Annotated in this window: 52 protein-coding genes and 1 pseudogene (1 of these 53 running past the window's edge); 14 read left to right on the forward strand and 39 right to left on the reverse strand. The window is 54.5% G+C overall.

The genetic code is table 11. The features are described 5' to 3' along the window. Positions 1 to 93 precede the first annotated feature (93 nt). The 8 genes and pseudogenes from CV944_RS05040 to CV944_RS05075 form a co-directional block, all read right to left on the reverse strand. Positions 94 to 273, reverse strand: a pseudogene (locus CV944_RS05040) (ABC transporter permease); the annotation flags it as partial. Then, entirely contained in the window at positions 251 to 955 is a 705-nt protein-coding gene (locus tag CV944_RS05045) for an ABC transporter ATP-binding protein (protein WP_033024831.1), read from the reverse strand. The pseudogene CV944_RS05040 and the gene CV944_RS05045, both read right to left, overlap by 23 nt. Positions 956 to 974: 19 nt before the next feature. After that, on the reverse strand, positions 975 to 1,940 hold the full coding sequence (locus tag CV944_RS05050; protein WP_033024830.1) for an efflux RND transporter periplasmic adaptor subunit: 966 nt from the start codon (positions 1,938 to 1,940) through the stop codon (positions 975 to 977). 198 nt (positions 1,941 to 2,138) lie between these two features. Beyond that, positions 2,139 to 3,158, reverse strand: a complete 1,020-nt coding sequence (locus CV944_RS05055; protein WP_013146183.1) for a LacI family DNA-binding transcriptional regulator — start codon at positions 3,156 to 3,158, stop codon at positions 2,139 to 2,141. A gap of 18 nt (positions 3,159 to 3,176) precedes the next feature. Beyond that, positions 3,177 to 4,712: an alpha-amylase family glycosyl hydrolase gene (locus tag CV944_RS05060; RefSeq protein ID WP_063330269.1), complete on the reverse strand. Its 1,536-nt coding sequence runs from the start codon at positions 4,710 to 4,712 to the stop codon at positions 3,177 to 3,179. 71 nt (positions 4,713 to 4,783) lie between these two features. Continuing rightward, positions 4,784 to 5,626 carry a sugar ABC transporter permease gene (locus CV944_RS05065; RefSeq protein ID WP_100663923.1) on the reverse strand — a complete coding sequence of 281 codons (843 nt, stop codon included), beginning with the start codon at positions 5,624 to 5,626 and terminating at the stop codon, positions 4,784 to 4,786. After that, positions 5,626 to 6,906 (reverse strand): carbohydrate ABC transporter permease, encoded by a 1,281-nt coding sequence (locus tag CV944_RS05070; RefSeq protein ID WP_033024827.1) that lies wholly within the window; start codon positions 6,904 to 6,906, stop codon positions 5,626 to 5,628. The genes CV944_RS05065 and CV944_RS05070 overlap by 1 nt, the downstream gene beginning before the upstream one ends. Positions 6,907 to 6,975: 69 nt before the next feature. Continuing rightward, complete coding sequence (locus tag CV944_RS05075) at positions 6,976 to 8,247, reverse strand: sugar ABC transporter substrate-binding protein (RefSeq protein ID WP_100663924.1); 1,272 nt, start codon at positions 8,245 to 8,247, stop codon at positions 6,976 to 6,978. A 252-nt stretch (positions 8,248 to 8,499) separates the two neighbouring features. Here CV944_RS05075 and CV944_RS05080 point away from each other — a divergent pair, with 252 nt between their 5' ends. Further along, on the forward strand, positions 8,500 to 10,266 hold the full coding sequence (locus tag CV944_RS05080) for an alpha-glycosidase (protein WP_100663925.1): 1,767 nt from the start codon (positions 8,500 to 8,502) through the stop codon (positions 10,264 to 10,266). A 60-nt stretch (positions 10,267 to 10,326) separates the two neighbouring features. Here CV944_RS05080 and CV944_RS05085 read toward each other — a convergent pair whose 3' ends face one another. Together CV944_RS05085 and asnB are read right to left on the reverse strand one after the other, a co-directional pair. Next, on the reverse strand, positions 10,327 to 11,175 hold the full coding sequence (locus CV944_RS05085) for a helix-turn-helix transcriptional regulator (protein ID WP_233204972.1): 849 nt from the start codon (positions 11,173 to 11,175) through the stop codon (positions 10,327 to 10,329). 47 nt (positions 11,176 to 11,222) lie between these two features. Further along, the gene (asnB, locus tag CV944_RS05090) at positions 11,223 to 13,070 is read right to left on the reverse strand and encodes an asparagine synthase (glutamine-hydrolyzing) (protein ID WP_063330274.1); all 1,848 of its coding nucleotides are present in this window, start codon (positions 13,068 to 13,070) and stop codon (positions 11,223 to 11,225) included. A gap of 264 nt (positions 13,071 to 13,334) precedes the next feature. Between asnB and CV944_RS05095 the strand changes: the two genes are divergently transcribed. Continuing rightward, positions 13,335 to 13,883, forward strand: a complete 549-nt coding sequence (locus CV944_RS05095; RefSeq protein ID WP_044746224.1) for a DUF2777 domain-containing protein — start codon at positions 13,335 to 13,337, stop codon at positions 13,881 to 13,883. A 99-nt stretch (positions 13,884 to 13,982) separates the two neighbouring features. Here the strand turns inward: CV944_RS05095 and CV944_RS05100 are convergent, their stop codons facing one another. The 3 genes from CV944_RS05100 to CV944_RS05110 all read right to left on the reverse strand — a co-directional run bounded on the left by CV944_RS05100 (position 13,983) and on the right by CV944_RS05110 (position 18,367). Further along, on the reverse strand, positions 13,983 to 16,841 hold the full coding sequence (locus CV944_RS05100; protein ID WP_100663926.1) for an EAL domain-containing protein: 2,859 nt from the start codon (positions 16,839 to 16,841) through the stop codon (positions 13,983 to 13,985). A 124-nt stretch (positions 16,842 to 16,965) separates the two neighbouring features. After that, positions 16,966 to 17,319 carry a YisL family protein gene (locus CV944_RS05105; RefSeq protein WP_100663937.1) on the reverse strand — a complete coding sequence of 118 codons (354 nt, stop codon included), beginning with the start codon at positions 17,317 to 17,319 and terminating at the stop codon, positions 16,966 to 16,968. A 145-nt stretch (positions 17,320 to 17,464) separates the two neighbouring features. Further along, complete coding sequence (locus CV944_RS05110; RefSeq protein ID WP_033005596.1) at positions 17,465 to 18,367, reverse strand: fumarylacetoacetate hydrolase family protein; 903 nt, start codon at positions 18,365 to 18,367, stop codon at positions 17,465 to 17,467. A 300-nt stretch (positions 18,368 to 18,667) separates the two neighbouring features. Here CV944_RS05110 and CV944_RS05115 point away from each other — a divergent pair, with 300 nt between their 5' ends. After that, positions 18,668 to 18,850 (forward strand): aspartyl-phosphate phosphatase Spo0E family protein, encoded by a 183-nt coding sequence (locus tag CV944_RS05115; protein ID WP_013523088.1) that lies wholly within the window; start codon positions 18,668 to 18,670, stop codon positions 18,848 to 18,850. Between the two features lie 9 nt (positions 18,851 to 18,859). Here the strand turns inward: CV944_RS05115 and CV944_RS05120 are convergent, their stop codons facing one another. The 3 genes from CV944_RS05120 to CV944_RS05130 form a co-directional block, all read right to left on the reverse strand. Continuing rightward, positions 18,860 to 20,026, reverse strand: coding sequence for a DUF418 domain-containing protein (locus tag CV944_RS05120; RefSeq protein WP_033024816.1), 1,167 nt, complete (start codon positions 20,024 to 20,026; stop codon positions 18,860 to 18,862). Between the two features lie 147 nt (positions 20,027 to 20,173). Then, positions 20,174 to 21,769: a fatty acid--CoA ligase gene (locus tag CV944_RS05125; RefSeq protein WP_100663927.1), complete on the reverse strand. Its 1,596-nt coding sequence runs from the start codon at positions 21,767 to 21,769 to the stop codon at positions 20,174 to 20,176. A 211-nt stretch (positions 21,770 to 21,980) separates the two neighbouring features. Beyond that, positions 21,981 to 22,205: a spore germination protein gene (locus CV944_RS05130; RefSeq protein ID WP_011230195.1), complete on the reverse strand. Its 225-nt coding sequence runs from the start codon at positions 22,203 to 22,205 to the stop codon at positions 21,981 to 21,983. Positions 22,206 to 22,355: 150 nt separating this feature from the next. On the opposite strand from CV944_RS05130, the gene CV944_RS05135 reads away from it, so the two are divergent. The 7 genes from CV944_RS05135 to CV944_RS05170 all read left to right on the forward strand — a co-directional run bounded on the left by CV944_RS05135 (position 22,356) and on the right by CV944_RS05170 (position 24,946). After that, positions 22,356 to 22,580 (forward strand): spore germination protein, encoded by a 225-nt coding sequence (locus CV944_RS05135; protein ID WP_013146200.1) that lies wholly within the window; start codon positions 22,356 to 22,358, stop codon positions 22,578 to 22,580. Positions 22,581 to 22,650: 70 nt separating this feature from the next. Next, a complete protein-coding gene (locus CV944_RS05140) occupies positions 22,651 to 22,872 on the forward strand; it encodes a spore germination protein (protein WP_011230193.1) in 222 nt (73 codons plus the stop codon). A gap of 15 nt (positions 22,873 to 22,887) precedes the next feature. After that, complete coding sequence (locus CV944_RS05145) at positions 22,888 to 23,112, forward strand: spore germination protein GerPB (protein WP_033011652.1); 225 nt, start codon at positions 22,888 to 22,890, stop codon at positions 23,110 to 23,112. Positions 23,113 to 23,195: 83 nt separating this feature from the next. Continuing rightward, complete coding sequence (gene gerPC, locus CV944_RS05150) at positions 23,196 to 23,798, forward strand: spore germination protein GerPC (protein ID WP_100663928.1); 603 nt, start codon at positions 23,196 to 23,198, stop codon at positions 23,796 to 23,798. After that, a complete protein-coding gene (locus tag CV944_RS05155; RefSeq protein WP_033011648.1) occupies positions 23,795 to 23,986 on the forward strand; it encodes a hypothetical protein in 192 nt (63 codons plus the stop codon). Before gerPC ends, CV944_RS05155 begins: the two co-directional genes overlap by 4 nt. Further along, positions 23,983 to 24,369 (forward strand): spore germination protein GerPE, encoded by a 387-nt coding sequence (locus tag CV944_RS05160; protein WP_033011646.1) that lies wholly within the window; start codon positions 23,983 to 23,985, stop codon positions 24,367 to 24,369. The genes CV944_RS05155 and CV944_RS05160 overlap by 4 nt, the downstream gene beginning before the upstream one ends. Positions 24,370 to 24,724: 355 nt before the next feature. Continuing rightward, a complete protein-coding gene (locus CV944_RS05170) occupies positions 24,725 to 24,946 on the forward strand; it encodes a spore germination protein (protein ID WP_033011644.1) in 222 nt (73 codons plus the stop codon). 117 nt (positions 24,947 to 25,063) lie between these two features. Here the strand turns inward: CV944_RS05170 and CV944_RS05175 are convergent, their stop codons facing one another. The 9 genes from CV944_RS05175 to aceA all read right to left on the reverse strand — a co-directional run bounded on the left by CV944_RS05175 (position 25,064) and on the right by aceA (position 40,506). Beyond that, positions 25,064 to 28,408, reverse strand: a complete 3,345-nt coding sequence (locus tag CV944_RS05175) for an AAA family ATPase (RefSeq protein WP_100663929.1) — start codon at positions 28,406 to 28,408, stop codon at positions 25,064 to 25,066. Then, positions 28,405 to 29,589, reverse strand: coding sequence for an exonuclease SbcCD subunit D (locus CV944_RS05180; RefSeq protein ID WP_033024812.1), 1,185 nt, complete (start codon positions 29,587 to 29,589; stop codon positions 28,405 to 28,407). The genes CV944_RS05175 and CV944_RS05180 overlap by 4 nt, the downstream gene beginning before the upstream one ends. Positions 29,590 to 29,607: 18 nt before the next feature. Then, entirely contained in the window at positions 29,608 to 33,336 is a 3,729-nt protein-coding gene (addA, locus tag CV944_RS05185; protein ID WP_033011636.1) for a helicase-exonuclease AddAB subunit AddA, read from the reverse strand. After that, entirely contained in the window at positions 33,333 to 36,839 is a 3,507-nt protein-coding gene (gene addB / locus CV944_RS05190) for a helicase-exonuclease AddAB subunit AddB (protein WP_289668838.1), read from the reverse strand. Before addB ends, addA begins: the two co-directional genes overlap by 4 nt. A 138-nt stretch (positions 36,840 to 36,977) precedes the next feature. Then, positions 36,978 to 37,532 carry a signal peptidase I gene (lepB, locus tag CV944_RS05195; protein WP_044746232.1) on the reverse strand — a complete coding sequence of 185 codons (555 nt, stop codon included), beginning with the start codon at positions 37,530 to 37,532 and terminating at the stop codon, positions 36,978 to 36,980. Continuing rightward, positions 37,529 to 38,152 (reverse strand): TVP38/TMEM64 family protein, encoded by a 624-nt coding sequence (locus tag CV944_RS05200; protein ID WP_033011630.1) that lies wholly within the window; start codon positions 38,150 to 38,152, stop codon positions 37,529 to 37,531. Before CV944_RS05200 ends, lepB begins: the two co-directional genes overlap by 4 nt. 101 nt (positions 38,153 to 38,253) lie before the next feature. Next, positions 38,254 to 38,793, reverse strand: coding sequence for a competence protein ComK (locus CV944_RS05205; protein ID WP_033011628.1), 540 nt, complete (start codon positions 38,791 to 38,793; stop codon positions 38,254 to 38,256). Positions 38,794 to 38,920: 127 nt separating this feature from the next. Continuing rightward, positions 38,921 to 39,115 carry a hypothetical protein gene (locus CV944_RS05210; protein WP_033011626.1) on the reverse strand — a complete coding sequence of 65 codons (195 nt, stop codon included), beginning with the start codon at positions 39,113 to 39,115 and terminating at the stop codon, positions 38,921 to 38,923. Positions 39,116 to 39,219: 104 nt separating this feature from the next. Next, on the reverse strand, positions 39,220 to 40,506 hold the full coding sequence (gene aceA, locus CV944_RS05215) for an isocitrate lyase (protein WP_033011624.1): 1,287 nt from the start codon (positions 40,504 to 40,506) through the stop codon (positions 39,220 to 39,222). A gap of 191 nt (positions 40,507 to 40,697) precedes the next feature. On the opposite strand from aceA, the gene CV944_RS05220 reads away from it, so the two are divergent. Next, positions 40,698 to 41,288: an SCO family protein gene (locus tag CV944_RS05220; protein ID WP_033011623.1), complete on the forward strand. Its 591-nt coding sequence runs from the start codon at positions 40,698 to 40,700 to the stop codon at positions 41,286 to 41,288. 112 nt (positions 41,289 to 41,400) lie between these two features. Here CV944_RS05220 and CV944_RS05225 read toward each other — a convergent pair whose 3' ends face one another. Both CV944_RS05225 and CV944_RS05230 read right to left on the reverse strand, forming a co-directional pair. Further along, positions 41,401 to 41,706 (reverse strand): AzlD domain-containing protein, encoded by a 306-nt coding sequence (locus CV944_RS05225; protein ID WP_033011622.1) that lies wholly within the window; start codon positions 41,704 to 41,706, stop codon positions 41,401 to 41,403. Next, positions 41,699 to 42,415 carry an AzlC family ABC transporter permease gene (locus tag CV944_RS05230; protein ID WP_100663930.1) on the reverse strand — a complete coding sequence of 239 codons (717 nt, stop codon included), beginning with the start codon at positions 42,413 to 42,415 and terminating at the stop codon, positions 41,699 to 41,701. The genes CV944_RS05225 and CV944_RS05230 overlap by 8 nt, the downstream gene beginning before the upstream one ends. Positions 42,416 to 42,564: 149 nt before the next feature. Between CV944_RS05230 and dat the strand changes: the two genes are divergently transcribed. Further along, positions 42,565 to 43,425: a D-amino-acid transaminase gene (gene dat / locus CV944_RS05235; RefSeq protein WP_033011618.1), complete on the forward strand. Its 861-nt coding sequence runs from the start codon at positions 42,565 to 42,567 to the stop codon at positions 43,423 to 43,425. 57 nt (positions 43,426 to 43,482) lie between these two features. Here the strand turns inward: dat and CV944_RS05240 are convergent, their stop codons facing one another. The 5 genes from CV944_RS05240 to CV944_RS05260 all read right to left on the reverse strand — a co-directional run bounded on the left by CV944_RS05240 (position 43,483) and on the right by CV944_RS05260 (position 48,869). Beyond that, positions 43,483 to 44,280 (reverse strand): ABC transporter ATP-binding protein, encoded by a 798-nt coding sequence (locus CV944_RS05240; protein ID WP_033011617.1) that lies wholly within the window; start codon positions 44,278 to 44,280, stop codon positions 43,483 to 43,485. Continuing rightward, positions 44,246 to 45,250, reverse strand: a complete 1,005-nt coding sequence (locus CV944_RS05245; RefSeq protein WP_033011615.1) for an ABC transporter permease — start codon at positions 45,248 to 45,250, stop codon at positions 44,246 to 44,248. Before CV944_RS05245 ends, CV944_RS05240 begins: the two co-directional genes overlap by 35 nt. Before the next feature lie 55 nt (positions 45,251 to 45,305). Then, entirely contained in the window at positions 45,306 to 46,313 is a 1,008-nt protein-coding gene (locus CV944_RS05250) for an ABC transporter substrate-binding protein (protein ID WP_063330282.1), read from the reverse strand. Positions 46,314 to 46,440: 127 nt separating this feature from the next. Next, the gene (locus CV944_RS05255) at positions 46,441 to 47,985 is read right to left on the reverse strand and encodes a fatty acid--CoA ligase family protein (protein ID WP_063330283.1); all 1,545 of its coding nucleotides are present in this window, start codon (positions 47,983 to 47,985) and stop codon (positions 46,441 to 46,443) included. A 149-nt stretch (positions 47,986 to 48,134) separates the two neighbouring features. Continuing rightward, positions 48,135 to 48,869, reverse strand: coding sequence for an MBL fold metallo-hydrolase (locus CV944_RS05260; protein WP_063330284.1), 735 nt, complete (start codon positions 48,867 to 48,869; stop codon positions 48,135 to 48,137). 150 nt (positions 48,870 to 49,019) lie between these two features. Between CV944_RS05260 and yhfH the strand changes: the two genes are divergently transcribed. Continuing rightward, positions 49,020 to 49,157, forward strand: a complete 138-nt coding sequence (gene yhfH, locus CV944_RS05265; RefSeq protein ID WP_020958812.1) for a protein YhfH — start codon at positions 49,020 to 49,022, stop codon at positions 49,155 to 49,157. A gap of 319 nt (positions 49,158 to 49,476) precedes the next feature. Here the strand turns inward: yhfH and hemY are convergent, their stop codons facing one another. From hemY to CV944_RS05295, 6 genes are all read right to left on the reverse strand, one after another. Beyond that, positions 49,477 to 50,916 (reverse strand): protoporphyrinogen oxidase, encoded by a 1,440-nt coding sequence (gene hemY, locus CV944_RS05270; RefSeq protein WP_100663931.1) that lies wholly within the window; start codon positions 50,914 to 50,916, stop codon positions 49,477 to 49,479. Beyond that, the gene (gene hemH, locus CV944_RS05275) at positions 50,909 to 51,856 is read right to left on the reverse strand and encodes a ferrochelatase (protein ID WP_044746241.1); all 948 of its coding nucleotides are present in this window, start codon (positions 51,854 to 51,856) and stop codon (positions 50,909 to 50,911) included. The genes hemY and hemH overlap by 8 nt, the downstream gene beginning before the upstream one ends. Before the next feature lie 15 nt (positions 51,857 to 51,871). Beyond that, positions 51,872 to 52,909, reverse strand: a complete 1,038-nt coding sequence (gene hemE, locus CV944_RS05280; RefSeq protein WP_044746257.1) for a uroporphyrinogen decarboxylase — start codon at positions 52,907 to 52,909, stop codon at positions 51,872 to 51,874. Between the two features lie 190 nt (positions 52,910 to 53,099). Next, complete coding sequence (locus CV944_RS05285; RefSeq protein ID WP_100663932.1) at positions 53,100 to 54,500, reverse strand: hypothetical protein; 1,401 nt, start codon at positions 54,498 to 54,500, stop codon at positions 53,100 to 53,102. 203 nt (positions 54,501 to 54,703) lie between these two features. Beyond that, positions 54,704 to 55,918 carry an ABC transporter permease gene (locus CV944_RS05290; RefSeq protein WP_100663933.1) on the reverse strand — a complete coding sequence of 405 codons (1,215 nt, stop codon included), beginning with the start codon at positions 55,916 to 55,918 and terminating at the stop codon, positions 54,704 to 54,706. Further along, entirely contained in the window at positions 55,915 to 56,652 is a 738-nt protein-coding gene (locus CV944_RS05295; protein WP_100663934.1) for an ABC transporter ATP-binding protein, read from the reverse strand. The genes CV944_RS05290 and CV944_RS05295 overlap by 4 nt, the downstream gene beginning before the upstream one ends. A 477-nt stretch (positions 56,653 to 57,129) precedes the next feature. On the opposite strand from CV944_RS05295, the gene CV944_RS05300 reads away from it, so the two are divergent. Continuing rightward, positions 57,130 to 57,552, forward strand: a complete 423-nt coding sequence (locus tag CV944_RS05300) for an HIT family protein (RefSeq protein WP_033011594.1) — start codon at positions 57,130 to 57,132, stop codon at positions 57,550 to 57,552. A gap of 62 nt (positions 57,553 to 57,614) precedes the next feature. On the opposite strand, the gene CV944_RS05305 is transcribed toward CV944_RS05300, so the two are convergent. Further along, positions 57,615 to 57,671 carry the 3' portion of a peptidylprolyl isomerase gene (locus tag CV944_RS05305; protein WP_100663935.1) on the reverse strand. The gene runs 780 nt beyond the window's last position, so 57 of the gene's 837 nt are visible here — the last part of the coding sequence; its start codon lies beyond the right edge, outside the window — the gene reads right to left on this strand; its stop codon occupies positions 57,615 to 57,617.

Here is a 57,671-nt window from a genome sequence, read left to right on the forward strand (position 1 = left end):
ATCCTATTTTCAGCAAAATATAGTTAAGGCGATTCATCTCCCACTTACTCCGCTTCGCTTCGTTGAAGTGGGAGTCTTCTCGCCTAATTAAGATAAATTCGTTCCGAGCTGATTGATTTGGCTTGTCACTTGCTCACTTGAGCCTCGACCGATGGAGACGAGCACGATGACGGACGATACGCCGATGATCATGCCCAACATCGTCAAAAAGGAGCGCAACTTGTTGCCGCGAATGCTGCGCCACGCCATTTTAATGGATGGAAGAAGCCCCAACGAACTCACCTCTTTCTTCCAACAACTCGCCATCTTGAATGCGGACGATCCGCTTCGCTTCTCTGGCGACTTCCCAATCATGGGTGATGAGTACGATCGTATGCCCTTGCTCATTGAGCTGCTTCATGATGTGCATAATCTCTTTGCTTGTTTTGCTGTCAAGCGCGCCGGTCGGCTCGTCAGCGAGCAAAATCGGCGGATGGCCGACAAGAGCGCGGGCAATGGCGACGCGCTGTTGTTGGCCGCCTGACAGCTGGTTGGGCAAATGGTGGACTCGCTCCTGCAGCCCCACTTTTTCAAGGCATTCATAGGCAATGGCTCGCCTTTCTTTCACCTTCACTCCCCGATAAATGAGGGGAAGCTCAACGTTTTCCAGCGCCGTCAGTTTGGATAGAAGATTGAAATTTTGAAATACAAATCCGATTTTTTGATTGCGAATGACGGCGAGTTCATCCTCTTTCATCGTTCTGACTTCCTTCCCGTCGAGCCGGTAGCTGCCGGAATCCGGGCGATCAAGGCAGCCGATCATATTCATCAACGTCGACTTGCCCGAACCAGAGGGACCGACAATCGCAACAAAATCCCCTCGTTTGACTTGCAATGAAACCCCGCGCAGCACATGCACCGTTTCTCCTCCTAAACGGTACGCTTTCGTCATCCCTTGAATATCAATCATCAACATACGATTCTCCTCCTTCCTCTCATGGCTGGCCACCTGTCCGACGGTTCATTCCGCCTCCTGGCATGCCGCCCATCCCTGGCATCCCGCCCATCATTCTTTCTTGCCGCCCTGGATTATTCGTACTGGAGGAAGTAGAAACGCTCGGCAGCTTCACGATTTGCCCTTCGCTCAATCCATCGGTAATTTCAATGTTGTCTTCATTGCTAATGCCGGTTTTCACCGTTTGGCGCACAGCCGTGCTGCTCCCGTCCGCCGACTGTTGGACGACAAGCACAAACTTTTCATCATTCATCGTGTGAACCGCTTCGATCGGAACATACAACACATTATCTTTCTTTTCGACTAAAATGCTTACTTCCGCTGTCATGCCGATTTTCACATTCGTCGGTTTATCGATGTGCACCGTCACATCGAAAGTCGACACACCGTTCGAAACCGTCCCTTCTTTGGCGATGGAGGTGACCTTTCCGGTATATGTCGCCTCAGGAAAAGCGTTGATCTTAATCGCAGCGGTTTGTCCGACCTTCACTTTTGGAATATCAAGCTCATCCACTTGCACTTTTACTTGCAAATCGCTGTAATTGGTGAGATGGGCGACGACTTGTCCGTCATTGACGCGGTCTCCTTCTTCCACGTCGAGCGAGGTGATCGTTCCAGCTGCTGGCGCTTCAATCGGATCGCTGCCATCAGTAAATGTAATGAGGTCTTCCCCCTTCGTCACGGTTTCCCCTTCGGAAACGAGCACTTCATCCACTTCTTTGCTGCCGTCAGCTTGAATGTCCGTGCTCGTTACGGACTCAACCGTTCCCGATCCACTCACTTTCACTTCCAACGTTCCTTTTTGCACTGAAGCGGTCGCCGTCTGAGCCATGGCGGGCTCGCTTTTGGCCTGCGTGAAGTACCATGCACCGCCGGCGCCGGCTGCAGCCACAATCGCGACCAACGCGATGATCCATTTTTTCACTTCGCATTCCCCTTTCTCCATTTCAAATAAGCATCGACACTCCGATTATCCAAAGGGTTGCTTAATTTTCCCTTAATTTTTTCGTTTCTTCCTTCCAAACCTGAACATACGCTGTCCACAATACTTTTGCATGGTGACCAAAATGAAAATATGATCATGCTCGAAAACAAAAAACGCCCGCCAATACGACGGACGTCTCTTTGCCAACACCGCTTCTTTCTAACGCTGTGCACACGACCCACGCTCCACGAGCCGGTGCGGGATGATGATGCGTTTGATCGGTTCATTCGGGTTGGTGATTTTCTCAATTAAACTTTTCGCCGCTTCGTAGCCGAGCTGAAAAATGCCGATGTCAACCGACGTGAGCGGCGGACGCGACATTTCGGCGAGCAGCGTGTTGTTGAAGCTGACGATCGAAACATCTTCCGGGACGCCAAGCCCCATTTCATCAAGCGTTTTCAAGATGCCGAGCGCCATGAGATCATCGGCGACGACAAGCCCGGTCGGCGGCTCAGGCAACGAAAGAAGCTCCTTCATCGCCTCTTGGCCGCCTTCCTGCAAAAATTCTGCATGGACGACGTATTCCGGCCGGTACGGAAGCCCCGCCTCCTGCAAGGCCGCGGCGTAGCCGGTTTGGCGGTCGACGGTCACCAAATATTGCGGATTGCCGCCGACAAACGCGATGCGTTCGTGCCCGCGGGCGATCAACCAGTTTGCCGCATCTTTCCCCGCCTGGACGTTGTCGTTGTCGACATGGGTCACTTGTTCCGCTTTTTGGTGCGGTTTGCCGATGACGACGAACGGAAAGCCATGCTTTAACAAGTACTTCATGAGCTTATCGTTTTGCCGCGAGTAAAGCAAAATAACGCCGTCGACGCGCCGTCCTTGCAGCATCTCCACGACTCGCTCGTAAATGTCGTTCTCTTTCTCTCCGGTCGACATTTGCAAAGCATATCGCTTTTCATGGGCGGCTTTGCTGATGCCGCGGATGACTTCCGGGAAAAACGGGTTTTGCAGCGCTTGGTCGGCGGAGCTCGGCATGACGATGCCGATCACTTGCGTCATTTGGCTCGCGAGGCTGCGGGCGATAAAGTTCGGATGATAGCCGAGCTCTTTCATCGCCTCGCGCACCCGCTGCTTCGTCTTCTCGCTGATGCGCGGGCTGTCGGCGATGACGCGCGAGACGGTTGACGGCGCAACGTTCGCGCGTTTCGCCACATCTTTAATCGTAACGGTCATAAGGTCCCTCCTTTCCCTCTATTCCGGCATCCGCTTCGCCCGTTTTTTCACCAAATACAAAAACAAAAGAAACAATACGTAAACCGATACGATGGCGGCGATAAACGGAACGTTGATCCCAGTTTTTTCCCGCAGCTTGTACACTTCCGCCGTTTCGCGGTCGAGCACAAGATCGTATCCGTCGCCATCGCCGCGGACGAGATCGTCCAATAAAAAGCCGCGCAGTTCCTTGTTTTTTGGCAACTGGTCGTTCGTTAGGTGAACGTGCTGCGTTTCGCCCGTGTTGTTGATGGCGATAACCGTTGTTTCATCTTCATATTGCCGTTTCCACACCGCCATGCCGTCTTTTTCATACAGGAGCGTAAAATCGCCGCGCCGCAAAGACGGCAGCTGTTGGCGGAGCGGGCCGATTTTTTTTAAGTAATCGATGATCTCCGGATCGGCGCGGAAATCCATCAAGCGGCGGTTGTCCGGATCTTGGCCGCCGTTCATGGCGATTTCGGTCCCGTAATACATGATCGGGATGCCAGGGGCGGTGAACAAATACGTCATCGCCAGCTTGATGCGTGAAATCGGATTGTTGCGGTTGTCAATCGAAAGTTTCGTAAACCGCACGGTATCGTGATTGTCCAAAAACGTCCCGAGCAAGTACGGGCGGTCGTAAAACGTTTTGTTGTATTCCCAGGCGTCATACAACGGCCGGAGCGATGCATCGCGCCTAGCAAGCGACTGCTTCACCGCGCCATACAGCGGATAATCGACAAAACCGTCGATGCCGTATTGGCCGTACTCGGCAATATAGCGCGGATCGTCGCTCCACACTTCGCCAAGAAGGAAAAAGTCTTGTTTCACCGATTTCACTTCTTTGGCGAACTCCTGCCAAAATGATTTTGGCACATGGCGCACCGTATCGAGGCGATAGCCGTCAATGTCCGTTTCTTTGATCCACCATTTGGCCGCATCGATTAAATATTTCTTGACTTCTGGATTTTCCTGCGCTAAATCCGGCAGCCCATACACCCATCCGTTTTCTAGTTGTGTTTGATCATTCCAGTCGAAAATCTCTTTTTTCGGATGGAACCAATCTTTTTTCGCCGGGTCGCGAAGCCATGGATGGTCGTAGCCGACATGGTTGGCGACAAAGTCCAAGATGACTTTCATATGGCGCTTGTGCGCTTCTTTGACAAGCGTCTTCAAATCATCCAGCGTGCCGAAATGCGGATCAACGCGATAAAAATCTTTGATCCAATACCCGTGGTATCCGCCCGGCATGTTTTCGAAAATCGGCGTCAGCCAAATGGCCGTAAATCCCATCTCCTTGATGTAATCGAGTTTCGCCGTCACCCCTTTCAAGTCGCCGCCGAAATACCCTTTCGGATCGTTGACATTGACGCCCTTGTCATTCGTCGGATCCATATTGTTAAACCGGTCGACCATAATGAAATAAATCGCTTCATCTTGCCACGTCCGTTCTTCTTTCTCCGCCGCCTGCACCGGCCAGGCATAAAAAAGAAGGAACGGAAGGACGAGCAGCATAAAGAGCCGGTTCCCCATTTCCATTCCTCCCTTCCCGATTCATTTGCTCATTCGGAAACGGGTAAGCCCACTATTTATGATAGCGGTTCTTACCCTTTTGTGCCACCGGCCGTTAAGCCGGAAATCAAATACCGTTGCAGGAACAAAAAGACGACGGCGATCGGCGCGGCGATCAAAATCGAGCCGGCGGCAAAGCGGGTGAAGTTGTTCGCAAACCGGTCGCTGATGAAGTTAAACAGCCCGACCGCCAATGTAAATTTGTCCGGGTCGCGCAACACGATCGACGGCAGCAAAAAGTCGGTGAACGGCGCCATGAAGTTAAACAAGGCGACAACGGCTAAAATTGGCTTGGCTAAGGGCAGCATAATGCGGAAAAAGACGCCGAAGTGGCCGGCACCGTCGATGCGCGCCGCCTCATCCAGCTCGCGCGGAATCGTATCAAAGTAGCCTTTGACCAGCCACGCGTTAAACGGGATTTGCCCCCCGACGTAAATAAGAATGAGCCCCCAAAGCGAATCGAGCAAATGGAGCATATTGAGCAAAATATAGATCGCGACCATCGCCATGAGCGATGGAAACATTTGCAACACTAAAAACAAATACAGCCCCGTTTTCCGCCCGACGAATTGGTAGCGCGAAAACGCATAGGCGATGAGCGCCGTGAAAAAGACAGATAACACCGCATTGGCCGCAGCGACAAACAAGCTGTTTTTATACCAAAGCAAATAATCGCTGTTCGGACTGGTAAACAACCACTTATAGTGCTCAAACGACCACTTCTCCGGGATGAGCGACGCCGAATACAGGCTCGTTCCTGGATTGAGCGACATACTGATCGTCCAAAGGAGCGGATAGGCGATGACGACAAACATGAAGGCGATAAACAAATAAATGAGCGCTACTTCCACGCGCGATTTCCATTTGCGGTTCATCAAATGTTCCCCTCCTCTTTAAAGGAACGGGTGCGCCGGAACTGGTAAATGGCAAACCCGCTGACGATCAAGCCGATGATGAGCGAGATCGCCGCCGCCATATTGTAGTTGTTCGTCGTGAACGTCAAATCGTACACCCAAGAAATCAAAATGTCGGTGCCACCGGCGTTTTGCCCGCGCACCGCAGGCCCCCCGTCGTTGAACAAATAGATGATGTTAAAGTTGTTGAAGTTGCCGGCGTATTGCATAATCAACAGCGGTGCGGTCGCATACAGGACGTGCGGCAGCGTGATCGATTTGAACTTTTGCCAGCGCGTCGCCCCGTCGATGTCGGCCGCTTCGTACCAGTCGCGGGAAATGCTTTGCAAAACGCCGGTAAACAGCGCAAAGACGAACGGGAAGCCAAGCCACGTCTGAATCAAAATGAGCGCGACTTTCGTCCAAAACGGGTCGGTCATCCATGGGATCGACAATCCGAACAAACTCAACACTTCACGGTTGATGGCGCCGAATTTGTCGTTAAACATCGCCGCAAACACTAAAATTGTAACAAACGCCGGCACGGCCCACGGCAAAATGAGCACCGTGCGGATGAAACGTTTGAACTTGATGCGCGGGTCGTTGACAAGAAGCGCCAACAACAGGCCAAGAGCGATTTGCGCCGTCGTCGCCACCACGGTCCAAACGATCGTCCAGGCGAGGACGCTGAAAAACGTGCTTTTCCAAATCGGAATCGACACTAAGTTTTTGAAATTTTCCAATCCAACCCAGTTCAATAAATGCCGCGGCGGCGAGTGGTACAAGTTGTAGTCGGTAAAGGCGAGCGACACCATAAACAACAGCGGCAGCACGACGATAAACAACAGCATCACAAGCCCGGGCGTGACAAAGATGTACGGAAATCCTTTATCCCAAGCGTTGCGGCACGATTCCCACAGCGACGGAAACGGTTCGCCCCTTTGCCGGCGGCGGGCGTCGTTGCGTGCATCAATGATGTTCGCAATATGCAGGGCGGCGGCAAATGCGATGATGATGACCGACATCAACCCTTGAATCAACAGAAAAATCGAATGATCCAACATCGGGATTTCGCCAAGCGTCACAAGCCCCCACAGCCCGATGTTTAAAAAGTTGTAAAACGTCAGCAAAAACGAAGCTTCAATGATGATGAACAAGATGCCTTTGACATACCGGCGGTTGTACAACTGCCCAAGGCCGGCAAACAACAAAGACAGCGCCATCGCCACCGCCGGCCGATGGCGGACGTTTGCTTCCGGCATTCCAATCCCCCCTATCATATGGATAAGAATAGTGGATAGGGCTGATCCTATCCACCACGACATCACTCGTTATTTTCCAGCGCCGCTGGCGGCGATTTTATCTTGAATCGTTTTCACTGCCTCACCGAGCACCGCTTTCGGGTTGTCGCCTTTCGCGATAAATTGCAACGCATTGCCCATCGGCTCCCACACTTGCGACATTTCCGGCACGTTCGGCATCGGCTCGCCGTATTGGATTTGCTCCGCAAAGCCGGCGATCAGCGGGTCGTTCGTGATTTTTTCGTTCGTCAACGCTTTTTGGTTTGCTGGCATTTCACCGGCCACTTCATAGTAGTGGAGCGAGTTTTCTTCGTTCGTGACAAACTTCATGAAGTCGACCGCCCATTCTTTGTTTTGTGAATAGGCTGATAACATCCATGTTTTTACGCCGACGAACGATTTCGGATGCTCGCCGTTGTCCAAAACCGGCAGCGGCGCCGTCGCCAATTTGTCGCCCAACGCTTCTTTATACGACGGGATGTTCCATGGTCCGGTGATGGCAACGGCCACATTTCCTTTCGTAAACAGCCCGTTCATAATATCGCCGGTGATTTCTTTCGGAATGTAGCCGTTTTTAAACCACGATTGGACGAGCTCGGCTCCTTTGACGGCTCCATCATTCGCGAGCCCAATGTCGCTTATGTCGTATTTGCCGTTTTCATTTTTAAACACATAGCCGCCATAGCCGGCGAAGAACGGATAAACGAAATAGAAGTTCGTCGCTTCCATTAAAAAGCCGTATTGGTCTTTGGCCGCATTCGTTTTTTCCTTGGCGATGTTCATCAAGTCATCCATCGTTTTCGGCGCTTCCGGCACTAAATTTTTATTGTAGAACACGCCGTATGTTTCAACGACCAGCGGCACGCCATACGTCTTTCCGTCATAGGTGACCGCGTTGATGGCCGTCGGACTGTACTCGCCTTTCGCATCACCAAGGTCGACTGGATCGGCCAATCCTTGCAGCACAATGTCGCCGATGCGGTCATGCGGCTGGTAGAACACATCCGGCCCTTTGCCAGCCGGTCCGTCGAGCGCTAGTTTTTTCGTTTGATCGAGCATGTTGACCCCAACCATCTCAATTTTGATTCCGGTTTTTTCTGTGTACTTTTGGAAAATATCTTTTAATGCTTGTTTCTGCTTTTCGTCGTCGTTCACCCAAACGACCAGTTTGTCCGGTTTTTCCGCCTTTTCGGTCGTTCCTTGACTTTCTTTCGGCTGTTGAACGTCCCGTTTCGGTCCGCAGGCAGCGAGCACGCCCACGAGCAGCACAGCCATGAGAAACAAAGACAATGTTTTCTTCATGCTCTCCCTCCTCTTTTGATCGACTCTTTTTCAGTGCAACCATAGCGAAACCGTTTGCGCATTAAAATCGCAATCACTCCAATGAAAACGATTGCACCTTTCAACTCTATTATATCGTCTATTTTTCATTTTACAAGCTTATTTTCTATGAAATTTGACTTTTTTTTTACATTGGCGTACGCTTTGTTTAACGGAAGTCTATCATGCAAACGATTGCTTTTACCCAAATTGGATTCAAGAGGGGGAACGATGATGCAAAAAGAAGCCATTCACCACCGCCCGACTGACAACTTCGCCTATGCCTATGATGGCGAAACGCTTCATCTTCGGCTTCGGACAAAAAAAGATGATGTTGATCGGGTGGAGCTGTTGCACGGCGACCCGTACGAGTGGCAAGACGGCGCCTGGCAGTTTCAAACGATGCCGATGCAGAAAACGGGAAGCGACGAACGATTTGACTATTGGTTCGCCGAGGTCAGACCGCCATATCGGCGGCTGCGCTATGGGTTTGTGCTTCGAGCTGGGGGCGAACAACTGGTCTATACGGAAAAAGGATTTTACCATGAAGCTCCGAGTGACGACACCGCTTACTACTTTTGCTTTCCCTTTCTTCATCGGGTCGACCTGTTCCAAGCGCCGGGCTGGGTAAAAGACACCGTATGGTATCAAATTTTCCCTGAGCGGTTCGCCAACGGCAACCCGGCCATCAGTCCGGAAGGAGCGCGGCCGTGGGGAAGCGAAGACCCAACGCCGACAAGTTTTTTTGGGGGGGATTTGCAAGGAATTATCGACCATCTCGATTACTTGGCTGACCTTGGCATCACCGGCCTTTACTTGACACCGATTTTCCGCGCACCGTCGAATCATAAATACGACACCGCTGATTATTTTGAAATCGACCCGCACTTTGGGGACAAAGAGACGTTGAAAACACTTGTCAAGCGCTGCCATGAAAAAGGGATCCGCGTCATGCTCGATGCGGTCTTCAATCATTGCGGCTATGAGTTTGCCCCGTTTCAAGATGTGCTGAAAAACGGCGCAGCCTCTCGGTATAAAGATTGGTTCCATATTCGCGAGTTTCCGCTCCAAACCGAGCCGCGCCCGAACTACGACACATTTGCGTTCGTGCCGCACATGCCGAAACTCAACACCGCTCATCCGGAAGTGAAGCGCTACTTGCTTGATGTCGCGACATACTGGATTCGCGAGTTTGATATTGACGGCTGGCGGCTCGATGTGGCGAACGAAATCGATCATCAATTTTGGCGCGAATTCCGGCAGGCAGTGAAGGCGCTAAAGCCCGATGTGTACATTCTCGGCGAGATTTGGCATGACGCCATGCCTTGGCTGCGCGGCGACCAGTTTGACGCCGTCATGAACTACCCGTTCACGGACGGGGCGCTTCGCTTTTTCGCGAAAGAGGAAATCAGCGCCCGCCAGTTTGCCGATATCATGATCCGACTTCTTCATTCGTATCCGAAACAGGTGAACGAAGCGACATTCAACTTGCTTGGCAGCCATGATACACCAAGGCTGCTTACGGTTTGCGGCGGCGACGTCCGCAAAGCGAAGTTGTTGTTTTTGTTCCAGCTGACGTTCACCGGTTCGCCGTGCATTTACTATGGCGATGAGATCGGCATGACGGGCGGAAACGATCCGGAGTGCCGGAAATGTATGGTGTGGGATCCGGAGCACCAAAACCGCGAACTGTTGGCGCATGTCAAGCGGCTGATTGCGCTAAGGAAGCAGCACCGGGCGCTCCGGCGCGGAGATGTCTCCTTTCTTTCCGCCGACGACAACCCTAACCATCTCGTGTATGAAAAAATTGACGGCGCTGAAACCGTGCTCGTCATCATCAACCGAAGCAATGATGCCGCCGACATTCCGCTCCCGCTCGACCTTCGCGGAAAATGGCTTGTTGACCTCTTGACCGGAGAGCGGTTTGCGGCCGAGGCGGAAACGCTTTGCGCCTCTTTGCCTCCGTATGGGTTTGTGCTCTATAAAGTTGAAAGCTGGTAAGATGGCGCAGCCATGTGTTGCTTTGATCACAAACCGGTGCAGCGGTTCGCTGCGCCGGTTTTATGTACGCCTAGCCATGCGCCGGTATTCGGTCGGGGTCATCCCTTCCATCTTTTTGAATACACGCGAAAAATACGCGCCATCATCAATGCCGACCCGCTTGGCAACCGCCTCGACTGTTTCATTCGTTTCCGCAAGCCATTGCTTGGCTTTCGACAGGCGGTAATACGTCAAATAACGGCTAAATCCCATGCCCATCGTTTTTTGCATACAGCGGGTGATGTAATCGGGATGAAAACGGAGCCCTTTCGCAAGCATTTCGAGCGTAATCGGCTCGTTGAAATGTCGTTCGATGTACGCCACCGCCGCCGCACTGACTTGTTCCGCTGCACTTGGGACGGACAGCTCCTGCTTTTGCAAGTGCCAAAGAAATTCCACAAACAAAAGCAGCTGTCGGAGCGGCCGGTCCATATCCCGCTCCACGTTCGGCTCGACAAGTTGGGCGAGCAGCTGTTCGGCGCGCTCCCGTTGTTTCAGCTCCCCATATTGACGGATCGAAAGCCGGTATTGGATTGGCTCAGTGTACGTCGCCTCTTTTTCCATCACCGTTTGCCGGCTCGCCGGGCAGTCCGGAGCAACCGTGTAGTCCGGCAGCAAAAAGTGCAGCCAAACAAGCTCCGTTTTCTCTTCACACGGGCGGTGTCCGTAATGTTCGCGGTCGGGGATCAACAGCAAATATTGCCCGCTGCCGATGGCAAACTCGCGCCCGTTTTCCGTCATATACAAACAGCCTTGTTTCACATACAGCAAGTCAAATACGGTAAACGTTGCGCGGACTGTTGATGCTTCGGCGCTGGCGGTCGCGCGTCTGGATGAAAAAGACGGTGGCGCCGCAAGCGAAAATGGCATGAAGCCTCCCGCCACGAAAAAATAAGAGCTGCGCATCAGCGCAGCTCTTATTCTTTAATATGAATGCCGTAATGGTCAAACCAAACGTGCACTTGGCCAAGGTAGGCAAGCAGTTGCGGACCGGTCATCAGCTGTCCAAACCAAGGCACCTCGAATGACTTCCCTTCCGATTCAACGAGCGCCGTCAACTTTTCCGCGTCAAAAAACTCGTGTAAAATCGAAGAACGGTCGCGAAGCAGCTGTTCAAGCCATTGCTTCACCAGCTTCGTATACAATGGATGATGCGTTTTCGGGTACGGGCTTTTTTTCCGATAGAGCACCTCCTCCGGAAGCAGCCCTTCCAACGCCTTGCGCAAAATGCCTTTTTCGCGGCCGCCGTACATTTTCATTTCCCAAGGGATATTCCAGACATATTCCACAACCCGATGATCGGCAAACGGCACACGCACTTCCAAGCTCGCTCCCATGCTCATCCGGTCTTTTCGGTCAAGGAGCGTCGTCATAAACCAAATCATATTTAAATAAAACAGCTCGCGCCGCTTCGCTGCTTCCGCACTTTCCCCTTCCAGGCGCGGCACTTCGGCAATCGTCTGTTCATAGCGCATTTGCACGTAATCGTCGAGGCGGAGCTTTTGCCGCCATTCTTCCTTTAACAACCCGATGCGCGCCTCAATCGAGCGCATCCATGGAAATCCTTTGCGCGCCAAATCGTCCGGGCGATGAAACCATGGGTAGCCGCCAAAAATCTCATCGGCGCATTCTCCAGACAAACTGACGACAAACTGCTCGCGAATTTGTTTGCAAAACCAAAGAAGCGACGAATCGACATCAGCCATGCCCGGAACGTCGCGGACGATGACGGCTTCATGCAAATGGCGGAACAGTTCTTCTTGCGTGATCACGCAGCGATGATGAACCGTTTGAAATTGGTTTGACACCTGTTCGATAAATGGTGCATCGGTGTTTGGCTGAAAATCGTTTGCCCGGAAATACTGATCGTTTCCTTCATAATCGATCGAGTACGTATGAAGCGGCCCTTTTCCAGCTGTCGCAAAGGCATTGGCGGCAATCCCTGTAATGGCGCTTGAATCGACTCCACCGGATAGAAATGTGCAGACCGGCACATCGGAAACGAGTTGGCGCGTGACCGCATCCGTCAATAGAAAGCGCAGCTTTTCGACCGTTTCCTCGAATGAATCGCGATGGACGTCGCTTTCGACATTCCAATACCGCCAAATGCGAAGCCCGTTGCGTGAGAAAGTCAACGCGTGCGCGGGGCGCAATTCTTGGATGCCGCAAAACACGCCGTGCCCCGGCGTGCGCGACGGCCCCAGCCCGAATACTTCCGCCAAGCCTTCATAATTGACTTCCGCTTTCACATCCGGATGGGCCAAAATCGCCTTGATCTCAGATCCGAACAAAAGCTCCTTGGCATCTTGGCGATAAAACAGCGGTTTGACCCCGAGCCGGTCGCGCGCCATAAATAGCTGCTCCCGTTCTTCATCCCAAACGGCAAAGGCAAAAATGCCGTTGAGCCAGTCAACACATTGTTCTTTCCATTCGATATAAGCGGCGAGCAGCACTTCCGTATCGGAGTGGCCGTCAAACCGGTAACCTTTATGCAACAGCTCCTTCCGGATGTCTTCCGTATTGTACAGCTCGCCATTGTAAACGATTGTGTAACGCCGTCCGTTTTTGTTCCGGATCATCGGTTGTTTGCCGCCAGCCGGGTCAACCACAACGAGCCGCTTATGCCCGAACGCGGCATGGACGTCAAGCCATGTATTTGTATCATCCGGCCCGCGTTTCGCGAGCGTCTCTGTCATCTCGGCAATCGTTTTCCGCTCACGGCGCAAATCGCGCCCGAAATGCACCCAGCCAGTAATGCCACACATACGAACCAATCCTTTCCTTATCAAAATGACAGGCAACTGTTCTTCGCCGAACTGTTCGCATTGTTCTTTGGATCGCCCGTTCTTTTTTCTTGCGGATCTCGTGGGCTGCCGCCATTTTCCCCAAGGCGCTAGCCCTCCCCGCATCGGCATGATTCCATTTTATGCACCACGGGTCATTTCGATGAATTGTCCGATGTCAACAATAACGTGAATAAACGGACGAAAAGGTGGAAAAAAAGAGAAGTACAAGGAGGATGAGAGACATTGAATATTGAAGAGCGCCTGCAGTGCATTGCTGAACAGCCGCGGGCTTACGTGCAAGGAACAGCGGAGTTTGTCAACAATGAATGGGTGTTTTTTGATGAGGAAGCAGAGGAAGCGGCGTTAGTCGAGGAGATGGCCCAGCAAGGGATTGAACTGTTCCGCTATGGGCATTGGCTGTCCGGACGGTGGCAGGAAAACGGCACGATCGCGACCGACCTCGGCATCTTCCCCCTCACTGACGGCGACCGCATCCGCTTCCGCAAACAGCTGACATACGCGTACCGGCAATGGATTGCCTCGCTTCCCAATCCGTCCTTTTTTCAATACGTCCAATGGCTGAACCATCTTGGGTTTTCGCTTTACGACTGCCTGTACTGCTACAACGGCTTATTGTTTGCCAAATCATCCGGCGTCAATTTTATGATCTATGACAATACAGAGCAAATCGCCAGCGTCCATCATTACTATGAACGCGGGCCGATGCCGGCCGACCGATTTGAAATAACATTCAACAGCGGCGAACGGGCGATTTGCGCCCAAATAGGCTGAGGACAAAAGCGGCCGGGCGGGTTCCCGCTGTTGACCGAACGTCTCCGCCTCGTGCCACAGGCTGCCGCCTCCTTTTTTCAAGGCGGTGGGCAAGCATCTTTACAACTGATTCATCTGGCGTCCGGTCATGTATGCGGCAATCTCCTCAGCGACAAGCGGCGGGCAGAGCGCATATCCTTGGGCATAACTGCATTGCAAATCGCGAAGCCGCTCGAGCTGCTCCAATGCCTCGACTCCCTCGGCGATCGTTTCCAGTCCGAGCCCGCGTCCCATGGTGATGATTGCTTTGACAATGGCGGCGTCGGACGCATTTGTATGGAGACGTTCGATAAACGCCCGGTCAATCTTCAAAATCGTCGCCGGCAGCTGCTTTAAATAATGAAACGAAGAATACCCGCTGCCGAAATCGTCGACGGCGATGCCGACGCCAAGCCGCTTCAACTCATCCAAAGTGCGCATCGTGCTCGATAGATGACGGAGCATGGAATGTTCAGTCAGTTCAAGACGCAAACATGATGGCAACAAATTCGACTGCTTGAGCGCTTGCTTCACGTCGTCAACGAACCGTTCGTGCTGAAATTGCACAGCAGAAACGTTGACGAAAATGGCTAGTTTATCGTTTCCTGTCTCCCTTTGCCATTGCTTTGTCTGCCGGCAAGCGGTTTGCAGCACCCAACGGCCGATTTCATGAATCAAGCCCGTCTCTTCCGCCAACGGAATAAACTCGTCCGGACGCACAAGCCCAAGCTTCGGATTCCGCCAACGGACCAGCGCTTCCGTCGCGATGACCGCGCCGGTATGTACGTCGACAATCGGCTGGTAGCAGAGGAACAGTTCGTTTTCCTCGATCGCCTTTCGCAAATAGCCGTCCATTTCAAGCCGGTGCATCATTTCGGCATTCATTTCGGGGCAGTAGCGCTCCACGCGATTGCCCCCGCCTTTTTTCGCCATATTGACCGCCATATCAGCGTGCCGAAGCAGTGCATGTTCGTCCTCTCCATCATCTGGAAACATCGCTAGACCAACGCTTGCCGTAACGAAAAATTCCTTTCCGTCGTACACAATCGGCCGCGCCACTTCGCGCACGATGCGGAGCGCCGCTTCCGTCGCCGCCTGGGCCTCTGTTTTGAGCGGAAAAAGCAAGCAAAACTTGTCGCCATGAAATCGGCCAAGCTCCGCACTAGGCGGCAAGACGCGGCGAATGCGCTCGACAAGCTGGCGCAAAATGTCATCTCCGGCGTAATGGCCGACGCTGTCGTTAATCCATTTAAACCGGTCGAAATCAATCAAAATAACGGCAATTTTCCGCTGTTTCTGCTTCGCTTTCTCCAGTTGCCCGGCCAACAGCTCCATCCATTTCGTCCGATTCGGCAAGTTCGTATCCGGATCGTAGTACGCCAAATAAGCAATTTTCTCCTCGGCCTTTTTTTGCTCGGTAATGTTGTGCCCGATGCCATAAATGCCGACTTTTTTTCCATCAACAATAATCGGAATGTTTTTCATTTGGAAGAGAAGCCGCTCCCCCGATTTTGTTGGAATTTCCAAGTTGTACGTTTGCACGTTTCCGCGCAGCGCCCGATAAAAGTAGCGGGTAACACGGGGGATATCGTTCGGATGAATATACTTGAGCGAATTCGTATACAAAATCTCTTCTTTCTTGTAACCGAGCACTTGCTCAAAAGCGGGGTTGACGCTTGTCAAACGGCCGTGCAAATCTGTGGAATAGACAATGTCCGTGTTATGCTCAAACAACGATTTGTAGCGTTGCTCTGACATTTGCAGGCGAACATGCAGGCGCCCCATATCGCGTGAGGACGTGGACATGAGCTGGGCGAGCGTCATGATTCCTTCCGGCGGCGCCGGCAATGGCGACGACAAACTGTTCTCCGCTGATGCCGCTGTCTCCGTCAGCGACACAGCGGCAAACGCAGCCGTCCACACCGCTGTAGCTGTATGTGCGTCTTTCACGAATACTTCGACAGCCGGAAAGAATGCAGCCTGTCCAAAAGCAGACATAACCCCGTCAAATAGCGGACGCGTATACCCACTGAGCGCCGCGCTGTAGTAAAAGAACATCCCCTCAGCCGATTGCTTGGCCGCATGCATGGCGGCGTCGCGCGCGCTCCAGTAAAGGGACGGGGCATGAACATAGGAAAAACGAACCTTTTCCCCATCATGGACGTGACCTCTTACGGCAACGGAACCGTCTGAATGGAGAGCGACAATCGGCAGGCAGACATCGCGCCCGTTTCGTTCGATAAGAAACGGGAATTCCACTCCGGAAAGCGGCAGACGGTCCATAAATTCTTTGCCTAAATACCGTTCCAAATACCATGACGGCTTTTGTCCATCAAGCTCATCAATTTGTTGGCCACTGCTTTTCGTAATGGAGAAGGATCGTCCGACAGGCTCCCATAAAAACGGGGCCATACAGTGGCCGCGAAGCGCTGTTCCACTGAAAGAGACGGCGATTCCTCCGCGCTCAAGCCGACCGTCGGGCGAAAATAACACGCTGCCCTCGGGAAGCGCGCAGCCGATGATAACCATTCGTTCGTTTGCAAGCGGCAAGCGGCGAAGCAAGGGCGGCAAAGCCGAGCGGTGATTCGTAAACAACAAAAGCAACGTCGTATCGTGACGAACGACCGCCTCCGCGATCAACGCCGCCAATCCATCCGGGCGGTCAAACTCATCAGCTGGCAGCGCCAACGACGAAACGGTTGAAGACGTCATCGACGCGACGCCAACAGCGAGATTCGCCTCCCCGGCCATTGGCAGCGGTCCTGCCATCCCAACCATATGGGCGTGCGGCCAACGACGGGCTAACGCGGCGGCCGCATGGCGCACTGCTGCCTCATCATTGCCCGCGATTTGGACAAACAACGGCTCATCCAAGGAAGAACTATGCTCCCTGAGCAAATGATCCAGCTCCTCGGCGCGGCGGCAGCAGAACCAACGCATAAACGATCATGCCCCCTCCCGCTGACCAACGAGGTCGAAAAATTCAAAAAACATTGTTTGTTTTACCATATCATATTTTCGCCTTCGACAAAAGCGGCAACCAATAGAAGGCTGCCGCTTCGCTTTAGAATAAGTCAAAACCAAGTGGCAGCAACAGGCCAAGGAACAGCGTCACCACAAGGGCAATGACCCATTGCGTCCATCCTGCCGCCGCGCTTTTTCCTTTTTTTACAGCTGCTAAAACCATTTCCATCGCTCCGATCACCCACAGCCCGGCAAGCGCTTTTAGCCAATAAAGCGCGGATATCGAAGCAATGCTATGCAGCAAAAGCAGGCCCGTCGCGATCGTGAGAATGTAAAACAGCCGCAACACCATTTGCACGATCTTGGCTTTGCCCGCCCCTTGCCGCTCCATCGACACCGCAAGGAAAAACAAAACAATCGTGATGAGCCAGCTCGTAATATGGGCATGCGTCAACGTCCATCCCTCCAATCATTCCTTGTTCCTTCCTAATCATAGCACGGCGGGCGGACGGTTGACAAACTTCACGAAAACGAAAGACGCCCTTTCTTTCAAGAGGACGCCTTTCGAACATCAATGGGGGCTTCCTCACTTTCGCCGTTTACTCTCCCACTTTGTTGCGCAACATGCCGATGCCTTCCACCGTCACCTCAATGACATCACCCGTCTGCAAAAAGCGCGGCGGGTTCATCCCTTTGCCGACTCCAGCCGGCGTTCCTGTCGCGATGATGTCGCCCGGCTCAAGCGTAATGCCTTTGGAGATCGTCTCGATGATCGATTCAATGGAAAAAATCAATTGTTTCGTGTTGGCTTGCTGGCGCACTTCGCCGTTGACCCGTGTCTCGATGCGCAAATCGTTTGGATTTGGCACAAATTTGCTTGGCACGATCCATGGCCCCATCGGGCAAAATGTATCCAAGCTTTTGCCGAGAAAATATTGTTGGTGCCGCTCCTGCAAATCTCTTGCTGTCACATCGTTGATGATCGTGTATCCAAATACGTAATCAAGCGCGTCTTCGCGGCGGATCGCCCGCCCTTGTTTGCCGATGACCACCGCCAGCTCCCCTTCATAGTCCATTTCATCCGTGACATCGGCATGGCGCAAAATTGTTTCCTCATGACCGATGACCGTTGTCGGCGCTTTCGTGAAGACGATCAAATGCTCCGGCACATCGGCGCCGCCGAGCTCCAGCGCGTGATCAACATAGTTTTTGCCGATGCAAAAAATGTTTTTCGCCGGCCGTGGGATCGGGGCCAAAAGACGGACATCGTTGAGGCGATAAACGTACTCCCGCGTCGGATGGCCTAGCGCCCAGTCAATCACTTTTTGCGCCCGTACGAGAAACTCCTCCCCTTGGGCAATCGCTTCAACCATCGTCGTCGGCATCGTCTCCGTTCCATCCATCGCCCGTTCGGCGCGGCGCAAATGAACCGCCCGGTCGTCTCCTTGCGGCACGGCTCCAACAAACGTTTCTCCATCGAAAAGTGCGGTGATCAGTTTCATCGTGCCTCTCTCCCTTTCTTTGTTATGCAGCGGACGCTTCGTGAACTCTTCTCTTCCACCCGTCTTCGTCATTTTGGCGCGTTGAGGATGATATTCGCCATCGAGGCGAAAAAGTCCTGCTTTTGTAGAATTTTGTCTAAATTAGGAAATTTATCACTTATTTTCCCGAATCGCTTCCTTTTTTCGTCGGGATATGTATAATAATGTTTAGTTTCCACTAGGGCGTCGATTGCGACTTTCGTCATGCAACAAACGTCTTGCATCGACGCGGCATGCCTCAACCAACATTTCAAACGATTGATGGTGAAGGAAATGGTTCTGTTGCAAATTGAAGAAAAACGACAACAAATGATTGAATTGGCGCTCACGTATGGGTTCACGGCCAAAGAGACGATCGAATGCAGCCAAGAGCTTGACCAATTGATCAACCAATATTTGCAGCAAACGAGGATTTTTGAATCGCCTTCCCCGTCCGTTCAGTAAGCGGGGTTTTTATTGCCCCGGCCGGCGGCGAAACGGCGGCCGCGTTCCGTATGTCCCCCACCTCCACATCCACTCAACCGGGCCATAATGAAAACGCGCAAACCAAAAGCGGCTTATCCACACTTGAGTCGCATACAAGGCAAACGCAATCAACATCTCCTGCCATGCGCTTGTGCGTCCGTACCACCCAAGCCCATAACCATAAAACAGCGACGTGCAAACGAGCGATTGCGCGAGGTAATGGGTGAGCGACATTTTGCCAACGTCTTGCCACCACCGCCAAGCGCGCTGCCAACTTCGTTTCCCGCAGATAAACACGGCTGCCGCCGCGTAGAACACCGCCAATGCGGCGCCTCCAAAGCTGTTTTGGATGTACATGGTCAAGTCGTTGACCCCAGCCCAATACGGAATGGTTTTCAGCGCTAAACCAAAACATAGCGCCCACCTCATCAGGCGGCGCAGCTTGGCTGGCGAGTGACGGTCGGCTTCAAGCCAACGTTGGTCGGCGGCATAGCCGCCAAGCAAACAAAACGGCAGCACGGTCAACACCGTAAGCAAAAGCCCTCCATCGCCGTTGATATACATCCAGTCGTTCCACCGTTGCCAAAACACATCACCAAACGTTCCGCTTTGATAATGACGAACCGCTGCGGCCGCCTCAGCCTCGTGGCCGCCAACTGGTTTCGTTCCTCCTGTCCACATGCTGAGGGCCATTAGCAGCACCATAAGGCCGTGAAAAAGAAGAAAGACAGCGACAGCCGCCGTCCGCCACCAATGCGGCGGGGCGGCGAACAAGAAAAACATGATGAATCCGGCGACCGCATAGGGGATTAAAATATCGCCAAACCAAAGGCCAAACGCATGAGCCATGCCGATCCCAAGCAAAAGAAAGAAGCGGCGCAACAGAATCGGAATCGGCCGCTTTCCGCGGCTGCTGATCCGGCGGAACATGGTCATCGCCCCGAACCCGAATAAAAACGCAAACAACGGATAGGCGCTCGCTTCAAACAACACATCCACGACGGCAACGAAAACTCGGTCAAAATCACTGCCCTTGACGCCGTCGTCGTATAACGCCGGCGAGGAAACATAACGCATGTTGACAAGCAAAATGCCGAGCAAGGCGAATCCACGCAACACATCCGCCGCGGCGATTCGCTCGGTCGATCTGATCATCGCTTTCTCCCTTCTTTCTACCGCCTAGTACCGCCTAGCCGTCTGCGCAATCGGCGACGCCTTACCGCCTTGCCGGCACGCCCGCCGCCTTATCCATTTCATTCGATGCGCTCTCCTCTGTCCGTCTGAAGACACATGCCTGTATCATCAGTTGACATAGCGACCCGATTTTCCGATTGCATCCCAATATTGGCGGCGCAAGTGTACTTTCTGAATTTTTCCGGAGGCTGTTTTCGGCAGCTCATCCACAAACGTAACACCCGTAATCGCTTTGAAGTGGGCCAACTTTTCCCGCGAAAAGGCGATCAGCTCCTCTTCGCTCACCGTATGCCCGGGTCGAACGACGACGAACGCATGCGGCGTTTCCCCCCATTTTTCGTGCGGCGCGGCAATGACCGCTGCCTCGAGCACAGCAGGATGTTCATAAAGCGCCCCTTCGACTTCAATCGACGAAATATTTTCTCCTCCGCTAATAATAATATCCTTTTTCCGGTCGACGATATCAATATGCCCGTATTCATCGACGGTCGCCATATCGCCGGTATACAGCCAGCCGTCGCGGATCGTTGCGGCGGTCGCTTCTTCGTTTTTCCAATATCCTTTCATGACGCCATGGCTGCGGACAATCACCTCACCGATCGCCCGTCCATTCTTCGGCACTTCCTCTCCATTCTCGTCGACGACTTTCACCTCGCAGCCGATCATCGGATAGCCGGCTTTCGCTTTCAGCCGCTGCTTTTGCTCCACAGGCAGTCCGTCAAGCTGCGGACGAATGAGCGAAATCGTGCTGAGCGGAGACGATTCGGTCATGCCGTACACCTGGATAAACTCCCAGCCGAGCTTTTCCTCAACGCGTGCGACAAACGCCGGCGGCGGCGCAGAACCGGCGATGACGACCCGCACGCCTTCCGGGACATCTGGTTGATATTGCTCATAATATTGCAGCAACATATTGAGCACAGTCGGAGCCATATGCATAACCGTCACCTGATGTTCCTTGACAAGATCAAAAATGACTTTCGGATCGACTTTACGCAAACCGATTTGCGTTGCTCCGTTGGCAGTGTAATAAAACGGAGCCCCCCAGCCGTTGACGTGGAACATCGGCAACACATGCAAATACGTATCGCGGTCGGACACACGCAAATGGTGCATCGTCACAAGCGCATGCAAATAGTTGTTCCGATGCGTCAGCATGACTCCTTTTGGGTTGCCTGTCGTCCCGCTTGTATATAGCAAGCTGCATATATCGTTCTCATCGATCATCGGGCGCGGAACCGGCGCTGACGACTGGGCGGCGAGCCATTCTTCGTAAGCGGTTTCATCAATCGCCGCCTCTGTTTTATGGTGGACAATGATCTCCTCGACCGTTTCAAGCTTGTTTTTGACCGGTGCAATCAGCCCGTACAGCTCCTGATCCACAAACAACACTTTCGTTTCGCTATGATTCAAAATAAAAACGTAATCATCCGGTTTCAGCCGCGTATTCAGCGGCACCATCACCCCTCCCACTTCAAACACACCGTAAAACCCTTCGAGCATCTCGAGCGTGTTGGGCGCCAAGTACGCCACGCGGTCGCCTTTGCGAACGCCAAGCCCCCGCAGCCCGTTGGCAAGCCTCGACACTCGTTCGCCAAGCTGCCTGTATGTCACCGTCCGTCCGGAACAAATCATCGCCGGCTTGTCCCCGTACAGAGCGACAGCGCGGTCTAAAAAATGGGTCAGAACAAGCGGTGCGTTCATTCTCCCATCCCCCTGTTTTATGTTTTAGAAAATTCACAATTGTATTATATAACAAAGATGGCATAAAGAAAAAGAGGGCCGTCCCAAAAGTCGTAAAATGACTTTTGAAGTCAGCCCTCTTTCTTGGATAGTCCACTCCATTGCGCCAAAAAAGAACCTGGTTTCTTCTTTTTTCCAAAAACGAACGCTAGGGGAGTCGTCTCGACAATAGCTAGTTATTTCCTTTCACCCCGGCGTCCAAGACATCCGGATCGACCGTATTCGTGACGCTGCAAAACGTATTCGTTTGCAAGAAATCGCCAGTATTGCCGCCGCCGGCACCTGAGTTTGACTTCGTGGTGCTTTTCGGAGCGATTTGCAGCACATCGCCCATGTTGACAGTGCCATTGCCGCTTACGTTCGTCACTTTGATCCCACCAATGACGATTGCTGGCATCCCCTTTCCCCTTCCTTTCTGCCCGTTCCCTTTCTTTATCATACGCGGGAGCTGCTTTCCTCAATTGGACTCTCACCCCGCATTGAACCGTTTTTTCTCCGTTTTCATACAATAACGATAGCGACACGACGAAAAAGGAGGGGGCTCTTCATGCCTTCATTTATCAGCGGTCCAATTAAAATCACCCATGTCAGCGGCGACGGCACGGTGAATTTCGGCGACGTCTTGCAAATCACACCAAAGAGCACGTTGAAATCCAATACCGGCTCAGGCGGCGGCAACAACGGGGACTTCCTGCAGACGAATACGTTCGTCAGCTTTACCAACACCGGCGATCCGGATATGATAGACGCGAACAACGCCGCGAACAATTAGGGCGAACGTCAGCCGGCTTGCGCCCATACACTAGTATCAACGAAGAAAACAAGGAAGGGAGCATGCCCACATGCCGGCTTTTGTCGGAGTCGTCAAACTGAACAGCATCGGAAGCAGCGGCGTGTTCCATATTGGCGATGTGTTTGCGATTTCCCCGCAAAGCGTGACGAAAACGTTCGCTGGCGCCGGTTCGTTCAACACCGGCGACGGGCTTCATATCTATAACTATTACAGCAATACGAATACGAATGACGCCGATGTCGCCGATGAAAATGTCGTCGGGAACGTATGAAGGAGGAGAAGGAGGTTGAATGTTTACATCAGCCAAAGCATTTGCATCCATCAATTGCGGATTGGCTCCGTCACCAACTCATCCGTTTTGCAAATCGGCAGCGCCGGCAGCATCCAAGCATTGTCAACGCTTGCCAACACCGGCGGTTTCACTGGCCCGGCTTCGCAAGCGACCGTGCCGCTTGGCACCGCCGCCCAGCCGTCCGCTCCTCTCGTTCCTCTCCATTCGGCCACCCGCTAAATGCAGAGAAAAAAAGTGATGAGGACGACAGGCCGTCCATATATTGAAGTAAGAGGGGAATGTAGAGAGGATGATGGTGCACCATGAGTATATACGACTATTTCGTCCAACTGCGCCGCTATTTATTATGGCAGACAAACAAAGTACGGACGCTCGAACGACGTCTTTCCGTTCTCGAAGCCCGGCTGCGGGAGCTGGAATCGCAGCCGCGCACTACGATCGAGCGGATTGAATACAAATTTGACCAGCTGAAAGTGGAAACGCTCGAAGGAACGCTCAATATCGGCATCGCCCCACCGGGGGCCGGCGGCACCATCGAAGATTTCGCTGTCGAACCGGTGAAAACCGTCGTCCCAAAGCCGGAGCCGGTGTTGATGCGCCCGATTCAGGAAAAAGTAGCCGCCTACTTAAACAGTGAGGCGACAGAAACATTGAAGCGGCTTGAGCAGCAATACAACCGCCGCCTTGATGATACGTACCGGCAGTTTATTTTGCAAGATATCGCCCGACAGACGGATGAACGCATCCGCTTTTATTTGCAAGAGAAAGCAAACCAAGGCTATGTTCCCGCGGGCGATCGCGATGAAACGGTCGAAAACGAGATCTTCCAAAAAGTGAAAGCGGATATTGAACAATCGCTCGACGCGTTTTTGAAACACTTGCCTTCAGGGGAGGAATCAACGTGAATTATACCGTCATTAACCGCGACGTGCATGTCGGGGACATCCGCTTGACAGCCGTCGCCAGCGCCTCGCTGTTTTTAATCGGCGATGCTGATGTGATCAACTTATCGTCTGCGTTTGATACGCCGCCGGAATCGCTCATCATCGGCCCGTTTGTCCCGCTCGTGCCGGCTCGGGGTGGGGCATCGTGAAACGGACATCGATCGTTCAGGCGCTCCATGCCGAAACGTTGATTATTAGCTCTGTGCTGCAAATCGGCGACTCTGAACGGATTTCCGCCCGCACACGCGCTTTAGCCGTGCAGCGGCAATACGAGCTGTTTTTCGGGCCAGAAGGGGAACAAACATTCCCGATTTTTACCAAGCCGATTCCACGCTGGTCTTCCCCGCCGCCGGTTGCATCACAACAGACGCTCCACGAATCCCCGGTCATTTCCGTCCGGTCGATCCGCGTGCTAGGGATCTCCTCTTCGGCCGTTGTCCACATCGGCTCAACCTCCATCGCTGAAGGCGAAGCGCGCATCAAACATATCCGCCAGCTGGCCGGCCCGATGCCGTCAGCAGCAGATATATAGAGGCAACGAGGAAGTTTAACATGTCCCCTGACGGAAAAACGGTTTGCCCCTTTTCGACTGTCGAGGGAAAGCCACAGGCTTCTCCGTCACGCCTTGGCGTGACGGAGGACCGAACAACCGCCTGCTTCACAGACCTATATAATGGGTCTGGAAGTGGCGTTGTTCGGTCGCCCGACAGTCGATCAAATACTCGGTAAAAGTTGCAAATGGTAAATCTTCAAATTGCATCTATCCTGAAAATACCCGAACTTCAAAATGTGCAAGGTTTCAGAGTTCGACATAGCGGCATTTTCATTCCTCCGATGGTGACGAAATCTTTTTGTCATGGGAGTCTATATAGAAAGGAAGAGCTGTAATGCCTTCATTCGTCGGTCCGATCAAAATCAACAGCGTCGGCAGCGGCGCGGTCGTGCAAATGGGCGACTGCTTGTATATCGCACCAAAAGTCGCCACGAAAACGCAGGCTGGATCCGGCGGGTTCAACACCGGCGACTTTATCATGACAAACAACGCAATCAGCTTTACAAATGCGTTTGATCCCGATGTATCTGACCAAAACGTGGCCGCCAACAACTAAATGGGGGCAAGGACCGCCCCCTATCCCCCCGTTCCTTCAATCCAGTGGGCCGGACTAACCAGCCGGCGCAGCGGCCGCTGGCAACGCATCCGCCAAGCACTGCTCCCGACAGACGGGTTACATCCATTCAAGCCGGACGCGCGTGCCGGGGCCGGACGGCTCCGCCGGCTCGACAATGAGACGGCGCGGCAGCCGGTTGCGAATCTCTTGGACATGGCTGATGACGCCGACAGCCAGCTGCTGCGTATGCAACTTTTCCAAAGCAGAAACGACCGTATCGAGCAGCTCGGCATCCAATGTGCCAAACCCCTCGTCCAAAAAGAAAAACCGGAGCGGATATTCACCGCGCAACTGAATTTGCGCCGACAGCGCCAGCGCCAACGACAGCGATGTCAAAAACGTTTCCCCGCCGGACAGCGTCGACACCGGCCGCCGCACCCCCCCGTTGGCATCATCGCGAATCAAAAACCCGCCTTGCGAATCGAGCTCAAGCGCATAGCGATGGCGCGTCAACTGCTGCAGCCGCTCAGACGCCATGATGGTTACCTGTTCGAGTTGCTCTTCCGCCATAAATTCGACAAAACTGTTGCCGCGAAGCAACGTTTGCAGCTGTTTGTACCGCTCAATTTGGCGGCCGAGAGTTGCCTGCCTCGCCTCCAATTCAACAAAACGGACATGTTTTTTTCTCAGCTCCGCCACTTTTCCGCGCACCGCGCCAAGCTGCTCGGTCATCATCTCGGTGTGCGCTTTCAACTCGTTGTATACTTGCTGCATCATCTCCCATTGTTCAGCGCTCACCGCTTCTTCGCCGATGACAGCCGCCAGCTGGGCGCGGCGGTGCTCAGCCTGCTCGACCTGGCGCCAGTAAAGGCGGATGGCTTCGTCCCATTCATCACATTGCGCTTTTGCCGCCCTCGACATTCGCACTTCTTCAGCATCAGCGAACACAGTGCCGGCCAAGGCGCGGCGCCAGCGAGCGAGCGCTTCTTCCTCGCGGCGGGCCGCTTCCTCGCACGCCTGCTTCGCTGCCTTCGCCTCACTTTCTGTCGCCTGGTATTGCTGTTGGGCGCGCTGCCATTCATCGTACGCCTGCTGTTCGCCGTTTTGCAGCCGGCGCCATTCGGCTTCCGCTTCCCGAAGCTGCACACCTGCCGGGCCAGGTCCGGCCTTCTCGCGCCGTTGCCTCTCATATTCTTTCCACAGCTCCTGTTTGGCGCTCATAAGCGATTCGAGGCGCACCCGCTCCGCTTCAAGCCGGCGACGCTCCTCAGCCGCCTGTTCTTTTGCTCTTTGTTTTTCTTCTAAAAATGGAACGCTGTCTTCAAGCCGTTTTTGTACATCACGCCACATTTTCTCTTGTTCGCGCAGCTGCTCGTAAACCACCGCGATCGTTTCCAGTGAAAAGGAAGGATGCGCCTCGCGCCACTGCCGTTCAAGCTGCTGTTTCTCCTCTTCAAGGCGCTGTTTCTCTGCTTGCAGCGCTTCGATATCCGCTGCCGCCCATCGGCAGGCGTTTTCCGCTTCACGCCGCGCCGCTTCCGCCTCATTCCACTGCGACAACGCCCGGTAAACCGCTTCCTTTCGTTCAATGACATCCTGCCCGAGCGCCCGGACTTCAACGGCCATATCGACGGTTTCGCCTGCCGGGCGGACAGCCGCCTGAACAGGGGGTGTCCCGTGGCTGGCCGCCAGCGCGGCAAGCTGCTCAAGCTGCGCCTTGAATGAGAACAGTGTCTGCAAATCTTGTTCGCAACGCTGCCGCTCTTGCTCGAGCTCAGACAACCGACCAGAGGCTACCGTCTGCGGCCTGGCGGACGGATGCGGGTGCTCACGCGAGCCGCACACCGGGCACGGTTCACCGGGACGGAGCCGCTCAGCCAGAACCGCTGCCAGTTCGGCCGTCTGCGCCTCTTCGATCCGTTGCTGCTCCACCTCGATCTGTCGCCGCAAAACATGCAGCCGCTTTTCGATATCTTGTTGCCGGCTGCAGACGGAATGGTGCGTTTGTTCAACAAGCTGAAACAGTTGATGAAGGCGGGCGCCGGCAGCGGCGGCGCGGCGCTCCCGCTCAGCCCGCTCTCGTTCGGCTTGGCGCCAGGCAGCTTCCTTTTGCTGGAGCTGCACATCGACGCGGGCGAGAGCGGACGCCGTTTGCTCAATGCGCCGCTTCTCTTCGCAGGCGCGCTCTATTTCGTCTTTGCCAGCGAGCGCAGCGGCATGCCGCTGCAACTCTTCTTTCAGCTCCTGTTGGCGCGCCAAGCCGCGCGCGTACCAGGCCTCCGCTTCCTCGAACTGACGCTGCACCGCTTTTTCCCGGTCCGCCAAGCGGTTCCACTCCTCATGGAGGGCGGCGAGCTCCGCCTTGAGTGTTTCCATTTGCCGTTCGAGCTGCTCCGCCTGCCGCAGCCGCTCCATTTGCACCAACAGCTCCGGCTCGCGCCGCGCTTTTTCCTGCCGCGCCTGCTCATAGCGGCGCACGGCATCCTCATAGTGGGCTTTGGCCGCCTCCAACTGTCGCAACGCCGCCTCCTGCCGCTGCAACGCCGCGGCCTGCAGGAGGCGCATCTGTTCGTACTGCTCCCAGTACGGCCAAATGCGCTCCGCCTGCTCGGCCCGCCCTTTTTTCGCTTCAAGCGCCCGCACTTCGGGCTCCCGCCGGCGCAATGCCGATAATTCCGCTTCAACCGCTTCTTTTTCCTGCTGCCACGCCCGAAGCTGCCTCGCCCGTTCGACGTCTGCCTCGATTTTCTCAAGCTCTTTTTTGCGCTTGGCAAACAGCGCCGCAAGCTCCCGCTCCTCGGCTTCTGCCTGCTCAAGCGCCGCTTTCGAAGCATCGCCGAGCCCCGCTTTTTCCGCTTCGATTTTTTGCCATTCCTGCTCCGCGGCGGCGAGCCGCTCTTTTAACTTTTTATTCAACTCGTCACCGTATCGTTCAAGATGGAACAGGCGCTGCAGCATTTGCCGGCGCTCCGCCCCTTTGAGGGATAAAAACTCGGCAAACTTCCCTTGCGGCAAAACGACAGCGCGGGTAAAATCTTCCATAGTCAAACCAAGCAGCTGTACGACCGCCTTGTCTACATCAGAGAGCTTGTCCGCGAGCACGACCGGCTCGGCCTGATGTTCGATCAACCGGCAGACGGCGCTCCGCGTCCGCCATTCATCCGCCCTTTTCAAACTGCGTTCCACCGTGTACCGTTTTGCCCCAGCGGCATTTTCCAATTCGAACGTAAAGGAAACGAACAGTTCCTTTTCAGCGTGGTTGATGATCGCTTGTGTCCGATTGGCCGCCCGTCCGACACTTCCGAACAGCGCGAGCGTGATGGCATCCAAAATCGTCGATTTGCCGCTTCCGGTCGGTCCAAAAATGCCGAATACGCCGCCGTCGCAAAGGGCCGTAAAATCGATCGTTTGTTTTTCACGAAAGCTATGAAGCCCGGCGATCGTCAAGGAAATTGGCTTCATTCCTCTTCTCCTTCCCCTTCCTTCTCCTCGGCCGCCAATTCCAAAAAAAGGCGCACGAGCTCTTCATCCGGTGTTTGTCCGCCGGTTTGACGTTCGTAAAAACGCCGGAACATTTCCACAAGGGAAAGCGGTTTGCGGTCTGTTTCAGCCGCCGCCTCCCGCTCCCGTTCCGGAAACACCGGGCGGATATGGATAAACCCTTGATGAAGCTTGCGCAGCCGTTGAATCTCTTCCATTGTCAACGGCTCGTTTACATGGACCTCTAAATCGATCCAGCACGACCGGTCTCTTCCTTCCTCGCACCAACGATACACTTGGGTAAGTCCGTCCGTCGCCTTCCAACGGACAAGCGGTTTGCCGGAAACAAGCGGAATCTCCGTCACGTTGGCCTTTCCGCCCGGCTGGACGTCGACAACCGTCACCGACTTGGTGTGCCCAGCTTCGGAAAAGCTGTAAGCAAGCGGTGAACCGGCGTAGCGCGCCGCCGTCTCCGCCCGTCTGACGTCCTGCGGGCGGTGCAAATGACCGAGCGCCACGTATTGCGCCGCCCCGGGCAAACTGGCAGCCGCCACCGTATAGGCGCCGCCCACCTCAATCGGCCGCTCGGAATCGGACGTATGGCCGCCAGCCACGTATAGATGGCTCATCACAACATTGACAGTTTCATCGGCAAATGAGGCGGCCATCGCAGCGAACAACGCCCGGATGCGGTCGTCGTACCGATCGCGAAGCGCGGTTTCCTTATGGTCGGATGACAATAGCTCAGCGAGCCGCGATTCAGACGGGTACGCCAACGGCGCAAGCATCATCGCCTCGCCGCACGACGGAACGTCAATTCGGCAAACTTCCGCCTGTGGGCGGCCAAAAAGGAAAATGTTGTAGTCGGAAAGCAGCGGCCGGGCGGCGCTGATGCGGTCCGGATGGTCATGGTTGCCGCTGATGACCGCAACCGGACGCCGGCCTTTATCGGACAGTCGGGCCAAACTCTCGTAAAACAGCTGCTCCGCCGCCGCCGGCGGATTGACGGAATCGAACACATCGCCAGCCATCAAGACGACATCGATTTGTTCTTTTGCTACAATCTCGACAAGTTCGTCGATAAACGCCTCTTGCTCCGCCAACCGGCTTCGGCCTTCAAGCGTCCGCCCGAGATGCCAGTCTGCCGTATGCAAAATGCGCATGGTCTTTCCCCCTCCGCGTCATTCCACCGCGATAATGTATTGGCCGTCAAACGAATACAAATAGCACTCCGCTACCGGCACGCGCCAAATTTGCTCAATCGCTTGCCGATACAGGCGCATTTGCGTTCCGTAGCGGCCGAGCAAAAAGCGGGCGGCCTCCTCTTTCTGGCCGGCAAAACGGCCGGTCACCTCATCCGTTTTATAGTCGATCATCACATAACCGCGCTCATCCGCAAACACACAGTCAATCACCCCTTGGACAAGCACCCGGCGGTCGTCTTCCATCCCGTCATGCCCGTAAAGATGGGAAGCCGGAAGCCCTAGACTGAATGGCACTTCCCGGTGCACCTCGCGGGCGGCGCAAAGGCGGCGGCCGATATCCGTAGCGAAAAAGGCGGCGATCGCGGCCGCATCGACCGCTTCGGCTTGCTCGGCCGACAACAGCTCTTTTTCGATGAGCCGACCCATTTGCTCACGGATGGACGCTTCACTGACCGGCGCACGCAAGTCGAGATGGCGCATGACGATATGAAGCGCGGTTCCTTTTTCCATCGGCGTCAACGTTTTTTCCTGCATAAAGCGCGGCCGCGAGAAAATCGGCGCTGTTCCTTGGCGCAGCGGCCATTCACTCGCCAGCTCGCCAAACAGCACCCGTTGCTCTTTCAGCTCCGACACCGACTGTTTGGCGCGCACAATCGTCCCTTTTTCATAGCGATACCGCCATAACAAACGCCGCTCTGCTTCCTCTTTCCAGCCGCCGCCAGCCGGAACCGGGCGGCCATGTTCAAGCGCAGCGAGCACGCTCTCGTCCGCCTGGTCGGCAGCCGCCTCGCCGCTGCGCAGCTCGGCCGCGGGCACAATGGCAATGCGCCATACGGACGGATGGGAGGCGATTTCATCCGGCGCCTTCTCTCCCGCTAAAATGCACCCGTCGCGGTGGCGAATGAGCGCCCGGCCGATCCAGTCTAAATAGGAACGGGCCGATGCTCGCACATCGTCGGGAAGCAGCCATTCGCGTTCTCCCGCAACGCCTTTCCATTTTTCGATCTCCTTATCGGCATCGTTGACCGCGGCGAGCAAATAAAGCTTCTCTTTCGCTCTTGTCAGCGCAACGTACAAAATGCGCATTTCCTCGGCGAGCAGCTCAAGCCGCTTTTTCACTTGGATCGCCAGCAATGGCAGCGTTGGATAGCTGATGCGCAGCTGTGGGTGGACAAAACGGGCGCCAAAGCCGAGCTCTTTATCCAACAAGTACGGATGATGCAAATCCCGCGTATAAAACGGGCGGGCGAGTCCGGCCAGAAAGACGACCGGAAACTCGAGCCCTTTGCTGCTATGGATCGTCATCACCCGCACGACATCTTCCTGCTCACCAAGCGGCCGGGCTGCTCCTAAATCATCGCCGCGCTCCTGCAGCCGCTCAATAAAGCGGAGAAAGCGGAACAGCCCGCGAAAGGCCGTCGATTCGTATTGGCGGGCGCGATCATACAAGGCACGCAAATTGGCCTGCCGTTGCTTTCCACCCGGCAGCGCGCCGACAAAATCGTAAAATTGTGTATCGCGATACAGCTGCCAGATGAGGTCGGCCAACGAGCGGCGGCGGGCCATCGTGCGCCAGCGCCCGAGCTGCTCCAAAAACGCGGCCGCTTTTTTCTTGGCGGCCTCCTCCTCATCCGTTTCCGCCGGCTTTTGCCGGAACAACTGAAGCGCCTCATAAAACGTTCCTTTTGGATCGGCGAGGCGGATCATGGCCAGCTCGTTTTCATCAAAGCGAAACAGCGGCGAGCGGAGCACAGCGGCGAGCGGAATGTCTTGGTGCGGGTTGTCAATGACTTTCAGAAGCGACAGCATCACCGAAACTTCCGTCGCCTGAAAGTAGCCGGACGATAAATCGGCAGCCGCCGGAATGCCGTGCGCCTGCAGCTGCTCGATCATTTGCGGGGCGTTCGTCATCGAACGGACGAGCACAACGATGTCTCGGTACATGGCACGCCGCGGTTGCCCGCTTGAGCGGTCATGCACATAAAATGGCCGCGACACGATTTCTTTGATTTTCTCGGCCATTAGGCGCGCCTCCAGCTCGGAGCCCTCAAGCTCCGCTGCCTCTTCGTCCTCTTCTTCCGCCGCGCGCTGCCGGTTGATGATCATCACTTCCGGAACAGTATCCGCCCCATCCGGATAATCGGCGCCATACTTAAGCTGGGCTGCTTCATCGTACGCCATCTCCCCAACGGTTTCCCCCATGATTTGTGCAAAAAGGAAGTTCGTGCCGTCCAGCACCTCGGCGCGGCTGCGGAAATTGCGCGCCAAATCAATTCTCATTCCCCCTGCGGCCCCATCAGCGGCAAACCGTTTGTATTTGTCCAAAAACAGCATCGGCTCGGCGAGGCGAAAACGATAAATCGACTGCTTGACATCGCCGACCATAAATAAGTTGCCAGTCCGCTCGCTTCCTTTTTTGACGAGCTGCAAAATCGCTTCTTGCACAAGGTTCGTATCTTGATACTCATCGACAAGCACTTCATCAAACTGCGCTTGGTACTCCAAAGCGGCCGCCGATGGCTGCCATTCGCCCGTTTTCGGGTCGCGCTGCCGCAAAACATGCAGACAATAATGTTCCAAATCAGAAAAGTCGACGATCCCTTTTTCACGTTTCACGGCTTGAAACCTAGCGGAAAAACGGCGGACAAGCGCAACGATCGTCTCAACCGCCGGCTTCATCTCCCGCATATGGCGGATCCAGACAGACGGGGGCAGCGAAAATATGTTGTCGCGCAGCGCTTCCAGTTTCTTCTTCGCCTGGTCGCGAAGCGATTTCGCCTCATCGACGAGCCACTTGTCATAGCCATCGCCGCGACAGCCCGGAAGCCGGCCGAACGCCAGCGACTGCAAAGCACGATACAGTCCTTCCCACGATTGCGACCGCCATCTTTCAAGTTCAGCGACAACGGCGGCATCCTCGCGCAGCCGTTTCTCATACGGCCGCGGCCCGCCCGGTTCCTGCGCAAGACGCAACGCCCTTTCGATGAGCCGTTTGGCCGCTGCCAGCTCCATCGCCGCATGTTGGTTGATATAGCGCGATGGCAAAAGCGACTCGGGCGGCGTCTGTTCATCGACCTCATACATGGATACAAGGCCTTTCAGCCATTCATCGGGAGCGGGGTGGGAGCGGGAGAAGTCATGCAACGCGAAAATCATGTCTTGCAGCTCGGCATCGCTCCGGTCTCCGGTGTAAGCATCAATGACGGCAAAAAAGCGCTCGTTATCCGCCTTTCCATATTCCTCCTCAAGCAGCTCCTCAAGGACGTCCTCTTTCAGCAGTTCGATTTCTGTCTCATCAGCGATGCGAAACGACGGATCCAGATCGAGCAAATAATAATATTTGCGGATGACATCTAAGCAAAACGAATGGAGCGTCGAAATCGAGGCGCGGTTGAGCAGGCTGAGCTGGCGCCGCAAATGGAGCGAATGCGGCCGCTTGGCGAGTTCGCGCTCGAGCGCCTCGCCGATCCTCGCTTTCATCTCAGCCGCCGCAGCGTTCGTAAACGTGACGACAAGAAGGCGGTCAATATCGGTCGCCTCGTCTTCCGCCGTTACTTTTTGGATGATTCGCTCAACAAGAACGGCCGTTTTTCCAGACCCGGCCGCCGCAGCGACGAGAACGTCCCGGCCGCCGGCCACGATGGCTTTCCACTGTTCATCCGTCCACCGGCTTCCGGCCGGCTTCGGGCGAAACGCAACGCTCAAGATTCTCCCCTCCCTTTCGTTATATTCTTCATCACGTCTTCCCCCGTCTGTGGGGCAAGCTTTCGGAATTCGTTGCCGGACAGCGCCTCGTCAAATTGGCATATGGACTTAAAGGCGCAAAAGTCGCACGCTGTTTTGCTTTTCAGCTTGTACGGGGCAATCGATACAATGCCGTCAGCGATTTGTCCGCCAATATCGGCAAACAGACGGCGGACGTGCTGGCGAAGCGCATCAAAATCAGAAGCGCTCGCGACCGAAGACTGCGAATGAATCGCCCCGCTGCTCGTCAGCCTGACCGGCACAATCAGCGACCGCTGCCCTTTTTCCAATTGACTGTCCATCAGCCGGATTGCCTCCACATCGGCAAGCAGCAGACCGCGCATCCGAAACGGCTCAAGAAGTTGTTTCGCCATCTCCGCTTCATCGTCAAGCCACTGCTTCGCCTTCACAATCGGATTATGGACATGGAAATAGAGCACCCCGGCCGGCAGTGCCGGCTGTTTGACAAGTTGCTCAGCATACGTGAGCACAATGTCCAAATAGGTAAGCATTTGCAACGCCAAACCGTAATACACTTCCGTCAAATCAAGCGTTTTGGCGCTCGATTTGTAATCGATGATGCGAAGAAATACTCCTTCGCTGCTTTCTGCCTTGTCAACGCGGTCGATTCGCCCGACAAGCTCCATAACCGTCCCGTCGCGAAGTTGAAAGCGAAGCGGCGGCAAGTCGCCGCCCGGTCCAAACGCCAGCTCGAGCCCGATCGGAACAAAGCCGCTCGCCCGCGCATGCTCGCTCAACACGTGGGTTGTGCGGGCGACAACGTGTTTTAATTTCCGTTTCATATATTCATAGCGAGACGAGCTGGACAGCACTTGCTGTTGAATGAGGGGGGCAAGCCGTTCGACCGCTTCATCCGACAGACGCTCGCAATCCGGTTGGGACAGTTCGCGCCAATCAACGTGCTGTTCGCGCAGCCGGTCGGCGATTTGTTTAATGGCCGCATGGAACAACTGGCCGACATCCGGCGCCTCGAGGCGGAAAATGCTTCGCTCCTTTAAGCGCAGCCCGTGTGAAATAAAATGGGCGTACGGGCATTTTTGAAACTGCTCCATGCGCGAGACGCTCGCCTGAATTTTTTTTCCGTACAACCGCCGGCTCCATTGTTTTTTCAACGGCGCAGCTTTGTTTGTATAAAACAGCGCCGACACCGCCTTTTGCACCCTCTCGTTCCATTCCGGGCGGGCGATGAACACGTTGTACACATCCCACCAAAGCGGATCGATGCCATAGTTTCGCTTCCATGCGCGCAGCTGGCTGACCAAATACGTTTGTGTCGCCTGCGGCGCTGTCACAAACGCCTCCGCCTTCTCTTCCGGGGCATCGAACGGATCGTTGCCGCACAAGCGCACCTTCACCTTCGGGAACAGCTCCGACAATTGTTTAATCAGCGGCGATGGCATGAGCGCTTTCCCTTCGCCATCGGCCAGCGGGTATGTAACATACAGCCGTTCGCTTGGACAGGCAAGCGCCAGGTAGATAAAAAACGGATCGTAAAACAGCTGTTCCCGGCTCCCCGGCGCAAGCGCCACACCGAGTTCGCGCAGCTGCTCCCGTTCGATTTCCGCCATAAGCCCATCCTCTTTCGCCCTGGCCGGAATGACGCCATCGTTGGCGCCAATGACAAACGCATACTTCACGCCGATGAGGCGCGAACGGTCGAGCTGGGCGACGATCACTTGATCGATGGCCGGCGGCACAAGGGAGAACTCAAGCCGGTCAAGCCCGGCCTCGATAATTTTGGCAAATTCGGCTAACGACAACGGTTCCGCTCCGAGCATTTCAACGTATTGGTCAAGCAAATCGATGACCGCGTTCCACACCTGCTCATGCTGGCGCGCTTCCACGAGGCGGCCTTCCGCTTCCGCCTGCGCGCTCATTTGTTCCAGCTTTTTCGGAATCTGCAATTCTTCTAACAAGAGATATAGCGCCGTGCAATACCCGCGCCCGTCCTTAGCCCGGCGCAAACGGCGCTCAAGGCGGCGGAGCGGGGCGGCCAGCGTCTCCCGCCATTCGTTCAACTTGTCCTCAAATTGCCGTTCTTCATCCGTCTGCGGCACATTCAACCCGTCAAGCGCCCGGTAGCGCCGATACGGCCAGCGCTCGCCGCTCGTCCATTTGTCCCCCTTCATCCCATAAGCAAGAACATAGTTTTCGAGTTTGTCGGCTGCCTCGCGCCACATGACCAAGTCACCGTCCAACGGAAAGAGCAAATCCGTCTTCACAGCGCGAAACACCGCCTCATACCGCCAGTTTGTGGAAATGGTTTCCAAAGCAGCGCGCACAAGTTCAATGAGCGGATGATGGTGCATCGGCTCTTTTTCATCCATAAAATACGGGATGCCAAAATCAAAAAACACCGTCTTCACAAGGTCGCGGTACGCCTCCGTTTGGCGGATGACGAGCGCGATGTCGCGATAGCGCGCCCCTTCGTCGCGGACAAGGCGGATGATTTCCCGGGCGACTGCTTCCAGTTCTGCGCGGCGGTTGGCCGCCTCATAAAGGCAGACCGCACCGTCTTCCGCTTCGTAAGGTGGCAGCGGGCGGCGATGAAACTGCGCCTCGAGATGGGCGAGCGCCCCGCTTTGATGACGTCGGTTTTCCGCGAGCACGACCGGCTCTTCAAGCAAAACATCGTTGGCCAAGGCAAGCTCGCGCAACTGGCGGTACGTCTGCGCCGGCAGATAAAACAAGTCGAGCTCGTCCGGCATCGCACCATCATACGGGCGGTCGACCGTCAGGCAAACGGTGACCCGCCGGCAATGACGAAGAAGCTGCTCAATCACTATGTATTCTTGCGGGGCAAAATGATGGAATCCGTCGATATAAACATCGGCATCGCGCAAATAGCAGGAGCGGGGGATTTGTTCGGCGAGCAGGCGCAAATAATCTTCCGAATCGAGGTAATGGCCGCTTAAGCTCCGCTCGAGCTCTGCATAAACGAGCGCGACATCGCTGAGCTTATCGGCCAGCAGGCGCCGGCCCGGCCGGCTCGGCCCGCTTTCCAGCTCCTCGACACGGCGGCGAAGCTCGTCCGGCGTTAAGCAATACCGCTTGCATTCGGCGATCATCTCATGCAGCTGCTCGACAAAACCGCTTTTGTCCGCCGCACGGCCAAACAGTCTAAGCTCCTGTTTCCGCTGTTCAATAATTTTGCGAATCATCATTTGCACGCCGACATCGTGGACGTGGTAGCGGTTCATGCCTCCCGTCTCCTGCAAGACGCGCCAGGCGAGGCGGGGGAAGCTGAACACTTGGGCGCGGATCATTCCTCCTGCTCCCTCGGTATGGATTAAGGCGTATTCACATTGAAACGTCATCTGCTCCGGAACGAGGTAAACAATCGTCTTTCCTCTCGGATCTTCCTGCAGCTTGCGGCGGATTTCCGCAAGACACATAGCCGTCTTCCCGCTTCCCGATCGTCCAAGCAAAAAGCGAAGCGACACGGCGATCACCACCATTCGTTTCCTTTATCTCTTCCATTTTAGCACATATGTTCGTATTTGGTAAAGAAAAAACTGCCTTCCTTGAAAGCAACCGCTCCCTTAGGCAAAACCGCCGCCGCACCTCGATGCGCCATTTTCTCAAAAATGGAAAGCAATCTCCCGAAACGGCCAATAGCGGAGGTCTACCTTGCCGACCACTTGACTGATTTTGACGAAGCCGAAATGGCGGCTGTCCCAACTGCTGAGCCGATTGTCGCCAAGGACAAAAATGCAGCCGGCCGGCACCCGCTTTTCTCCCGTCACCTCTTCAAGGGTAAAATCGCCTGTCAGCTTCTCGCTAAGGAGTTGCTGCTTATACGGCCGCAAATACGGTTCATCGACCTGTCGACCGTTAATATACAGCACATCGTTTTTGTACTCGATCCGATCCCCCGGCAGCCCGATGACCCGTTTCACGTAATCTTCCTTTTGATTGGCGTGAAACACGACAACATCAAACCGATGAATCGGGGCAATTTCATAACGGATCTTATTGACGATCAGCAAATTGCCGCTTTGCAGCGTCGGCATCATTGACTTTCCTTCCACCATATAATTGCTGAAAACGAAAAAACGGAGCATGGCGACAAACCCGACAGCGGCGAGCCATGGCCAGCGGCGTCCCCGCTTCTTTCCTTGTTTCCGTTTGGTCACTCCCCGTCCTCCTCGCTGCGTTGTTTTTCCGTCAACGAAAATCTCGCCTCTACTCGTTTTCCCGCATACCAAAGCAGCAGCACAACAACAGCGATCGCCGCCGTACGCAACGGCTGGCGGACAAGCGCCACCAAGTCATACCCGATAAAGCTGATCGTAAAAATCATGATCATCTTTCCAAGCAAGACCGCTAATACAAACTGCTGGCGGCTGATGCGTGACAGACCGGCAACGATATTGACAAGCGCCGACGGGGTGAAAGGAAAGCAATACAGCAAAAACAGCGGCCCGAATCCGTGCCGTTCAATCCAGTGCATAAACTGGCGCACTTTTGGATGGCGGCGGACAAAATGAAAGAAACGCTGCTGGCCGATCTTCCGCGTCAGCCAAAAGACGATGAGCGAGCCGAGCGAAGCGCCAATCCAAGAAATGAAAAACCCTTTCCACAACCCGAATGCCGCTGCGTTCGCCATCACAAACACAACCATCGGCAAAATCGGAAAAAACGACTCGAGCAGCGTCGCCGCAATGCCGGGAAATATGCCGAAGGAACGGTAATGGTCGAGCAAGGAAAGCACGTGGTCGAGCGTGAGCCATTGTTTCAAAGTTTCCATATTCATCGTTCTTTCTCCATTCAAATGCCGTTTATATTTTTATTTTACACGCTCGGCCGCGCAATTTGAACTTTTGCTTGTGAAAACCCATTTTTTTATCATGGCGGTTATTCCGTCACATGCTTTTCTTGCTGCATGCGATATATGTATTGCAGTTTGCGCTCTCTCGCCTCCATTCGCTCCGACAGTTTCGTCCGCAGCTGGGCTGTTCGGTGCAATTGGTTGATGAAAGATTTGCAGGACACATCGAGGACAACGCTTTTCCCGTTGCGGAAGTATACAACCGTCCGCTCATATTTCGCAGGCTCATACCGATAGACATGCATATGCGACAGCCAAACACAGCAGGAATCTTTCGGGGAAGCGGTGGGAAAGAAGTAAATTTCGTTGGACGGTTCAATGGCGATCGGCGCTTTGTGGGTGATGCCGATCACGGCCTTTGTTCCCTCTTTTCTGCCTTGAAAGCTGCAGCCATAATAATCGCAGCTATGTCTAATAATGTCGAGGGGCGTTTGTTTGACAATGTACTCGCCATCTTCCTCGACGACCTTTGCATACAGGTCATTGTTCAACAAATAAGGGAGAATCGCCATCGTATAACGGCTCACGACGAAATGGTTTAGGATGATAAATTCATTTACTTTCATCGTCTCATCTCCTCTCAACGAACTCACCACTCCTATCATACCACTAATAGTTATATTTTTCTATATTTTGAAAAAAGTTAGCGGGTTTTTTGCACAAAAAATCCCATGACGATCGTCATGGGCATTGTCAGGAGTTTTCAAACGTCTGGCCGATTTCTTTCATTGCTAAATACTCGTTCGCTTGCTCGAGCGCCGTATGTTCGCCGACCGAGTCGCCTGCATACGTTTCCTCGTTCATCCACGATTGTTCAAAATGGAGATCGGTGCTGACGCGGAATTCGGCAGGGATTAGCTCCGGCAGACTATCTTTTTTCTTTTCCATTTCATCGCCTCCCTCCGTCTATAGAGTGCGCCAGCTTTTTCCTTTTATACGCAAAAAAAGCCCGGTCAAACCGGGCTTCCGTCGATATACGGCAATAGCCGCCGTCAAGCGGTCGTAAACTGCTCCTCTTCCGTCGATCCTTTCAAAGCGACTGTTGACGATTGGCCGCCGGAGATCACTTGGGCGACTTCGTCGAAATAGCCGGTGCCGACTTCGCGTTGATGGCGCGTTGCAGTGTAGCCATATTTTTCAGCGGCAAATTCTGCTTGCTGCAGTTCGGCGTATGCAGCCATGCCGCGTTCTTTGTAGCCGCGCGCCAGTTCAAACATGCTGTAGTTGAGCGCGTGGAATCCAGCCAGAGTAACGAACTGGAACTTGTACCCCATTTTGCCGAGCTCTTGCTGGAATTTGGCGATCGTTTCGTCGTCCAATTTTTTCTTCCAGTTGAACGACGGCGAGCAGTTGTACGCCAGCAGCTTGCCAGGGAATTTTTCATGAATGGCTTCCGCAAACCGGCGCGCTTCTTCCAAATTCGGTTCGCTCGTTTCGCACCAAATAAGGTCGGCGTACGGCGCATAGGCAAGTCCACGGGCGATCGCCTGATCGAGCCCTGCACGCGTGCGGTAAAATCCTTCCGGCGTCCGTTCACCGGTAATAAACTGTTGATCGCGCGGATCAATGTCGCTCGTAATCAAGTCGGCCGCATTGGCGTCCGTGCGGGCGATGAGCACGGTCGGGACGCCCATGACATCGGCGGCAAGCCGCGCCGCGATCAAGTTGCGCACCGCCGTTTGCGTCGGCAAAAGCACCTTTCCGCCCAAATGTCCGCATTTTTTCTCCGATGACAGCTGGTCTTCAAAATGGACACCGGCCGCTCCCGCTTCGATCATCGCTTTCATGAGCTCAAACACGTTCAGCTGGCCGCCGAACCCCGCCTCGGCATCAGCCACGATCGGAACAAAGTAGTCGATGTCTCCACTACCTTCCAAATATTGAATTTGATCCGCGCGCTGCAACGCCTGATTAATGCGTTTGACGACGTGCGGAACACTGTTGGACGGATACAAGCTTTGGTCCGGATACATTTGCCCGGCGAGGTTGGCGTCGGCTGCCACCTGCCATCCGCTTAAATAAATGGCTTTCAACCCGGCTTTCACTTGTTGCACGGCCTGATTCCCCGTCAACGCACCAAGCGCGTGGACATAGTCTTCGGTATGGAGCAGTTTCCATAGTTTTTCTGCGCCGCGCCGAGCGAGCGTATGCTCAATATCGATCGAGCCGCGCAGTTTAATGACATCTTCGGCGCTGTACGGGCGGACGATCCCTTTCCAGCGCTCTTCATTTTTCCAGCTTTCCTCTAATTGTCGGACACGTTCAGCAAATGACGCCATTTTTCCTTCCCCCATCTCTTTGTTATAATACATTATTTTTATTTACGGTTTTATTATATAACAGAAAGAAAAAAATGCAAGCTTTTTTTGAAACTTTTTTTGAATTAGGAAAATAGACACAAACTGTTCGTAAACAACACCGTTTTCCTATCCGTACTTTTGGTATGATCATGAATAGAGGAGTGATGAGAATGAGAAAGTGGTATACGATAGCAGCGTGCCTCGTACTGTTCGGAATCGGCGCCGGCATCTTTTACTTTACCGTTTATAAGCCATCTGCCGCGCGCCTTCCCCACGATGTCACAATGGAAACTGCCTGGGGGCGTCCGTATGCGTTCGGCGACTTGCCGCCGAAAGTGCGGCTCGTTGAGTTTATTTATACAAACTGTCCGGATATTTGTCCGAATACGACAATGCAAATGGCGAAACTGCGCGACCGGCTGGAAAGCGCCGGTGTATTTGGGCGGGATGTCGAATTTATCACCATCACGATTGATCCGGCCCGCGACACGAAAGAAAAGCTGCAAACATATGCCCGCACGTTTGGCGTAACCGGCGACGGGCAAGGCTGGGTATTTTTGCGCGGCAGCGAGGACGAAACAAAAAAAACAGCCGACGCCTTCGATTTTCAATACCGAGACCCGGGCAACGGGATGATTGTGCATACAGCGCTCGCGTACTTGCTTGACCGCGATGGCCGCGTCATTGAGCAGGTCGGGATGGGGACTTCGCGGTTTCACGTCGATGACGTATATGAAACCATTATGAATGAGTTGCCGTAATATCGCCGCAACAAACAGGTGTCCCGATCACTCGGGACACCTGTTTGTGCTGGATGATGTGTGTTCCAGGGAAATCCGGCGCCTTTTGCCCCCTTGCCAAAGACAGCATCGTTCAAACGACGAGCGAATACAGACTGAGGACCGCAACCGCGGCAAGAACGACGACCATGACATTGGCCCCGAACCAAGCCGCGATGACAGCCGCCGCAAAACCAATGGCTCCGAACACAACATCATCTTGGATGAAAAAAACGTCAGGAATAATGAGCGCCCCAAGCACTGCATACGGCACGTTTTTCAGCACCCCTTGCCAAAACGGCGGCAGCTGGATGCGGCCGAGCAGCACAAACGGCAGCAGGCGGGGCAAGTACGTCACGACTCCCATGCCGATGATCATCCAGACGATCGTGCTATTCATCGCCGTTTCCTCCTTCTTTCGCCAGCCATTGAACGATGACAGCCGACAGCAACGTAGCCAACACGATCGACCATCCTTTCGACAAGTGAAGAACAAACGTGCCGATGGAATTAAACAAAGCGGACAGCCCCGCCAGCCATACGATTTTCCGTTGCTTTTTCAACGCCGGCACAAGCAGCCCGATAAACATGGCGTACAAGGCGATCGCCATGCTTTCCTGCAGGCTTTCCGGCAGGCTCGCCCCTACGGCATGCCCAATGCCGGAATTGACCACCCAGCTGCCGTACGCCATGGCAATCAATCCAAACATATACGAAGCGTTGACCGTCCCCTCTTTCATCGCAGCCACTGAAAACGTTTCATCGGTGATGCCAAAGGCGTACAACGCTTTTTTCCAAAATGCATCCGGCTCGGCTTTTTCGCTCAGGGAAGCGGACATTAAAAAATGGCGAATATTTAAAATAAACGTCGTCAACACGATTTCCAACGCCCCGGTGCCGGCGGCAATCAAACTGAGGGCAATATATTGCGAAGCGCCGGCAAAGACAACAAGGCTCATCAGCACCGTTTCGCCAAGCGTCAGCCCGGTCGTCTTGGCGAGTAGTCCAAAAGCGAGCGCAATCGGCGTATAGCCAATGGCGATCGCCACCCCCGCTTGCACTCCTTGGCGAAACGGCGCCATCTTGCCAGCTTCCCATGTCGTTTCCACTGATCATCCCCCCGTCTTGCTAGATTAATAGCTCCATTATGCAAAAAAGAACGATGTTTCGCAACCCGAACATCCATCACAATTTTTTCCCTATGATATAATCAAATTGATTGACGATCGATTTGTCACAAGAAAAGGAGTGCACGTCCATGACCGTAAAAGCATATGTTTTGACCGAACGCGGCTTCCTTCGTTCCGAACAAGTCGCCTATCCGATGGAAGAACGCGGCTTGCAGTTTGGCGACGGCGTCTACGAAGTCGTTCGTCTATACAGCGGCACGTACATCTGGCTCCATGAACATCTAGACCGCCTATACCGCTCGGCGGCGGCCATTCGCCTCGCCGTTCCGTTCAGCCATGAAGAGTTGGCTGAGCGGCTCGAGCAGCTGCGCCGCATGAACGATGTGCGCGAAGATGCCATTTTGTATTTGCAAGTGACGCGGGGGAGCTTCCCGCGCAGCCATGCATTTCCGGCCGAAAACCGGCCGAATTTGTACGCCTACATTCAGCCGATGGCGCGAAAAACGGAGGAAATGGCGCGCGGCGTGCGCGCGATTTTGACCAAAGACGTCCGCTGGGAGTACTGCTGCATTAAAAGCTTGAACTTGCTGCCGAACGTACTTGCAAAACAAGAAGCCGTCGAGCGCGGAGCGTTTGAAGCGATTCTCCACCGCGACGGCGTCGTGACCGAGGGAAGTTCATCGAACATTTTCCTTGTCAAGCACAAAACCGTCTATACTCACCCAGCGACGGAGCGGATTTTAAACGGCATCGTCCGCACCAAAGTGAAGGAATTTTGCGCTGAACTTGGCATTCCGTTCATCGAAAAGGCGTTTTCCGTCAGCAGTCTCGCCGAAGCCGATGAACTGTTTTTGACGAGCACCACCTCGGCGATCACTCCGATCGTCCAAGTAGAAGAAACATTGATCGGAAACGGCGAACCGGGGGACGTGACGAAAGCGCTGCAAGCCGCCTATCAAAAGGCGACCAAGCCGCTTCCAACCGCTTGACCCGTTCCGTTGCACCGAAAACGAGGCGCCCGCAACGTTGGGGCACCTCGTTTCGTTTTATGAACCGAGCACAGCGCGGTCGCTCGCAAACCGGCTGCCGCGGATGCGCTGAAACTCTTCCAACAGCCGCTCGACTGTCAATTTTTCTTTTTCCTCTCCCTCGGCCGTGAAAATAATTTGCCCTCCATCCATCATGATGAGCCGGTTGCCAAGGCGAATCGCCTGCTCCATATTGTGCGTGACCATCAGCGTCGTCAACTGATGCTGTCTGACAATTTCCTTCGTCAATTCGGTGACAAGCTCGGCCCGCGCCGGGTCGAGGGCGGCGGTATGTTCATCAAGCAAAAGCACATCCGGCTTTGTGAATGTGGCCATCAACAGTGAAAGCGCCTGCCGCTCCCCGCCGGAGAGAAGGCCGACTTTAGCGGCGAGCCGGTCTTCGAGCCCTAAATGGAGCGTTTGCAGCGTTTCCCGAAACCACTTTCGCTTTTCTCTTGTTACACCAAGACGCAGCGTGCGCCGTCTTGTTCGGTTGTAAGCGAGCGCCAAATTTTCCTCGATCGTCATATGGGGGGCGGTGCCGGCCATCGGATCTTGAAACACGCGGCCGATGTAGCGGGCGCGGGCATGTTCTTTGAGCGCCGTGACGTTGCGGCCGTTGATCCACACTTCACCCGTATCAGGGGACAGCCGGCCGGAAATGATATTCATCAACGTCGACTTTCCGGCGCCGTTGCTGCCGATGACCGTGACAAAATCGCCGGGGGCCAGCGTTAAATCAATCCCCCGCAAGGCGACTTTTTCATCAGCAGTTCCTTCGTTAAATACTTTTGTAATTCGTTTTAGCTCCAGCAACCGTCTCTCCCCTCTCAAGCTGTGCTGCTTTCCGTTTTTTCCTCTGTTTTTCTTTTTGCGCCGCCGCCACGTTCGGGACGATCAGCGCCAGTATCACAATCGCCGCCGTGATCAACTTTACATCGCCCGTCTCCAAAAACTCAACCCGCAGCGCAAGCGCCAAAATGAGCCGATACACAATGGCGCCGCCAATCACCGCCCATGTCGCTCGCGCAACCGAACGGGCGCCAAACAGCGCCTCTCCGATGATGACAGACGCAAGTCCGATGACGATCATCCCGATTCCCATGCCGACGTCGCTGAATCCGCCATACTGGGCAACAAGCGCCCCAGACAAGGCGACCAACGCATTCGACAGCCCGAGTCCGAAGACGATCAACCAGTCGGTGTTGGCGGAAAAACTGGCCACCATCGGTTTGTTGTCCCCGGTCGCCCGCAGCGCGATTCCGACTTCCGTTTTCAACAGCCAATCGAGCAGCCATTTCACCACGAGCGCGACGACGGCCATCGAAACGAGCACCGCCCACGTCCGCGGCGCAAACCCGGTGAAAGAAAACAGCTTGTTGAGCGTCTCATCCAATCCGGATTGCCGCCAGGCGGCAGTGATTTTCGTGATGACCGTTTCTTGCTGCAACAGCGGTACATTCGACTTTCCCATGATGCGCAAATTGATGGAATATAAAGCAATCATCATTAAAATGCCGGATAAAAGCGGATTGATTTTCCCTTTCGTATGCAAAAGCCCGGTCAGCGCCCCGGCGGCAAAGCCGGCCGCAAGCGCTGCAGCCGACGCAGCAAACGGATCCGCTCCGCCTGTGATGAGCACCGCGGCGACCGAAGCGCCGGTGACAAAGCTGCCGTCAACCGTTAAATCCGGAAAATCCAGCACGCGGAATGACAAATAGACGCCAAGCGCCATCACCGCATAAATCAACCCCGCTTCCACCGAACCAAACATCGCTGCCGACATGCCTACCCCCCCTGTTGGTGACAAATCCCTCCTTCAATGAAGGAGGGACGGCCGTTTATTCAATATACTCAGCGATCGAATCCCATTCCGGATTGAGCTCAATCCCCATTTCTTGCGCGGCTTTTTTGTTGATGACAAGCTTCAATTTTTGCGGATACTGAACCGGCAGATCGGCCGGCTTTTTGCCGTCCTGCAAAATTTGCGCCGCCATTTCCCCGGCTTCATAACCGATGTCATAATAGTCGAACCCATACGCCGCAAACCCGCCGCGCTTCACAGAATCAAGCTCGCCGACAAACAGCGGAATGTCATGCTCGTTCGCCACTTGAATGACCGATTCCAACGCGGACACCACCGTGTTGTCAGTGATGATATACAGGCAGTCCACTTTGCCGACAAGCGATTCCGTTGCCTGCTTCACTTCAGCCGAGGTCGATACCGACGCCGAAACGACTTGCAAATCGGTTCCTTGCATCGCCTTTTTCACCTGCTCGATTTGAGCGACGGAGTTTTGTTCGCCGGCGTTGTAGACCATGCCGACACGGTTGCCTTTGATATATTTGTCAATAAACTGCACCGTTTTCGGAATGGCCTCCGGGTGCGTATCGGTCGTTCCCGTCACATTGCCGCCCGGCTTTTCCATCGATTGGACAAGCTGTGCGCCGACCGGGTCGGTCACCGAAGTGAACACGATTGGAATGTCTTTTGTCGCATTGAGCGCCGCCTGCGCGCTTGGCGTTGAGTTGGCGAAAATCAAGTCGACGCCGTCCGAAACAAAATTATTGGCGATCGTTTGGTTGTTGCTTTGGTCGCCTTGGGCGATTTGCACGTCATACTCAACGGACAGCCCTTTGTCTTTTAACGCCTGCTGGAATCCCTTGCGCGCCGCATCGAGCGACGGATGCTCGACAATTTGCGTCACACCGATTTTGTACGTCTTTTCTTTCCCGCTCTTCCCGCCGCTTCCCTGGCTGCTTCCCGTCTCTTTCGCGCCGCCGCAGCCGCCAAGCAACAAAAAGCCGGCTGCACACACCGCGGCGAACCGCCGAATCGATTGGCCCATGATCCCATCCCCCTATGTAGAGAAGTTTAGTCCTTTTAAACTTTTATGTGTTAAATTATATAAATTTATCTACTTGTTTTCAATATACTATTCAAAAAAAAGAAAAGGTGCTGAAAATTCAGCACCATCAAGCATGGGAAGACGCGAGCTGCTCTTTTAACGCCCGCCGCAAGATTTTTCCTGTTGCATTTTTCGGCAACTCATCGAGGAAGCGGATTTCACTCGGCACTTTATATTTCGCCAGTCGTTCACGGCAGTAGGCGAGCAGCTGCTCTTCGGCCAGCTCCGGTTGTTTCTTCACCACAAACGCCAGCACCGCCTCGCCGTAATCCGGATCCGGCACGCCGATCACAGCGGCTTCGACGACGCCCGGATGACTGTACAGCACTTCCTCGACCTCACGCGGATATACATTGTAGCCGCCGACGATGATCATCTCTTTTTTCCGGTCGACGATGTAGAAATAGCCCTCCTCATCCATACGCGCCAAATCGCCGGTGTGCAGCCAGCCATCGCGCAAGGCAGCCGCCGTTTCTTCCGGCATTTTGTAGTACCCTTTCATGACGTTCGGGCCGCGCACAACAAGTTCACCGACTTCGCCGACAGGCACTTCTTCACCGTATTCATTGACGACCTTGTTCTCAACATTTTTAATGCTTGTCCCGATCGAACCGGGCTTGCGCGGCCGATCGAGCGGATTAAAGCAGGTGACAGGGGACGCCTCCGAAAGCCCATATCCTTCCGAAATGATGACGTTGAACTTTTTCTCAAAGTTTTCAAGCAAAGCGACCGGCATTGAAGCGCCTCCTGAGATGCAAAGGCGGAGCGTCCGCAAATCGTCCGCGCTTCCACCTTCGTACTGATAAAGGAAATTGTACATCGTCGGCACGCCGGCAAAAACCGTCGCTTTTTCCTCTCGGGCCAGCTGAAACAACTTTGCTGGGCTGAACTTTGGCATGATGAGCACCGTTCCGCCGTTCATCAGCGGGGCATTGAGCGCCACGGTCAAGCAAAAGACATGAAACATCGGCAACGCGGCGATGACGCGATCGTTTTCATTGATGCCTAAATAATCAGCCGTATCTTGCGCATTGCTGTATATGTTTTTATGAGTGAGCATCGCCCCTTTCGGCTTGCCGGTCGTCCCCGATGTGTACAAAATGACGGCGACATCGTCATCACCCAGTTCAGGTCCGGTAAAGTCCGGGCTGCCGTCCGCCAACACTTCTGCAAACGATTTCATCCCTTCCGACAGCGAAACACCTTTCTCCTTCCCTTCCGGCGTTTCACAAACGATCGCATGCTCGAGCAGCGGAAGCCGCTTCTTCGCCTCCACAAACAACGGAGCGAGCAAATCGAGCCCGATTACCGCTTTGACGTCGCCATTAAGCAAAATATACCCAATTTCTTCCGGCGTATAAATCGGATTGATCGGGATGACGGTCGCTCCGAGCCGCAGCGCCCCGTACAGGCCGATGACAAATTGCGGCGAATTGCCAAGCAATAAGGCGATGTGATCCCCCCGGCGAATGCCAAGCTGCGCCAATCCGTCGGCAAACCGCGACACCGCGGCGTCCAATTGTTGATACGTGCATCGTTCCCCCATAAACACGTACGCTTCTTTGTCCGGTAGTTGTTTGGCGATTTGCGCCAACCGCGTCGTTAAGTTCATCCAATCTCCCCCTTAAAAATGAATGAATGACCATTCATTTTTCAAGTAAAAAAATTCGAACTATAATTTATTATAAAAAAAAGAACGGCGAAGGACAAGCGAAAGCGCTTCCCTCGCCGTTTTTTTTTTTTTTTTTTCGCTGCTTTTCGCTACTGCGCCCACACTAAGCCGGTGCGGGCGAGGCGAATAACGCCGCGGAACGTCCGCTCCGCTTCTTCAACGAGCTGTTCGTGCCTGCCAATGTGCGGCAAGTGCGTCAACCATAGTTCACCAACGCCCGCCCCCTCGGCGATGGCCGCCGCTTCCTCGCTCGTCATATGGCCGGCCGGCGCCGCGTTTTGTCCGGCGTAAAAATTGCACTCGCAAATGAGCAAGTCAGCTCCTTTTGCAAACGGTATAAATTCCGGCATGTAGCTCGAATCAGCCGTGTACACGACCGTGTTGCCGCCGGCAGTGATGCGCATCGCATAACACGGAACCGGATGGACTGTTTTCAAAAATGAAAGCGAAAACGGACCGACCGCAAGCACCTTGGCCGGGTCATAAGGAATCCCTTCCGTAATGCCGCTATGCGTCAGGCGGGCGAAGGCCGCCTCATCTTCTTGGTGGCCGTAAATCGGCAGCACCGGCAAATCCGCCCCTACATTTTTATGAATGAGGCGCGCATATTGGAGCGGGCCGATATCGGCGATATGATCATAGTGATAGTGGGAGACGACAACCGCATCCAAGTTTTCTACAACCGTGTAGTTTTGCAGCTTGGCGAGCGCCCCGCTTCCGCAGTCGACAAGCATGCGAAACCCGTCATGCTCAAACAAATAAGCGGATGTCGCTTCATTGGCGGCGGGAAACCCTCCCCAATAGCCGATGACTGTCACTTTCATTTCCTTTCCTCTCCTTCCACCCATTTTGTCTTCATCATACACGACGGCTGCCTTTTTTTCATCTTTGTTGATTTTGTTTTAAAACACCTATTGACATTTTTATCTGTGTTATAATACAATAAAATCACCAAGACAACGGAGGGGATCACAATGTTGATGAAAGTGTTAGAATTTTTCAAAAACCTGCCACCGAAAAAGTGCTCGCAATGCGGCAAAACGATCGACGAGCAGCACGAGTGCTACGGCAACACATGCTCTGACTGCCTTGGCGCCGCTTACCGCCACTAGGTGAGCGGACGCTGCCCTTGCGTCACGATGCCGGCTGCCCCGCCGGCAATAGGCTGTTCCCCGATGCAGCCTGCCTTTTTTGCTTTAATGCCCCCGTGTGCGGGGCGTTTTTTTTACACAAAAAAAGAGAGGATCATCTACTGCGATAATCCTTGCAAAAAGTAAAGCGCAAACAGCTCAGCTATACTATGCGGCCGTTTTCCCGTAAAGCCCTTAAAAACGCCGCCCAGCTTCCCGAAACGGCGGCACCCCTTGTTCTAGGGAACAGCGCGGCCGGACAACGGAATACACGGGCCGCCTAACGGTACAAGGCGGCCCGCTAATGGGCGCGGCTGTACATCTCGGCCGGCTGGTGTTGTTCCGTTTGGCGCAAGTAGTCAAGCACATCACCGACCGCCTTCTCTCCTTGGTCAATGCAATCCGGCAATCCGAGCCCTTCGTATGAGCTGCCGGCCAAAAACACCCCCGGCAGCGCATCGCCCATCTGCCGTTTAATGTGCGCCAGCCGCTCGCGGTGCCCGACCGTGTATTGCGGCATGGCCCGCTTCCAGCGCGAGATGACGGCAAACTCCGGCCGGCCGTCAATTTTCATCACTTTACTTAAATCATCCAACACAACGCGGACAATCTCGTCATCCGGTTGATCGACGATCTCCTCATCGCCCGGGCGCCCGACGTAGCAGCGCAAGAGCGCCTTGCCAGGCGGCGCGGTGTGCGGCCATTTTTTATGCGTCCATGTGCACGCTGTCATCGTGTAATCGCTGCGGCGCGAAACGACAAACCCAGTGCCGTCAATATCTTGACGGATCGCTTCCTCTGGAAAAGCAAGCGCGACCGTTGCCACCGACGTCAGCGGCACGGACCGAAACGGGGCGAAAAACGGATAATCAGCGAACATATCCGGCACGACATGGTGCGGCACCGCAACAATGACGCTGTCCGCCTCCCACGTTTCACCATTGCTGAGCCGCAGCTGATACGCTGAACCGACGCGGACGATCCGCTCGACGCGCGCCCCTTTGACGACGCTGCCTGGCTCAAGCCGCTTTTCCACCTCTTCGACGAGCGACTGCAAGCCGGTTTTTAACGTCTGAAATGCCCCTTTTCGCTCCTTCTGTTCCTTTGGCGTCGTCCGTTTCGCACCGCGAACGAGGCTGCCGTATTTTTGTTCCAGCTGAAAAAACTGCGGGAACGTTGCCATTAAGCTCATTTCGTCGATGTCGCCGGCGTAAATGCCAGACAGCAGCGGTTCGATCAAATTGTCCACCACTTCATCGCCTAAACGGCGGCGAAAAAAGCGGCCAAGCGGCATATCACCATCGACTTTCACCGGCGGCAGCACGAAGTCGAGCGCCGCCCGCAGCTTGCCGGCCGGCGAAAACAACCCGGTCGCCACAAACGGGGCGATGCGCGTCGGGATGCCCATCACCGCTCCGCCTGGAATCGGGTGCAGCTTTCCATTGACCAAAATGTACGACTTTCCGGTCGCATTATGAACGATTTCCCGTTCGAGCCCGACTTCTTTCACAAGGCGGAATGCGCTCGTTTTCCGCGCCAAAAACGAGTCCGGCCCCCGTTCAATGACAAAACCGTCACGAACGACCGTCTGCACTTTTCCGCCGAGCCGGTGCGTCGCCTCGACAAGTTTACACGTCACTGGCAGATGCTGTTCTTTAGCCGCTTTTTGCAAGTAGTAGGCGGCCGCGAGACCCGTAATGCCGCCGCCGATAATCACAACCGTCCGTTTTCCTTCACTCATGCTTACCGCCTTCTTTTGCGAGCCGCTTTAACACGACCGTCGCCAATGCATCAATAAACAGCGGATCGGTATTCGGCATCTCCGGCCGGTAATAGCGGGCGCCAATTTCTTCGGTTACTTGCTTGCATTCAATATCGTTGTCATACAACACTTCCAAATGGTCGGCGACAAAACCGACCGGCGCATAAACGAACGACGTATAGCCGTGCTCTTCATGGAGCTGGCGCGTCAAATCTTGCACGTCCGGGCCAAGCCATGGCTCCGGCGTGCTGCCGGCGCTTTGCCAGCCGACAGCATAGTGGGCGACGCCGGCTTGATCAGCAATTCGTTTCGCTGTATCTTCGAGCTGCGTTGGATACGGGTCACCGGCTTGAATAATTTTTTCCGGCAAACTATGGGCCGAGACGATCAACACCGCCCGTTCCCGCTCTTGTTCCGGCATGGCATCAAAAATGGCTCTCACTCGTTCGGACCAATATTGCAAAAACTTCGGCTCGTCATACCACTGGTCAATCGTATAAATAACCGGGCCGCCAAGCTTTTCCGCCGCCGCTTTGGCCCGCTCGTTGTACGAGCGGATGCTGAATGTGGAATAATGCGGCGCCAGCACAATGCCAACCGCCTCTTTTATGCCGTCGGCGTGCATGCGTTCAACCGCGTCCTCAATGAACGGCTCAATATGTTTGAGCCCTAAATACATGCGAAACTCGACTTCATCTTGCACTTCGTTCAGCCGCTCCTCGAGCCGTTTCGCCTGCTCTTCCGTAATTTTCGCCAGCGGCGACAGGCCGCCGATGGCTTGATAGCGCGCTTTTAAATCCTCGATTTGTTCCTGCGGCGGCTTCCTCCCGTGGCGGATATGCGTATAATACCGTTCAATATCGTCTTCCTTGTACGGCGTGCCGTACGCCATCACAAGCAGTCCGACAATGTTCTTCATTGTGTTGCACCTCGTTTACTTTGCTGAAGTATACTCATGGATAAAAGCCGTCAGCCGCTTCAAAGTCGCTGGCTGCACATCAGGGAAAATGCCATGTCCCAGGTTAAAAATATAGCCCGGCTGCTCCATCCCCTCGTCCAAAATGCGTTTCACCCGCTCTTCGATCACATTCCATGGAGCGAGCAACACCGCCGGATCCAAGTTGCCTTGGATGGCTTTCACAATGCCTTGGCGGCGCGCCTCCCGAATTGACAGCCGCCAATCAAGGCCGATGACGTCAAGCGGCAAATCGTTCCACTCGCGCGCCAAATGGCCCGCCCCGACGCCAAACATAATGAGCGGCACGCCTTCCTCGCGCAAAGCGGCAAAAATGCGCGCCATCGCCGGCTTAATAAACACCCGGTAATCGTCCGCATTCACCGCCCCGACCCAAGAGTCAAAAATCTGCACCGCGCTCGCCCCGGCCTGAATTTGCGACCGCACGTAGCGGATCGTCATCTCGGCGAGCTTGTCCATTAAGGCAAACCATGCCTTCGGTTCCGCATACATAAACGCTTTTGTTTTATGGTAATTTTTTGATGGTCCGCCTTCAATCATGTAGCTCGCCAACGTAAACGGCGCACCAGCAAACCCGATGAGCGGCACATCCAGCTGTTCGTTGACAAGGAGCCGAATCGTTTCAAACACATACGGCACATCATGTTCTGGATCAATCTCCCCAAGCCGCTCGACGTCTTGAAGCGAGCGAATCGGATTGGCGATCACCGGCCCGATGCCGCCCTGAATCTCGACGTTCACGCCAATGGCCGGCAGCGGCGTCATAATGTCTTTATATAAAATCGCGGCATCAACGCCGTATTGTTCGACCGGAAGCCTCGTGACATAGGCGCACAGCTCCGGTTCATGCGTAATCTCAAACAGCGAGTATTTTTCTTTCAGCGCCCGGTACTCCGGCTGCGACCGGCCGGCTTGCCGCATGTACCAGACCGGCACATAATCCGTTTTCTCGCCGCGGCAGGCGCGCAAAAATGTATCGTTGATCCGTCTTGTCATCTCCATCCGCCTTTCTTTTCCCCAATCGAGCTGTCCGTTTCCGATTTTTTTGCTTATCTGTTTTTCACTATACAGGTTTCCCCGCTCAATGTATAGAGAAGGAAACAAACTGTCAAAAAATCGACCGATTTTCAGCCCATGACCATTATACCAAAAAAGCTGCCCTGGCCGCACAGGACAGCTTTTTTCGTCAGATCAGAAACATGGCGACAACGGTTGTGACCGCCAGACCGACCGCTACCGGAATCAAGTTGCGCCGCGCCAACTCAAACGGATCGACGCCGCAAATGGCCGCGGCCGGGATGAGCGCCCACGGAACAAGCGTGCCGCCGCCGACCCAAATGGCAGCGATCTGGCCGAGCGCCGTTAACGTGGCCGCCCCGCCGCCAATGGCGACCGCAAACAAATGGGCGACCGAACCAGCGAGCGAGATGCCGGAAAACCCGGAGCCGTCAAGACCGGTAATCGCCCCGACAATCGTGAGCGTCACTGCCCCGATTTCGTTGTTCAGCGGCACTGCATGAGCCAAGGCGACCCCTAAATCGTTGACAATGCCCTGTGACGCCTGCGGCAAGTAGTCGCCGATAATTTTTACAAATCCGGCATCGCCAAGATAGAAAAAGGCGGCAATCGGAATGACAGGACCGAACACTTTAAATCCGAACTGAAATCCTTCAATAAAGTAATTGGTCACTTCAGCAAAGCTCTCTTGCCGGTGGGCTAAAACGGAAATGAGGATCAAAATAAAAATCGCGGTTCCGCCGACTAAGGCTGTCGCCTCGCCGCCTTGCAAGCGCAAATAAAACATCGCGATGACGTCAAGGGCAAACAACACCGGAATCAACAGCGCCAGCCATTTTTTCGCCGTCTCGGCGAGCAGTCCTTCCGTTTTTTCGAGCGCCGAATCCGTGGCAGCAGCGATTTCTGCATCGCCGCCCACCAAACGTCCTTGCTTCATGTCGCGGCGCAGCAAATAAAACGCGGTGACGGTCGTGACCGCCCCCATGACAAACACGAGCGGCACACTAGCGGCGATGACGTCGCCAACCGGCAGGCCGGCTGCATCGGCGGTCAGTTTCGGCGCCCCTTGAATGATGAAATCGCCGGAAAGCGCGATGCCATGCCCAAACAAGTTCATCGCCATCGCCGCTCCTAACGCCGGCAAGCCCACCCGGACCGCTGCCGGCAACAGCACCGCCCCCATTAAGGCAACGGCTGGAGACGGCCAGAAAAACCAGGAGATGACCATCATCAAAATCCCGATCGTCCAATACGCCCAAGCCGGCGTGCGGATCAAGCGGACAAACGGCGATACCATGACATCATTGATGCCGGTCGCCGACAACACTTTGCTCATCGCCACAATAATAGAGATGACTAAAATCGTCGGCAATAGCTCCGTAATCGCGTAAATAAAGCTGTTAAACACTCCGCTGACCGCCGCGCTCAGTGAATGGGTAGCGACCGCCGCCAATAAAAAGATGCCGGCAATGCAAATGAGCGATGTATCCTTGCGGGCGACCATAAACCCAATGATGAGCATGATAAACAGCAAGTAAATCCAGTGCAGCGCCACAAGCTCTACACCCATACACAATCCCCTTTCTCCCCAACTTCCAGCCGGCCTGCCGGACATGCGCCTGGGCTGGTGTACTACAGCATATGAAGCGGGAAAGAAGGTGTGAAACAAAAAAGAAGCGCTGCGCTGGGAGAGCATCAAGCAGAAACAGCACGTTAAGGGCTTTCCGTCGCCCCTTTCAAAAAAGAAAGACGCCGGCCTTGGCTCGAAAAGCGCTAATAGCCGGCGTTGGCCCTCCGGCGCGGGCGTCCATAGCGCCCGGCCGCCCAGATCCCCCACGCGTTTCCGCCCACCCAAGTGGCAAGCCAAAGAAAACGGGGGGAGACAGCAGCCAATACAAGGTGAAACAACGTATTTTGCGCGATGAGCAAGATGGCGAACAGCCGCATGGCAGCGGCGGGCGATTCCGTCCGCGGCAGCGGGTACAGCCGCGTCCATAGCGAATAACGGTGGCGATGAGGAAGCGCCGCCAATTGAACAGCGGTCGCATACAACACCAAAAGCACCGTGGCCGCCCGCATGTATTCATGGTCGGCCGCCGCGAGCACGACGCATCCGATGGCGGTTAGCCGCACATACAGTCCTGCGTACCCGCCGGCGCGCAAAAACGTGCGTGCATACAAATGGAAAAAGACGTGCCGCGTCCCGTACGGAATAAAGGCCAGCAACGGGTCGAGCCAACGCCGCCGCTTCGCCGTCTCCCGCCATTCCGGAACGTCCGTGAACAAGTTGGCCACCCGGTAAAACAATCGGGCTGCGCGCTGCTCTTCGGCGATGAGCCGCTCCCACTTCCATGTTTTCCCTTCTGTCCATCGCCATAAGCAGACGGAAAGAGCGGCCATCAACGCGGCGACCGTTCCGAAAAACGGCCACGGCGCCGCCGCCAGCCAAAAGTACACGACAAGCGCCGATGCGCCCAAGCGGACAAGCGCGCTCCAACGATGAAACGACGGTTCAGCAATGTAATTCCCCTTCCAACTCGCCCATAAATTCCATAGTTTTAAACAGACGATGCCGAGCAAAAAGAGCGGCCACGGCACCGGCGAAAACCGGACATGGAGCGGTCCGGCCGCCAAAAGAAGCAAACATAGGCCGTAGGAGTGCCACACTGCAGAGAAAACAAACGCCCGGCGAATATATGGACGCAGCCGGCGCTCGGCCGGCAGCAAAAACACCATATCCGCTTCACGGAACAAGGTGCGCACCGACCCTGACGCCGCCGCCCAGCCAAACACCGCCGCAGCGATGGCTGGGTACGGAAATGAGGGGGGGAGCTGTTCGATCGAGCGTTTATACACGACCGCCGCCCAACCCAACACGATGAACAGGCCGACAAGCAAATGGTCATTGAACATGTAACGCAAGTACCGGAGCCTTCGCCTCCCCTCCGCTCGAAAGCGCTCCTGCCAAAGCTTGCCGGCGTCCATCATGGCGCATCATCCTTTGTTAATTCAATGTACACCTCATCAAGCGTCGCATGTTTCAACCCGGACTGGCGGCGGATGTCATCAAGCGTTCCTTTCGCTTTCACGCGCCCTTGGTGCAAAATGACAAACGAGTCGCAATACCGCTCGGCCGTTGCTAAAATATGGGTTGATAACAAAATGCCGGCTCCCTTCGCCTTTTGTTCATTCATCCGCTCGAGCAGCGCATGAATCGCAAGCGGATCGAGGCCGAGAAACGGCTCATCGATGATATAAAGCGGCGGTTCAAGCAAAAAGGCGCATACAATCATGACTTTTTGCTTCATTCCTTTCGAAAAATGAGCCGGAAACGAGGAAAGCCGCCGCTCCAATCGAAACTCGCGAAGCAAGGGAGGAAGGCGGCGTTCGTATTCCGCCTCGCTCAACCCGTACGCCATCGCCGCTAGACGCAAGTGTTCTTCCAATGTCAGTTCTTCATACAACACCGGCGTTTCCGGAATAAAGGCAAACTGCTTCCGGTACGCCTCCGGCTCGGCCGCGAGCGTATAGCCGTTGATCGAAACCGTCCCGCGGCGCGGCTCCATCAAACCGATAATATGTTTGATTGTCGTGCTTTTCCCGGCCCCGTTCAAGCCAATCAAGGCCACCATTTCGCCGCGCTCAACCGAAAATGTCACATCCTCAAGCACGTTTTGTGCTGTATACCCTCCGGATATATGATCCACTTGCAAAAGCGCCATCGTCCGCTAACCCCTTCCACCGCGAAATGGCTTTTGCCCCCATTGTACCAAAGAGAAGCGGTTTTTACCAAAAAAGTTTGTTGCCCCTCCCTGCATAAACACTGCCTCTGCGGGCATGATAAATAGCGAAGAGGGGATGGGGATTCACCAAGCAAAGGCTGATGAACGATCCATCTGAAATGGGGTGTTCGTCAAAGACACCGTTGTGAGCCGCAAGACGTTGTAAACCGTTCATGAACAAGGGCCATCTGTCTGTTGCTGAGAAGCAACGAACCTGTCCAAAGGGGATGGTCGCGTTGAACAAAGGAAGCGCTCACGCCTAAACGACTTTGTCGCAAATGGGGTGTTCATCAAACGCACATTTGCTTGAATCATCCTCTCCCCTTTTCACCAGCCGGGATGTAACCGCATGCGGGATTACATCCCGGTTTTTTTATGGTAAAATGAAGAAAACGAAAGGAAAGGGTGACCGTTCCTATGAGTGATTGCATTTTTTGCAAAATCGTCAACGGCGAGTTGCCGGCGGCGAAAGTGTACGAAGACGAGCATGTGCTTGCCTTTTTGGACATCAGCCAAGTAACGAAAGGGCATACGCTTGTCATCCCAAAAGTACATACAGAAAACGTTTTTACGCTTACGCCGGAGGCAGCCGGCCGTCTGTTTCGCGCCGTGCCGGTAATCGCCAACGCGCTGAATAAAGCGTTTTCCCCCGTCGGGCTCAACTTATTGAACAACAATGGCGAGCAAGCGGGGCAGACGGTGTTCCATTACCATCTTCATCTCATTCCGCGCTACGGCAAGGGCGACGGGTTCGGCGCGGTCTGGAAATCGCATGCGAGCGACTACACCCCTGCGGATTTGCAGGCGATCGCCGCCACGATCCGCGAACAGCTCAGCTGACCGCCCACTTCGCCTTTATTCGTGCCATAAAAAACGGAAGCAGGCCGCCCTGCTTCCGTTTTTCATTGTTGTCCAAGCACATCTTGCAAGTCTTTATCCTTGATCTCAACATCGGCGTC

The organism is Geobacillus sp. WSUCF-018B (assembly GCF_002809985.1).
Taxonomy (GTDB): Bacteria; Bacillota; Bacilli; order Bacillales; family Anoxybacillaceae; genus Geobacillus; species Geobacillus thermophilus.

Coding starts and splice junctions, on each gene's coding strand:
- CV944_RS05045 (WP_033024831.1), bottom strand. CDS start 955: ATGTTGATGATTGATATTCAAGGGATGACGAAAGCGTACCGTTTAGGA.
- CV944_RS05050 (WP_033024830.1), bottom strand. CDS start 1,940: ATGGAGAAAGGGGAATGCGAAGTGAAAAAATGGATCATCGCGTTGGTC.
- CV944_RS05055 (WP_013146183.1), bottom strand. CDS start 3,158: ATGACCGTTACGATTAAAGATGTGGCGAAACGCGCGAACGTTGCGCCG.
- CV944_RS05060 (WP_063330269.1), bottom strand. CDS start 4,712: ATGGGGAACCGGCTCTTTATGCTGCTCGTCCTTCCGTTCCTTCTTTTT.
- CV944_RS05065 (WP_100663923.1), bottom strand. CDS start 5,626: ATGAACCGCAAATGGAAATCGCGCGTGGAAGTAGCGCTCATTTATTTG.
- CV944_RS05070 (WP_033024827.1), bottom strand. CDS start 6,906: ATGCCGGAAGCAAACGTCCGCCATCGGCCGGCGGTGGCGATGGCGCTG.
- CV944_RS05075 (WP_100663924.1), bottom strand. CDS start 8,247: ATGAAGAAAACATTGTCTTTGTTTCTCATGGCTGTGCTGCTCGTGGGC.
- CV944_RS05080 (WP_100663925.1), top strand. CDS start 8,500: ATGCAAAAAGAAGCCATTCACCACCGCCCGACTGACAACTTCGCCTAT.
- CV944_RS05085 (WP_233204972.1), bottom strand. CDS start 11,175: ATGCCATTTTCGCTTGCGGCGCCACCGTCTTTTTCATCCAGACGCGCG.
- asnB (WP_063330274.1), bottom strand. CDS start 13,070: ATGTGTGGCATTACTGGCTGGGTGCATTTCGGGCGCGATTTGCGCCGT.
- CV944_RS05100 (WP_100663926.1), bottom strand. CDS start 16,841: ATGCGTTGGTTCTGCTGCCGCCGCGCCGAGGAGCTGGATCATTTGCTC.
- CV944_RS05110 (WP_033005596.1), bottom strand. CDS start 18,367: ATGAAACTGATCACCGCACTTTTCGATGGAGAAACGTTTGTTGGAGCC.
- CV944_RS05115 (WP_013523088.1), top strand. CDS start 18,668: ATGGTGAAGGAAATGGTTCTGTTGCAAATTGAAGAAAAACGACAACAA.
- CV944_RS05120 (WP_033024816.1), bottom strand. CDS start 20,026: ATGATCAGATCGACCGAGCGAATCGCCGCGGCGGATGTGTTGCGTGGA.
- CV944_RS05125 (WP_100663927.1), bottom strand. CDS start 21,769: ATGAACGCACCGCTTGTTCTGACCCATTTTTTAGACCGCGCTGTCGCT.
- CV944_RS05130 (WP_011230195.1), bottom strand. CDS start 22,205: ATGCCAGCAATCGTCATTGGTGGGATCAAAGTGACGAACGTAAGCGGC.
- CV944_RS05135 (WP_013146200.1), top strand. CDS start 22,356: ATGCCTTCATTTATCAGCGGTCCAATTAAAATCACCCATGTCAGCGGC.
- CV944_RS05140 (WP_011230193.1), top strand. CDS start 22,651: ATGCCGGCTTTTGTCGGAGTCGTCAAACTGAACAGCATCGGAAGCAGC.
- gerPC (WP_100663928.1), top strand. CDS start 23,196: ATGAGTATATACGACTATTTCGTCCAACTGCGCCGCTATTTATTATGG.
- CV944_RS05170 (WP_033011644.1), top strand. CDS start 24,725: ATGCCTTCATTCGTCGGTCCGATCAAAATCAACAGCGTCGGCAGCGGC.
- CV944_RS05175 (WP_100663929.1), bottom strand. CDS start 28,408: ATGAAGCCAATTTCCTTGACGATCGCCGGGCTTCATAGCTTTCGTGAA.
- CV944_RS05180 (WP_033024812.1), bottom strand. CDS start 29,589: ATGCGCATTTTGCATACGGCAGACTGGCATCTCGGGCGGACGCTTGAA.
- CV944_RS05200 (WP_033011630.1), bottom strand. CDS start 38,152: ATGAATATGGAAACTTTGAAACAATGGCTCACGCTCGACCACGTGCTT.
- CV944_RS05205 (WP_033011628.1), bottom strand. CDS start 38,793: ATGAAAGTAAATGAATTTATCATCCTAAACCATTTCGTCGTGAGCCGT.
- CV944_RS05210 (WP_033011626.1), bottom strand. CDS start 39,115: ATGGAAAAGAAAAAAGATAGTCTGCCGGAGCTAATCCCTGCCGAATTC.
- aceA (WP_033011624.1), bottom strand. CDS start 40,506: ATGGCGTCATTTGCTGAACGTGTCCGACAATTAGAGGAAAGCTGGAAA.
- CV944_RS05220 (WP_033011623.1), top strand. CDS start 40,698: ATGAGAAAGTGGTATACGATAGCAGCGTGCCTCGTACTGTTCGGAATC.
- CV944_RS05225 (WP_033011622.1), bottom strand. CDS start 41,706: ATGAATAGCACGATCGTCTGGATGATCATCGGCATGGGAGTCGTGACG.
- dat (WP_033011618.1), top strand. CDS start 42,565: ATGACCGTAAAAGCATATGTTTTGACCGAACGCGGCTTCCTTCGTTCC.
- CV944_RS05245 (WP_033011615.1), bottom strand. CDS start 45,250: ATGTCGGCAGCGATGTTTGGTTCGGTGGAAGCGGGGTTGATTTATGCG.
- CV944_RS05250 (WP_063330282.1), bottom strand. CDS start 46,313: ATGGGCCAATCGATTCGGCGGTTCGCCGCGGTGTGTGCAGCCGGCTTT.
- CV944_RS05255 (WP_063330283.1), bottom strand. CDS start 47,985: ATGAACTTAACGACGCGGTTGGCGCAAATCGCCAAACAACTACCGGAC.
- CV944_RS05260 (WP_063330284.1), bottom strand. CDS start 48,869: ATGAAAGTGACAGTCATCGGCTATTGGGGAGGGTTTCCCGCCGCCAAT.
- yhfH (WP_020958812.1), top strand. CDS start 49,020: ATGTTGATGAAAGTGTTAGAATTTTTCAAAAACCTGCCACCGAAAAAG.
- hemY (WP_100663931.1), bottom strand. CDS start 50,916: ATGAGTGAAGGAAAACGGACGGTTGTGATTATCGGCGGCGGCATTACG.
- hemH (WP_044746241.1), bottom strand. CDS start 51,856: ATGAAGAACATTGTCGGACTGCTTGTGATGGCGTACGGCACGCCGTAC.
- hemE (WP_044746257.1), bottom strand. CDS start 52,909: ATGACAAGACGGATCAACGATACATTTTTGCGCGCCTGCCGCGGCGAG.
- CV944_RS05285 (WP_100663932.1), bottom strand. CDS start 54,500: ATGGGTGTAGAGCTTGTGGCGCTGCACTGGATTTACTTGCTGTTTATC.
- CV944_RS05290 (WP_100663933.1), bottom strand. CDS start 55,918: ATGATGGACGCCGGCAAGCTTTGGCAGGAGCGCTTTCGAGCGGAGGGG.
- CV944_RS05295 (WP_100663934.1), bottom strand. CDS start 56,652: ATGGCGCTTTTGCAAGTGGATCATATATCCGGAGGGTATACAGCACAA.
- CV944_RS05300 (WP_033011594.1), top strand. CDS start 57,130: ATGAGTGATTGCATTTTTTGCAAAATCGTCAACGGCGAGTTGCCGGCG.